This window comes from Paraplanobispora siamensis, from assembly GCF_016863175.1.
GTDB classification, from domain to species: Bacteria; Actinomycetota; Actinomycetes; order Streptosporangiales; family Streptosporangiaceae; genus Planobispora; species Planobispora siamensis.
The window spans coordinates 1-55,893 of record NZ_BOOJ01000046.1 but is presented as its reverse complement, the minus strand read 5'-3'; the positions used below and the strand labels follow the sequence as shown (position 1 = coordinate 55,893).

Here is a 55,893-nt window from a genome sequence, read left to right as displayed (position 1 = left end):
AGCGCGCATCCGGCGGCGTCACGCCCGCTCGCCACGGCCAGCGCCGTCGTCAGGAGCGTGACCGCGGCGGTCGGCCCGGGGTGGCAGGCCCGCGCCAGTCCCGCCAGCGCCGCCGGGCCGCGCCGGTGGACGTGCCGGGACTGTCCGCTCGTCGTCACGGGACCGATCTTAGAACTCCCCGCGGGAATCGGTCCCCCGCCGTACGGCGGCCGAGGACTCGGGGCGGGTGGAGTGAATGGCAGACCTGGGGGAATCCGGGGCGGCGGATGGTGCAGGCATGACAGCGGGGTGGGTGGGCAGGGAGCGGGGTGTTCGGGTGGCCTGTGGGCCGGGAGGTTCGGGTGACCGGGACTCGCGGGCGTTCAGATGGAGCCAGGAGTGTTCAGATTGAGCCGTATCGCCGCGGTCCGGGGTGCGCTTCCGCCGTACCGTTACTCCCAGGGTGAGATCGCGGACGCGTTCGCCCGGATGTGCCTGCCGGAGGGCGCGAGCCGGGGGCTGCTCGACCGTCTGTACGCGGGCGCGAAGGTCGGGCACCGCCATCTGAGCCTGCCGCTCGACCGGTACGACAAGCTCGACGGCCTCGGCGCGGCCAACGACGCGTTCATCGAGACCGCCGTCGAACTGGGGGCGGAGGCGGTCTGCGGCGCGCTGGAGGAGGCCGGGCTCACGCCGCGGGACGTGGACATGATCATGTTCACGTCGGTGACCGGGATCGCGGCGCCCTCGATCGAGGCGCGGGTGGCCGGCCGGATCGGGCTGCGCCCCGACGTCAAGCGGATACCGGTGTTCGGCCTCGGATGCGTGGCGGGCGCCGCCGGGATCGCCCGGGTCCACGACTATCTGCGCGGCTGGCCGGACCAGGTGGCCGTGCTGCTCTCGGTCGAGCTGTGCTCGCTGACCCTGCAGCGCGAGGACTCCTCCGTCGCCAACATGGTGGCCGGCGCGCTGTTCGGCGACGGCGCGGCCGCGGTGGTCCTGTGCGGCGACGAGGTCCTGCGTGGCGACGGCGGTGACGGCGACAACGGCGACGGCGGCGACGGGCGTCGCCCGGACGGGGCGGGACCCGCCGTGCTGGCCACCCGCAGTCATCTCTACCCCGGCTCGGAGGGGGTGATGGGCTGGGACGTCGGCGACACCGGCTTCCGGGTGGTGCTCGACGCGAGCGTCCCGGACGTCGTGCGCACCTATCTCGCCGATGACGTGCACGGCTTCCTGGCCGACCACGGGCTGACCGCCGAGGAGGTCACCGCCTGGGTGTGCCACCCCGGCGGGCCGAAGGTGCTGGAGGCCGTCTCCGAGGCCCTGCGGCTGCCGCCCGGCGCGCTGGACGTCACCTGGCGCTCGCTGGCCGAGGTCGGCAATCTGTCGTCCTCCTCGGTGCTGCACGTCCTGCGGGACACCCTCGCCCTGCGGCCCCCGCCGGGCACACCGGGCCTGCTCATCGCGATGGGCCCGGGCTTCTGTTCCGAACTCGTCCTGCTGCGCTGGTAGGGGTCCGATGTCCTCGACGTCCTGGTACCTGGTCCTCGTCTTACTGGTCGCCGTGGAACGCCTGGCCGAACTGGTCGTCGCCCGGCGCAACATGAGCTGGAGCCTGGCCCGCGGCGGCGTGGTCTCCGGCCGCGGGCACTATCCGTGGATGGTCCTGCTGCACACGGGCCTGCTGGCGGGCTGCCTGGCGGAGGTGTACCTGGCCGGGCGGCCCTTCATCCCGGCGCTGGGCTGGCCCATGCTCGCCCTGGTGATCGCCGCCCAGGGACTGCGCTGGTGGTGCATCACCACGCTGGGCCGGCAGTGGAACACCCAGGTGGTCGTGGTGCCCGGCCTGCCGCGGGTGACCGGCGGCCCCTACCGGCTGTCCTGGCTGCCCCACCCGAACTACGTCGCCGTGGCGGCGGAGGGCTTCGCGCTGCCCCTGGTCCACGGCGCGTGGGTCACCGCCGTGGTCTTCACCGTCTGCAACGCCGTCCTGATGGTGGTCAGGATCCGGTGCGAGGACGCGGCGCTGGCCTCGCTCGTCCCGGCGCCGGGACGGGCCCCGGCGTGACCGGCGTGACCGGCGGGCCGGCCGGCGGTGAACCGGCGTGATCGACGTTCTGGTCGCCGGCGGCGGACCGGCGGGCCTGGCCACGGCCATCCACGCGGCGGCGGCCGGGATGGAGGCGGTGGTGGTCGAGCCCCGGCCCGGGCCGGTGGACAAGGCCTGCGGGGAGGGCCTGATGCCCACCGGGGCCGCCGCGCTGCGGGAGCTGGGCGTCGAGGCGGAGGGCCGGCCGCTGCGCGGGATCCGCTACCTGGACGGGCGCCACGAGGCGCAGGCCGACTTCCGCGGCGGCCACGGGCTGGGCGTGCGCCGTACCGTGCTGCACGCCGCGCTGTCACGGCGCGCGGCGGAGCTGGGCGTGCGGGTCGTGCCCGGCAGGGTGTCGGAGGTACGGCAGCGCACCGACGGCGTCGAGGCGGCCGGGTTCACCGCCCGCTGGCTGGTGGCCGCCGACGGCCTGCACTCGCCGGTGCGGGCCCTGCTCGGGCTGGAGCTGCCCGGTCGCGGGCCGCGCCGGTACGGCCTGCGGCAGCACTACCCGATCGCCCCCTGGACCGACTTCGTGGAGGTCCACTGGGCGGCCGACGGCGAGGCGTACGTGACCCCGGTGGGCGAGAACCTGGTGGGGGTGGCGGTGCTGACCTCGCGGCGCGGCGCCTTCCCCGAACGGCTGGCGGCCTTCCCCTCACTCGCGGAACGGCTCGGCGGATCCGCCGCGACCCGGGTGCGCGGCGCCGGTCCGCTGCGTCAGCGGGTCCGCTCCCGGGTCGCCGGGCGGGTGCTGCTGGTCGGCGACGCGGCCGGGTACGTCGACGCGCTCACCGGTGAGGGGATCTCGCTGGCGCTGCAGTCGGCACGGGCCCTGGTCGGCTGCCTGCGGACGGGTACCCCGCAGGCCTACGAGTCGGCCTGGGCGCGGCTGTCGCGGCGGCACCGGCTGCTCACCGGCGCGCTCCTGTCGGCCCGGCGCCACCCCGCGACGGCCCGGCTGATCGTCCCGGCCGCGTACCGCGTGCCCGCGCTGTTCGGCGCGGCGGTGCGGGCCCTGCAGTGACGCCTCCGATGAGCTCCGCGGCGGTACGGCGGCCGCGGGAAGGCACGGGGAAGGCGCAGTGCGGGAAAAGGAACCGCCCGGCGTCCCCGAGGGGACACCGGGCGGTCGCAGGTGCCGGATCACCGGCCCGCCGCGTCAGCGGCGGCCGTAGACCTTCACCCAGTCCCTGGCCTCCGCGGGAGCCAGGCCCCTGGCGCCCTCGAAGATGACGCGGAAGGTACCGGTGGTGTAAGCCGGGACCTCGGTGTAGAAGCGCCCGTCACGACCGGTGCCGATCGTGTCGACGTAGTGCCACTTGTGCCGGCCCGCGGCACGGAACAGTACGACGATCTTCTGCCCCGCGGCCTCGCCGGTCCAGTCGCGCCGCGTGCGCTCGTCACACGGAACGTGGGAGGTCGCGTAGTCGGCTCCCTTGCCGCGCTCGGAGGGGCTGCACTCGTTCTCGACCTGGAGCTGGCCCTTCAGCGAGATGCGGTGGTGCTTGCGGACCGGGTTGGGGTCGGCGTGGAAGCCGGCGATCCGGGTGGTCTCGTCGTGGCGCGGCTCGGCCACGGCGGCGGACGCGGCCTGTGCCGGAACGACGACCGCGAGCGCGGAGGCGCTCATGGTCGCCGCTGCCAGTGCGGTGGCAAGGCGTCGCATCATATGGAAACTTCCTCTCCCCGTGAAGAAGCGCACCCCGGGACAGGATGCGCCTACCGTCAAAGACGCTTCAAGGTAGAGAAAAGTTGCTCTTGGGAAAAGACGAATCTATTGCAGTTCGGAAACAATCAAGGGCATTCGTTCCCGTTAACTACTGATTGTCGCTTTTGCCGATTTCGATGATCCGGCTCAGACCCGGAGCGAATCGCGGCGTCCCAGGAAAGCGGACCCGCCAGTCCCCACGACGGTGGTCTCGTACTTTCCTGGAGAAATATCCCATGCTGTCCGTTTTCGCCGAGGAGACTCTCTCCCAGCGGTCCGTCTCCTCCCGGCGGTAGAGGATGTCCACCGGCTGCTCGGCGAACGGGGCGTAGTCCAGATAGCCCTGCGGGTCCACCCGGTTCAGCACGCCCCTGACCGCCACGGCCCCATCCTCCTTGACCGCTTCGACCGCCCTGAACACGGTCTCCCGCCTCAGCCGGAACTCGAGGTGCTTGACGGCCACCGTGCCGTCCGCGCTCCTGGCGACGGCCGTGATCGTCCACCGGCCGGCCGGGTACCACCGGTTCAGCCGCTTCTCCGGCAGGAACCGCCAGGTCTCCCAGTCCTGCCCGACGCGCGCGGGAGGGCTCTGCGCCGGAGTGCCTCCCGGAGAGGGCGCCCCCGCGGACGGGACGGGCGTCTCGGGCACGGTCGGCTCGACCACGGGAGCGCTCGTCCCTCCGGACGAGGCCTCCGCCGAGGGAGAGGGCACCTCCTCGGACGAGGCGTCCCCCTCCGGTACGGACGGCTCCGCGCCGGGAGACCACAGTGAGGGGTCGGTCCCCGAGGACGGGGCCGGCGGCGGGACCGGGCCGGGTTCGGGCACGGGCGGGGGCTGGGAATGGGGCGCCGCACCGGGCTCGACCCGGACCGTCACCCCGTCGGGGCCGGACACCCCCCGGGCGACCACGTCGATCACCAGCCGTACGGCGTTGTCGGGACGGACCACCGGTTCGGCCGGGCGCAGGGTGATCGAGCGGATCACCGGGCTGCCCGCGGCGGCGGGCTGGGCCACGAGCAGTACCGGCAGGGCACAGGTCCCGGCGGCCAGGGACGCGAGAACACCTCTAACGGTCATGATCAGGACGTTATGAACCGCCCGGTAATGCCCGAGGGCCCGACACACGCCCGGTTGGCAAAACACCGGAAAACCGCCGCCCTCCCCGGCCCCCGCTCTCGCGGGAGAGGAGGGCCTGGGAAGCGGGGTCTCCGGGCGGTCAGGCTTCCCGCGGGGGTCAGCCCTCGTACATCTCGGCGATGACCTCGGCGTACTTGGCGTGGATGACGCGGCGCTTGAGCTTCAGGCTCGGGGTGAGCTCCTCGGTCTCGGCCGTCCACTCCACCGGCAGCAGGCGCCAGCGCTTGACCTGCTGGACCCGGGCGAGCTTCTCGTTGGCCGCCTCGACCGCCGCCTCCACGGCCTTGAGGACGTCGGGGTGCGCGGCGAGCTCGGCCAGGCCGGTGAAGGCGATGCCGTTGGCCTGCGCCCAGCCGGGGGCGACCTCGCCGTCGAGGGTGAGCACGGCCACCGGGTACGGCCTGCCGTCGCCGAAGGCGAGGGCCTGGCCGATGAGCGGGTGCTCCTTGAGGTAGTTCTCGATGTTGGCCGGGGAGATGTTCTCGCCGCCGGCGGTGATGATGAGCTCCTTCTTCCGGTCGACGATCTTGACGAAGCCGTCCTCGTCGATGGAGCCCACGTCACCGGTGTGCAGCCAGCCCTCGGCGTCCAGGAGCTCCTGGGTGGCCTCCGGCCGGTTCAGGTAGCCCTTGGTGTTGAGCGGGCTGCGGGTGAGGATCTCGCCGTCCTCGGCGATGCGGACCTCGACTCCGGGCTCGGCGCGGCCGACGGTGCCGAGCTTGTAGTGCTCGGGGCTGTTGGCGGTGAAGGCGCCCGTCGTCTCGGTCATGCCGTACACGTCCAGGAGCTTCATGCCCAGGCCCGCGAAGAAGCGCTGCACCTCCAGCGGCATGGGGGCGGCGGCGGTGGCCAGCCAGCGGGCGTTGTCGAAGCCGATCATGGACCGGATGATCGACAGGAGCGCGGCGTCGGCCTGGTCGTAGGCCTGCTGGATCTCCGGCGTCACGGTCCGGCCGTACTGGCCGGCCTCGACGTAGGCGAGTCCGGCGGCCATGGCCTTGCGGACGTTCTCCTGCTGCTCCTCCGGCTGGGTGGCCAGCAGGGCCTGCAGGCGGGCCATCATCTTCTCCCACACGCGGGGGACGCCGAAGAACAGGACCGGCTTGACCTTGCCGAGCGTCGCGCCCAGGTTCGCCAGGTCGGTGCAGAAGTGGACGTGGGAGACCTTGAACAGCGGCAGGTACAGGCTGAGCACCCGCTCGGCGATGTGCGCGTAGGTGAGGTAGGAGATCTGGGTGCCGAGGGTGGGCAGCGAGGTCATCCGGTCGGTGGCGCCCACCTCGAAGAACACGTTCGCGTGGGTGAGCGGCACGCCCTTGGGGTTGCCGGTGGTGCCCGAGGTGTACAGGACCGTCAGCACGTCGTCGGCCCCGACCGCCTGCCAGCGGGCGTCGACGGCGGCCGGGTCCGCGGCCAGGCTCTCCCGGCCCAGCGCCAGGAAGTCGTCCCAGCCGATGAACCGGTCGCCCTCCGGGGCGCCTTCGAGCATCACGACCTTGGTGAGCCCGGGTAGCTCCTCCAGGATCGGCTCCCAGCGGGCCAGCTCGGCCGGGCCGCCCAGGACCGCGACCTTGGCCCCGACGTCGCCCGCGACGAAGGCGACCTGGTCGGGGGCGAAAGTGGCGTAGACCGAGCACGGCACGGCCCCGGCGTGCACGGCGCCGAGGTCGGCCAGCACGTGCTCGCTGCGGTTGACCATCATGAGGGCGACGGCGTCACCGCGCCCTACGCCGAGCGCGGCGAACCCTGCCGCGATCTCCAGGACCCGCTGCCGGGCCTCGGCGTAGGTCAGGGTCCTCCAGCCGTCCCCGTCCGGATCGGAGTAGGCCGGCGCGTCCGGATTGCTCTCCGCTGCCTGCTTTAGCTGCTCGCACACGGTACGGCCCGCGATCGTCTCCTGGATAGAGATGCGTTCCGCAAGGACATCGGCCATGACGCGCCTCCAGAAAGTGCTTACTTGCACGATTGGGATGCATCGCACCACACGAGGTCAGCCCACACAAGACCCCGGCGGCAACACCTCGGCGACAACGCCCCCGCCGGCACGGGGTCACGCCCGCCCGCGGCGCCGTACGGCGGTCACCCGCAGTGCCGCCCCGGCGACGCTCCGGGGCACCGGAGTGTCATACCGTCATGACATAAAGCCGGTCATGGGATGATTTTCCGGTGACTCAGGTGCTCGATCTCGTCGGAATCTTCGTCTTCGCCCTCTCCGGCGCCCTCGTCGGCGTCCGCAGGCGGCTGGACGTGGTCGGCATGGCCGTGCTGGCCTCGATGACCGCGCTGGGCGGCGGGATCCTGCGCGACCTGATCCTCAACGTCACGCCCGCCGCCTTCTACAGCGTCGGCTACGTCGTGACCCCGCTGGCCGCCACCGTGATCGTGTTCTTCTGGCATCCGCATGTGGAGCGGGTGATGCCCGTGGTGAACGTCTTCGACGCGGCGGGTCTGGGCCTGTTCTGCGCGGTCGGCACGGCCAAGGCGATGAGCCACGGCCTCAGCCCGCTGCACGCGACCCTGCTCGGGGTGATCACGGCGGTCGGCGGCGGCGTGCTGCGCGACGTGCTGGCCGGCCAGATCCCGACACTGCTGCACGACCGCCAGTTCTACGCGGTGCCGGCCATGCTCGGCTCGGCGGTGATGGCCATGCTGTCGGTCATGGACCTGCACGGCTGGCCCGCGACCCTCGCGGCGGCGGTGCTGGCCTTCTGCCTGCGGATCGCGGCCATGTGGTTCCGGTTCCAGGCCCCCCTCGCCCGGGGCGTCAGCCCGCAGGAGTGAGCCGCCCGGCCCGCCGGATCGCCCCGGCCCGCTTGAGCGGCCCTGCCTGCCGGAGCGGCCCGGCCGCTACAGGGCGGGGGTGAGGGGCCTGGCCGCTACAGGGCGGGGGTGAGGGGCTCGGCCGGGCGCGCGCCGTAGGATCCCCTGAGCCGGGCCTCGGCGATGCGCTCCACCGCCTCCACCACCACCTGGGGCGGCTGGGTGAACGGCAGGCGCAGCCGCCGCTCCAGGGCGCCGTCCACGCCGAACCACGTGCCGGGCGCCAGCCGTACCCCGTGGCAGGCCGCGGCGTCGGCCAGCGCGCCCGCCGAGGGGCCGTCCAGCCCGATCCAGAGCGACCCCCCGCCCCGGGGGACGGTGAAGGACCACTCGGGGACGCGCCCGCGCAGCGCGGAGGCCAGCGCGTCCCTGGAGGCGCCGAGGGTGCGGCGCCGCTCGGCCCTGGTCTCCTCGATGTCCTCGAACAGCCGGGCCACGACGAGCTGCTCGAACAGAGGGCTGGCGATGTCCACCGCCGCGCGCAGCACGGCCAGGCGGCGGACCGTGGCCGCGGTGGCGCGGATCCAGCCGATGCGCAGCCCGCCCCACCACAGCTTGGAGGCCGAGCCGACGCTGATCACGCGGTTGTCGACGTCGAAGGCGGCCAGCGGCGCGGTCCTGGGCACCTCGTCGATCGCCAGCTCGGCCCAGGTCTCGTCCACCACCAGCGTGGTGCCGTGCCTCCTGGCCGCGCCGACCAGCCCGGCCCGCGCGGCGTCGTCCATCAGGTGCCCGGTCGGGTTCTGGAAGTCGGGGATCACGTAGGCCAGCCGGGCGCCCGACTGGCCCATCGCGGAGTTCAGCAGGTCGAGGTCCCAGCCGTCCTCGGGGACGCCGACCGGGACGATCCTGGCGCCGCGGATCCTGGCCAGGTCGATCACGTGCGGGTAGGTGGGCGACTCGATCACCATCGGGTCGCCCGCCGACAGGAACATCGTGATCAGCAGGTGGATCGCCTGCTGGGCGCCGGTGGTGACGAGGATCTGCTCGGGCCGGGTGGCGAGCCCGCGCGCGGTGTAGCGCTCGGCGATCGCCTCGCGCAGCGGCGCGATCCCGACCGGGTCGTAGCCCATGCCGAGCGCGTAGCGGGGATAGTGCTCGCTCGCGTGCGCGATCGCCGCCGGGAGCACCGAGGTCGCGTGCGGCGCGGCGCAGTGCATCGGCAGCAGGCCGTCGTCGCCGGCGGCGATCCACGGGTTCTCGGTGCCCAGCGCGCCGGGGTCGGGCAGCGCCGTCCAGCTCCCCGCGCCCTGCCTGCTCTCCAGGTATCCCTGCTCGCGCAGGCGGTCGTAGGCGGCGGTCACGGTGGTACGGCTGACGCCCAGCGCCTCGGCCAGGTGACGCTCGGCCGGCACGCGCACCCGCACGGGCAGGCGCCCGTCGAGGATCAGCGAGCGCACGCTCTCCGCCAGGACCCGGTAGTACGGCCGGGCGCCGGGGTCGATGGCCACGAGGCGGGCGAGCTGGGGGCCGCTCAGATACCGGTCCATGCCGACCAGCATAGGGCCACTTTCCCTAATTGGACCTTTTGCCCGTGGCCGCCGACCGGGACGATCGGTACCACTATGAGCGAACTCTCCCTGCCCGCCGTGACCTCCTTCCCCAACCGCCTCCTGCGCCTGTACGCGGGGCTGGCGCTGTACGGCGCCGGCATCGGCCTGCAGATCGAGTCTCAGCTCGGCAACGACCCCTGGGACGTGTTCCACCAGGGCCTGTCGATCCGCTTCGGCCTGTCGATCGGGACGTGGATCATCATCGTGGGCGCCGCGGCGATGCTGCTGTGGATCCCTCTCAAGCAGAAGCCGGGCGTCGGGACGATCAGCAACGTGATCTTCCTGGGACTGTTCGCCGACGCGGCGATCTGGCTGGCTCCCACGCCGGACTCGCCGGTCGTGCGGTGGGCGTACCTGCTGTTCGCCGTCGTCGCCATCGCCGCGGCCACGGCCCTGTACATCGGCGCCGGCCTGGGCCCCGGCCCCCGCGACGGCATCATGACCGGCCTGGTCCGCCTGGGCCTGTCGATCCGGCTGGCCCGCACCCTCATCGAGGTGACCGTGCTGGTGATCGGCTTCCTGCTCGGCGGCACCGTGGGCCTGGGCACCGTGGTCTTCGCCCTCGCCATCGGGCCGCTGACCCAGTTCTTCATGCCGCGCCTGAGCCTGCCCCGGACGGCCGGACAGGACTGACCCGGCCTGCTCCGGGACATCTGCCAGTGATCTGGGTGTGATCCCGCCATCTTGGGTATTAGCGTCAGATCATGCGGATCGAGGACTACGCCCTCATTGGCGACATGCAGTCAGCGGCCCTCGTCGGCCGGAACGGGTCCATCGACTGGCTCTGCCTGCCCCGCTTCGACTCCCCGTCGTGCTTCGGAGCGCTGCTCGGCGACGAGGACAACGGGCAGTGGTGGCTCGGTCCGGCGGGTGAGGAGCGCCTGCCCGCCACCCGCCGGCGCTACCGCGGCGACACCCTGGTGCTGGAGAGCGAGTGGGACACCGGCACCGGCACCGTCCGGGTGATCGACTTCATGCCGCCCCGGCAGGCCAACCCCGACCTGGTCAGGATCGTGGAAGGCGTCTCGGGCACGGTGGAGATGGGCACCGAGATCCACATCCGCTTCGACTACGGCCGGATCGTGCCCTGGGTGCGCCGCGACGACGGCGTGCTGCACGCCGTCGGCGGCCCCGACTCCGTCTGGCTCCACTCGCCCGTGCCGCTGCACCACCACGGTTACGCGCACGAGGCCTCCTTCCGGATCTCCGAAGGGGAGCGGATGGCCTTCGTCTTCACCTGGCACCCCTCCCACGAGCCCGCGCCCGTCGACATCGACCCGTTCGAGGAGCTGACCGGGACCGAGGCGCTGTGGGCGGACTGGGTGGCGCAGTGCACCTACAAGGGCCCCTGGCGCGATGCCGTGGTCCGCTCCCTGATCACCCTGAAGGCGCTGACCTACTCCCCCACCGGCGGGATCGTCGCGGCCGCCACCACCTCCCTGCCCGAGGACCTGGGCGGGGTGCGCAACTGGGACTACCGCTACTGCTGGCTGCGCGACGCGACCATGACCCTGGACGCCCTGATCGACTCCGGCTATCTGCAGGAGGCCCGCGACTGGCGCGCGTGGCTGCTGCGCGCCATCGCCGGCCGGGCCGAGGACCTGCAGATCATGTACGGCGTCGCCGGGGAACGCCGCCTGCCCGAGATGGAGCTGCCCTGGCTGGCCGGCTACGAGGGCTCCCGGCCGGTCAGGATCGGCAACGGCGCGGTCAACCAGCTCCAGCTCGACGTCTACGGCGAGGTCATGAACTCCATGTACATGTCGCGGACCTCGGGCCTGGAGCCGGACCAGCGCGCCTGGAGCATCCAGCGCCGGCTCATGGAGTACGTCGAGGCCCACTGGGACGAGCCCGACGAGGGCCTGTGGGAGGTGCGCGGCCCCCGCCGCCACTTCACCCACTCCAAGATGATGTGCTGGGTCGCCCTGGACCGCGCGGTCAAGTACGTGGAGGTCCTGGGGCACGAGGGCCCGGCGGAGCGCTGGCGGGAACTGCGCGACCGGATCCACGCCGAGATCTGCGACAAGGCCTACGACCCCGACCGCAACACCTTCACCCAGTCCTACGGCTCGCACGAGCTGGACGCCGCCCTGCTGCTCATCCCGATCGTCGGTTTCCTGCCGCCGGACGACCCCCGGGTGATCGGGACCATCGAGGCGATCGAGCGCGAGCTGATGGTCGACGGGTTCGTGCTGCGTTACCCGGTCTCCAGGGACAACGACGTGGACGGCCTGCCCGGCGGCGAGGGCGCGTTCCTGGCGTGCAGCTTCTGGCTCGCCGAGGCCCTGGTGATGATCGGGCGCCGGGACGAGGCGGTGGAGCTGTTCGAGCGCCTGCTGACGCTGCGCAACGACGTCGGCCTGCTCGCCGAGGAGTACGACCCCCGCTACGGCCGCCAGGTCGGCAACTTCCCGCAGGCCTTCAGCCACGTCCCGCTGATCCACGCGGCCAGGGCTCTGGGCTGACCGCCACGCCGGCTCCATCTCACCTGCTCTGACCTGCGGTTGCGCGAGCCCGTCGCGTTCCGGGGCGCTCCCGTGCCCCGGAGCCGGAAGAGGCCGGAAAAAATCTTGGAACCCGCTGTAACAATCCTCGCGGGCGGCCACTCTTATCTGACGAACGCACCCGAAAGGAACGGAACAATGAGCGAGTTCGAGGTCACCACCACCGACTACGTCGACTACGACGGCGACGGCGGCACCGACGCCCAGCTGATCGACACCGACGGCGACTACGTGGCCGACGAGGAGCGCTACGACACCGACGGCGACGGCGTCACCGACGTGGTCTACCTCGACCACAACGGCGACGGCCTGGCCGACGAGATCCGCGTCGACCTCAACGGCGACGGCGTCTCCGACTACACCGAGTACCAGGGTCCGTTCCCGACGGCCTGACCAGACCACCCGGCATGAGCCCGTGCGACCCCCTGCGGGGGGACGTCAGACCTGGGTCGTGCGGGCCCGCCGACGAGGAAGGCCACCGATGAGAGACCGACGCGTACTCCTTGCCATGCTGCTCCTGGGCGGCCTGGCGCTGACCGGTTGCGGCTCGGTGGAGTCCGGCGGAGGCGCGGCGGGGTCCGGCGGAGGGGCGGCCGCCACCGCCACGCAGTCGTCGCCCCCCGAGCCGGAGAGCAGGGACAAGGGCGCCGTCCGGCCCCTGCAGCCCAAGGACGGTCCCGAGGAGCGGTCCGGCGAGTCCGGCGCCGCGCAGGAGCCCGGCGGGTCCGGCGCCGCGGAGACCGCGGAAGGGCCCGTCACGAGGCAGGCGCCCGGCCCCTTCGGCCTGCCGCCGCTGCTGCTGGCGCTCGTGCTGGCGGCGCTGGGGATCGTCGTGGTGGTGATAGGCGTGCTGCTGTGGCGGCGCGACCGCACCGCCGCACCGGCGGCCCCCGCCGCCTGGCAGGGCGGTCCTGCGGGCCCGGTATCCTCCGGACCCGGCGCACCCTCCTCCGGACCGGGCACGCTGCCCTCCGGACCCGGCGCACCCGCCGGACGGCCCGCGCCGGCCGGATCCGGTGCGTCACCCGCGCGGTCCGCGGCGGCCCCGCCGCCCGCGCCGCCGGGAGCCGCGCCGGTCACACCGCCCGGATCGGCCGCACCGTCCGGATCGGCCGCGCCGGTCGCGGGATCCGGTGTGCCGTCCGCCCCACCGTCCGAGTCCGCCACGCCCCCCGGAGCGCCCATGTCGTCCCAGCCGCCCGCCGTACCGCACCCGGGGCCCGATCCGCTGCAGGACGTTCTGCGGCAGGTCGCCGGGAGCGGCATCAGCCAGGCGCTCACCCAGCAGGTGGAGCGCCTGTTCGCCGATGGCACCCCCGGTCGGGAGACCCTGGTGGAGACCTGCATCGACTACTGGGACCAGATCGCCGAGCGGCATCCCCAGCTGGCCGGCACGCTGCTGGACGGGCTCAACCGGGCCGGCGTCCGGCAGATCGTCGCCGACGGGCAGCGCTTCGACCCGCGCCTGCACGAGGCGTTCGGCACCGAGCCGACCGACCGGCCGGAGCTGCACGACGTCGTAGCCGAGACCGTCAAGCAGGGATACGCCGACGGCGACCGGGTGCTCCGCGTGCCCCAGGTCGCCGTCTACCGCTATGAGCCGCCCGCGGCTCCGCAGCCGGAGGCGGCGCCGTGAGGCCGTCCGCCGCGCTCGACGCCGAGAGGCCGGTCACCGGGCGCGACGCCGCGGGACCGGCCTCCGGGGACGGCGCCGTGGCCCGGTCAGCCGCCGAGCTCGGCCTGGAGCTTGCGCCGGGCGCGGTGGATCCAGACCTTCACGTTGTTGATGGACACGCCGAGGGTGCCGGCGACCTGCTCGTAGGTCAGTCCGCCCGCCCACAGCAGCAGCGCCTCCCGGTGGGAGGACGGCAGGGCGGACATGGCCCGGCGCAGGTCGGTCAGCTCCGCCACGGTGTCCTCGAAGGGATCGGTGACCGCCGAGTCCTCCACCACCTCGGAGAAGACGGCTCCCCCGGGAGCGCGACGCCGTACGACCGCCAGGGCGGCGTTGCGCGCGATGGCCAGGACCCAGGCCCGGAAGGGCGCCTTGCCCTCGAAGGTGGCCAGGCCCTTCCAGGCGGCGAGCTGGGTCTCCTGCAGCGCGTCGAGCGCGTCGGCCCGGTTCTCGGTCAGGTGGTAGCAGACGCCGAAGGCCTGACGCTGCGCCGTGGACCACAGCGCGGCGAAGGCGGTCTCATCACCCGCCCGCGCCGCCACGACGAGAAGGCTCTCGTCCTCGACGGCACTGCTCAGGGACCCACTCGTCATCGGTCGCCCATCCTCCCGAGGTGGAAAATCAGCCAATGACATCACGCCGCACGTACGCCCGGTATGAGGTAGTCCGCCATGATATTGGACCGTAACAATACAGAATTCGGAGCACTGGAGGGAGAGTCAGACGACCTGACTGAGCTGCGTCGACTCCTCTTCGACGCGGTCCCCGCGCCGACCGAGGAGGAGAGCGCGGACATGTTCGCCCAGACGTTCTCCTCGGACGAGGCCGACCTGTCCCTGCTCCCCGACCAGGACGCCCTCTCGGGCGAGCACGCGCCGGACTCCTCCGACGCCCCCGCCGACGACGCGAGCGGCCCGTTCGACGTGGACGGCCCCTCCGGGCAGGACGACGCCGGCGCGGACGGCCCGTTCGGCACGGAGGACGCCTGGCAGGACCCGGACCCCGGCGACCCCGGCAGCGACCACGGGGACCCCGGCGACCACGGTGAGGACCCGCACGCCCACGACGACGTCCACGGCGGCTGGGACCTGTTCGGCGGTGGCCTGTGACGGCGAACCCGGCCGACCTGCTGCGCCGCCTGTGCGACAGCACCTCCGCCAGGCTCGCCGGGGCGGACCTGCGCGAGCGGGTGGCGCGGGTGCGCGCCGACCTCGACGCGCCGCTGCGCGTCGCGGTGGCCGGCGCGGTCAGCAGCGGCAAGTCCACCCTCGTCAACGCCCTGCTCGGGCTGCCCGTCGCCCCGGTGGACGCCGGTGAGTGCACCTTCGTGGTCACGCAGTACGAGTACGGCGAGGACGACGGCCGCATCACGATCGAGCTCACCGACGGGACCGCGGCCTACTCGCGGCTGCTGCCCGGTCACCGGCTCCCGTCCGAGCTCGGCGTGCCGGTGGCCAGGATCCGGCGCCTGCGCGTGACGTTGAACCTGCCCTCGCTGCGCACGGTGACCATCATCGACACCCCCGGCATGAACACCGTCACCGCCGTCAACGAGCAGGCGGCCCGGAGCATGCTGTTCGGCTCCGGCGACGAGGACGACCGGGCGCAGGCGATGATCTACGTGCTGCGGTACGTCCAGAAGTTCGACGACACCGCCCTGGCGGAGTTCCGCGGCCTGACCGGCGCGTGCGGCATGAGCTGCGTCAACACCCTGGCCGTCCTCGGCCAGATCGACCGGCGCGGCGACGAGGACGACCCGTGGCCGACCGCCCGGCGCCTGGCCTCCGGCGGCTACCGGGACCTGCGCACCTCCGTCTTCGACGTGGTCCCGGTGATCGGCCTGCTGGCCGAGACCGCGCGCGCCCACCCGCTGGACGGTGAGGACTTCGAGGCCCTGCGCCGCCTGGCCGAGCTCGACGAGGACGACCTCGAGGACTACCTGCTCGACCTGGAGGACTTCCGCACCGCCTCCGACCTGCCCGTCCCGGCCGAGGTACGGCGCCGCCTGGTGGAGCGGCTGCACCGCTACGGCATCCGCGTCGCGGTCGAGGCGATCCGCCGCGGCGAGGCCGCCGACCCCGCCGCGCTGGCGGCCTGCCTGCTCCACCGCTCGGGCTACGCCTCGGCCGGACGCGCGGCCACCGGCTCCGTGGCGGCGGGCCTGGCCCACTTCGCGCGCCGCGCCGACCAGCTCAAGGCGCTCGACGCCCTGACCCGGCTGCGCAAACTCGCCCGCACGCCCGCGCTGGGATCGGACCGCGCCACCCTGGACGCGCTGGCGGCCCAGCTCGACGAGAACCGGCCGATCGCGACCGCCCTGGGCGGTCTGCGGATCTTCACCGCGGCCGAGGCGCTCGGCCGGGGCACGCTGGTCCTCAACGAGGAGATGACCGCCGAGCTGCTGAGCCTGGCCCGCAACGACGACCCCGCCGAGCAGCTCGGGCTGCCCGCGGGCGCCTCCCGGCAGGAGATCGCCGCCGCGGCCACCGCGGCCACGACGCGCTGGCGCAGGCTCGCCATGATGAACGAGGGCCGCAGCGCCGGGCACCGCGCCAGGGACGTGCTGACCGTCCTGGAGGATCTCGTCATCTCCTCCCTGGAGGAGGGCGACGGCGCGGCCGAGACCGGCGGCGAGGCGCTGCCGCCCGTGCCCGTGGACCCCGCCGCGGTCGAGGTCCTGCGCTCCAGCCCCATGGTGCCCGCCGCCGACAAGCGGGCCCTGGAGATGCTGCTCGCCGGGACCGAGCTGGCCACCCAGCTCGGCGCCCCGCCCGGCGCCCCCCGCGCCGAGATCGCCGGCTACGCCGCCGCCCTGAGCGCCCGGTTCCGGGTCCTCACCCACCGGCCGATCTCGCTGCGGCAGCGGCGGGCGGCCGAGGCCCTCTGTGACGCCTACGAGGCCATCTGGTCGCAACACCACCAGGACGGCGCCTCGCGCCGGTGACCCCGGCCCCGTACGGCACCCCATCCCCGACAGGAGAGACACGAAGATGACCACCCCTGACCCCAACGGCCCGGTGGCCCGGCTGCTGCGCTACGCCAACGAGGTGCACTCGCTGGCCGGCCGGTGCGGCAGGGCGGACCTGGCGGAGGTGCTGGCCGGCTCCGCGGCCCGGTGGAAGGACGAATGCACCGACATCGTGGTCGCCGGGGCGCAGAAGCGGGGCAAGAGCCGCCTGATCAACACGCTGGTGGGCCACCCCGACCTCGTCCCGGTCGACGCCGACGTCGCCACCAACTGCTTCCTGTCCCTGCGGCGCGGCCCCAAGCTGGCCGCCGTCGTGCACCGCGGCACCGACGCCGGGCCGGTCCAGACCCCCATCACCGTCGAGTCGATCCCCGACTACGCCTCGATGCGCGGCGACGCCGGCAAGCGCCGCGACGTCGTCAGCGTGGACATCACGCTGGACAACCCCCTGCTCGACGGCCTGCGCCTGCTCGACACCCCCGGCGTGGACAGTCTCACCGTGGGGCACCGGCAGGTGACCGTCGCCATGCTCCAGCGGGCCGACGCCCTGCTGTTCACGCTCAGCGCGCAGGACCAGCCGGTGCTCCGGCACGAGCTGGAGTTCCTGGCCGAGGCGGCCGAGCGGGTCCAGGCGATCGTGTTCGTGCTGACCAAGGTGGAGGACTCGGCCAACTGGCGGACCCTGATGGAGGAGAACCAGGCCCGGCTGAGGACCTTCGTCACCCAGGCGGTCGCGGAGAACCCGGACCGGGCAGCGACGCTCAACCCGCTGCTGGATGCCCCCTGGATCCCGGTGAGCTCCAAGCTGGCCGAGGCCGCCGAGGCCAAGCGGCGGGAGGGCCGCCAGGAGCGCGCCGACACGCTGCGGGCGCGCAGCGGCATGGACGTGCTGGAGCGGCACCTGCGGGGCTTCGCCGAGGGCCGCGACTTCGCCCGCGGCGCCACCGTGGTCAACGCCGCGCTGTCGGTCCTGGGTTCGCTGGGCACCGGGGCCAAGGACGACGTGGCCGCCGGCTCCGACGACGAGAACGACGTGGCCGCCCGGCTGGCCCAGGTCGAGGCCGGGCTGGAGGAGCTCACCGAGCTGGCCGCCCGGCGCCGGGCGGGCGCGGTGGCCAACACCTTCCTCGGGCGGGAGGTCGCCGGCATCGTGGCGGCGCGCACCGCCGAGATCCGCCAGCCGTACGAGAACGCGATCGCCACGCTGAAGAAGCAGGATCAGATCGACCGCTACATGGCCGAGCTGCCGATGAGCGTGCAGCGCTCGCTGGAGGCCGCCTGGTCGCAGATCGTCTACGACGTGGAGAGGCTGGCCAGGAACACCCTGGACGCCTTCGCCCGCGACCTCGGCCTGGACCCGGTGGACCTGGCCGTCGACCGGCGCGCCCTGCCCAACCTGTCGCAGATCCAGGTCAGGGGCGACATGGCCGCCGACGCCCCGGAGAACGTGGACATGGTCCGCGACGTACTGCCCTCGGCCTCGATCGGCCTGTCCCTGGGCGGCTTCGCCGCGACGCTGCTCGGCCCGGTGGGCTTCATCCTGGTGGCCCCGGCGATCGGGGCGGCCATCTTCATGGGGCGGCGCTCGATGGAGAAGGTGCAGCGCAACCAGGCCGCGCTCAGAAGCGCCCTGCGCGACCAGTTCTCCCTGGTCTCCCGGGAGATGACGCTGGACCTGGAGCGGATGGTCGCCACCTGGCGGGTGAACGTCGAGCAGGTCGCCGACGAGAGCCTGATGCGGCGGCGCAAGGAGCTGGAGAGTCGGCGCGCCGAGCTCAAGGCCGCCTCCGCCCGCTCGGCCGAGGAGCGCAAGAAGGCCCGCCAGTCCGGCCAGGACCGGATGGCCGCGATCGACACCCTCACCGCCCGCGGCATGGAGCTGCGCAAGGAGCTCGCCGCCGCCGTGGCCGCCCTCGGCCGCTGAGGCACGGCCCGCAGAACGCGTGCCCGGGGCCGGGACACCGGCCGGTGTCCCGGCCCCGGGCGGTCTCACGGGTGCCGCGCGGCGTCGTGGCGCCTCAGTTCGCGCAGTCCTGCCTCTTGAGGACCAGGCCCATCTGGTAGATCCTCCCGCCGTCCAGGAGGAAGAAGTAGAAGACCTTCGGGTTCTTCCTGACGGTGGCGACGGGATAGCCGCTGCCGGCCGTCGACAGGTTGGGGTAGGCCCTCTCCAGCTGCCGCCGGGTGGAGCCGATCCCGATGCCCCTGGGGGTCTCGACGCCTTCGCCGGCGAAGACGGCGGCCACGCCGTACCGCCTGGAGATGAGCACGTCCGGCCCGGTGCGGTGGTGCGGGCCCGTCTTGAAGTCCCATTCCGTGCAGTTCCGCCAGCCGCCCGTGCGCACGATCTTCCTGGTCGCGCGAGCCTCCCTGGCGCTCATCCCCGGCTCCACACCGCGATATCCGAACGGTCCCAGCTTCGCCTCGACCTTCGCGGGCGCGGCGGACGCGACGGGCTCGGCGTGCGCCGCGGGCACGCCGCCGGTCAGGACCATCCCCCCGGCCAGCGCCGCCACCAGTGCCGGACGGCCCGGCCGCCGGACAGCCGCATGCTTCATCGTGATCTCCCCCGTGATTGCGATCGGCCGATCCGGTCCCGTCCGGCGGAGCCGCGCCCGAGTGGACCTTCACGCACCCTGTCATCGCAGGTTAAGCGGGAGATTCCCGCCGGAGGGGGTTCCGGCCCGGCGTGTCGGCCGGGAGCGGGCATGCCCCGTCCGGGGCCGCCCGGTCCCGGACGGCCCCGCCTCCCCGCGGCCTCGCGGAGGCGGGGCTCACAGGGGCAGGTGCACCAGTGTCGCGGGGTGGTCCCTGGCGGTGCCGGTGACGTCGTCGGGACGGTGCAGGCACAGCAGGCCCGTGGGGACCCTGGCGACGGGTTCGAAGCTGCCCGGAGTGCGGTGCACCTCGCGGGCGCCGCCCGGGGTGACGTGCAGGAGCCTGCTGCGCCCGGCGTCCAGCATGGTCATCCACATGGAGTCGCCGTCGGCGACCATGCGCGGGCGCTCCCAGCGGTGACGGGAGGTCAGGTGACCCGACAGCGTCGCCGACTGCTTGCCCATCAGGAAGTCCACCTTGTGGCCGCGCTCGTCGAAGACCCCGACCGACCAGCCGCGGGCGGGGCTGACCTGGTCGGTGCCGACGGCGTAGATGTGGTTGCCCGCCGGGAACCAGCGCAGCGCCCCGGCCCGCGGACGCGGCATGACCAGCGTGGTGCGGCCGTCGGCGGTGTCGGCCTCCAGCCCCGCCGAACTGGCGGTGAACCACCTGCCCTTGTGCAGGACGACCTGGTGCAGCCAGCTGCGCCCCGCCTCGCGGACCGTGGGGCGCACGATGCCGCCCGGATCGATCAGGCACAGCACCTGCCAGGGCCGGAAGTCCTGGTGCCGGTTGGCGAACAGCGGCTTGTTGCTGCTGAACTGCCCCAGCACGACCGTGCAGCCCGGTGCGCCCACCGAGGGCGCCGGCTCGGTGCCGCTGGGCGCGTCCTGGTCGAGCAGCCGCCGCTGCCGGTGGTCCTCGTTGACGAACCACTGGGCGTAGGCGCCGAGGTCGCGGGGCAGCGGCTCGTGGAAGAAGCCCCCGCCGAGGCTGAGTTCGAGCATCGACAGGTGGCCGGTCTCCCCCCAGGGCAGGCCGACGGTGGAGTCGACCGCGATGATCTGGCGGGGCTGGTAGAAGACCCACGCGACGGGCCCGTGGGCCAGCACGGTCGGGTTGCCCCACATCTGCAGGGGATGGGTGGAGCGCACGACCAGGTCGGGGGTGAGCGTGCGGGCCAGCACCTGCGCCGGTCCGACCTGCTCCACCGTGACGACGCCCTCGCCGGAGGCGGCCCACTCCACCAGGCGGCCGAAGCCGAGCTCGCGGTCGTGCCGGCCGCCGATCCCGTCGAGCCTGCGCAGGAAGTGACCGGCCTCGAAGGCCTGGTGGACGAAGACCCTGCCGCTCTCGGCGCGCGCCTCCAGCACCCCGTCCATCACTCTCTCGATCCCCTGGACCTGGGGACCGGCGGAGGAGGACCGGCCGGAGACGACGGGGTGCCCCCCGGTCGAGCCGCCCGCGGGGCCCGCCGGGGCCTGGGGGCCGCCCTGCAGGCCCGCCGGGACGGCCGGGTGCCCTCCGGTGGGACCGCCTCCCGGGAAGGACTGGTGGCCTCCTGAGGGGCCGGCCGGAACGGGACCGGCCGGAACGGGGCCGACGGCTGCCTGGTGCCCCCCGGTCGGGCCGCCGGAGGGGCCCACGAGGGCCTGGTGCGCGCCGGTCGAGCCGGGCCGCTGGCCGGAGCCGGTGCGCGAGGGGATGTTGTGGCCGCCGGTGTCGCGGGGCTCGACCTTGAGCTTCCAGGCGAGCTGCGCGGCGCCGTACGCGACCACGATCTTCGGGTCGTCGTAGGTCTTGACCATCTCGCCGTGGCGCTCGCGCACGACCTGCTGGACCAGCGGCATCCGGCTGGCGCCGCCGGTCATGAACACCGCGCCCAGCTCCTCGCGCGCCACTCCGGCGCGGCGGATGGTCTCGTCGAGGATGTCGACCGTCTTGACGATCTCCTCCCCGATCAGGCCCTCCAGGTCGGACCTGGTGATGTGCACGTCCTCGTTGATGCCCACCACGTAGTGCGAGGAGGTGTCGAACTTGGACAGGGCCTCCTTGGCCTCCCTGGCCATCTTGAACAGGTCGGCGGCGTAGCTCAGGTAGCGGCGCTCGGAGCTGGTGGTGACCTGCTCCCACCACTCGGGGTCGTGGGTCTCGATCTGCGTGCCGAGGAAGGCGAAGACCTGCTCGTCGAAGCTCTCGCCGCCGATCTCGTCGTGGCCCCCCGGCTCGCCGACGACCTTGAAGTCGCTGCCGTCCACGGTCAGCACGGCCGCGTCGAAGGTGCCGCCGCCCAGGTCGTAGACCGCCAGGTGCGAGCCCGCGGCCACCCTTCCGGCGGAGGCGAAGTAACGGGCCGAGGCCACCGGCTCGTCGATGAGCACGATGCGCACGCCGCGCACGACCTTCTTGGCCGCCGCCACCAGCACCGCCTTGCGCTCCTCGCTCCAGGCGACCGGGTGGGTCAGCGCGATGCAGTCGGGCGCCGCCCCGTCGAAGCGCCGCCGGCCCTCGCTCACGAACAGCTCCAGCAGCGCCGCCATGGCGTCGGTGACGTCCACGGGGACCCCGCCGAGCAGCATCCTGCCGCGGCCGACGTAGCGCTTGGGGTTGCGCTCGACCCGCTCGGGGCTGATGCCGATCCCCCGCTGGGCGACCCGGCCGGCCACCAGGGTGCCGCGCTCGTCGAGCATCACGGCGGAGGGGATGCGCCTCTCCCCCTCCACCTCGAGGATGTCGAAGCGTCCCTCGGCCGCTATCACCCCGGCGGAGAAACTCGTGCCGAGATCCACGCCGAGGCACCACTGCGCCATTTCTCACTCCTCATCGATGCGAACCCGCTCGTCGATGCGAACCCGCATCATCTCGCATCCACCGCCCGCGTCCCATCCGGGGCAGGCACTCTGGGAACGATCCAGAATGTACGAAAGGAACGACAGCGTGGATCCGGAGCGGAAGACCATCTTCCTACGATCCGCGGATATCTCGTGATTTTCCGCGTTCCGGCGACGTCCGTCAGCTCTCCGGCGTCCCCCCGGAGCGCCCGGCCAGGGCGGCGAGCACCCGGGCGAACTCCGGAGGCGGGGCCACGACCAGTCGCAGCTGACCGTCCTGGTCGACCAGCTCGGCCTTGATCAGGGCCAGGCGACCGCCGTGCCACCAGTACACCTGCGGGCTGAGCGGGTCGGATCCCCGCTCGAACTCCCACTGCCCGAAGAGCCGCAGCCGCTCGATCGCCCGCACGACGCCGATGCCCTCGACGGGATGGACGATCATCGTCGCCGGGTCGGGCAGCACCACGAGCACGCCGTCGTCGGGAACGGGCAGATAGTCGTCCAGGCGGCGCAGGTGGGCGGCGGCGCAGGCGGTGGGGCCGGTCAGCCGCAGGATCGCCACCCCGCCGAGGTCGTCCTCGATCACGGAGAGGCGCTCGTCCTGGTGGGCGTTGTCCAGGGCCAGCTCCAGCGCCTGGGCGGCGGTGATCGGCCAGCAGCCGACCTCCTCGGGGCGGACCGGGCGCACACCGGCGCCGTAGCCGACCGTCAGCACCTCGACCAGGTCGGCGGTCAGGTGGCGGCCCACCACGTGCTCCGACAGCAGGTCGTCGTCGAGTTGGACGCGGGTCCGCAGCATCGGGCGGACCTGGGCCAGGTCGCAGGCGTCCAGCGGCTCGTCCACCGTGGCCAGGACGTGCGAGAGGTGCTCGGAGACCAGCACGGGCCAGTCCTCGCGGGAGCGGCGGGCGGCCTCGGCGCGCAGCCCCGCCAGCCGTACCGTGATCTCGCGCGGCCCGGAGAGGGTCAGCGTGCCGCCGTCGGGGGCGAAGGAGCAGGTGTAACCGAGGGAGTCGGCGACCAGGCCGAGCAGCGAATCGAGATCGACGTCCTCGATCCGCCGCGGCGGCGGTGTCTCGGCCCGCCGGTCGCGATGCCGCCGGAACAGCCTCACGCGTGCATCCCCTCTGCCGATTTTTCTCCCCTCCCTAGGGTGCCCTGTCCCGATTGTGGATGGACCAGGCCAGAGAGCACGATTCAGCATCAATAGCACCAAGTGCCCCCATTGGCACACTGAGCTGGGGTGATCCATGCCCAACGGGCAACCCCGCGACTACAGGAACGCCGAACGGGGCCAGGTGCTCCTCCAGCACCGGATAGGGATCGCCGCACTCCACCCACGAGCCGAGCGCGAACCCCGCCGCCCCCTCCAGCGCGCCCGCCTGCGCCAGCTGGGTGAGCATCCGGTCGATCCGGTAGGGCGCCTCGCAGACGTCCTCCAGCAGCACGATCCGGCCCCGGGCGTCCATCTGGTACGGCGTGCCGCACAGCGCGGCCAGCAGCGACAGGTTGCCCCCGGTGACGGGACCCGTCGCGGCACCCGGGGACAGGACGCGGTCGCCGCTGACCGGCGGGGCCTGGGCGAACAGGGCCGCGGTGAAGTGCTCGAAGGTGCGGGGCTCCGGCCCGTCGTCGTCGCTGATGGTGGAGCAGGCAGGCATCGGGCCGAACCAGGACATGACGCCGAGCTCGACGGCGAAGGCCCGGTGCAGGGCGGTGACGTCGCTGGAACCGGCCAGGGTCTTCGGCCCGGCCGCCCGCATCGTCTCCCAGTCGAGCAGGCCCAGGATCCGGGTCGCGCCGTACCCGCCCCTGGCGCACAGCACGGCCGAGACCGCCGGATCGCACCAGGCCTCCTGCAGATCGGCCGCCCGGTGGGCGTCGGAGCCGGCCAGATAGCGGTCGCGCTCCAGCGCGTGCGGCCCGACGACGACCTTCAGCCCGAGGTCCCGCAGCACCCGGACGCCGCGCGCCAGCCGTACCGGATCGGGAGGACCGCAGGGGGAGACCACCGCGACCGTGTCACCGGGCCGCAGAACGGGCGGGACGATCGCGGCCTGCGTGCCGGGCCGGGCGGGGGGAACGGGAACGGCCTGCGTGCCCGGTCGGGCGGATGGAGCGGACGCGACCTCTGCGCCGAGCCGGGTCGCCGCGGCCCCTGTCACCGGACGGGCGGGCGGTGCCGATGCGCCCTCTGTCCCGGGCCTGACGGGCGTGGCCGGTTCGTTCACCCGGCAAACGGTGCCACACTTGGGGTCAGATATGCGACCTCCGACCCACATCCTCGTGGTCAACGGCATCAAGGTCCGCAGGCCGGTCTTCGTGCTCGCCGCCCCGCACTCCGGCGCGGACCTGCTCGCCCGTGCCCTCAAACGCTCCCCGGGCTTCCACGTCACCATGGGCCGCTCCTCGGTGACCCACGTCGTGCACGCCTTCGCCCGCCGTCCCTCCATCGCCCGCCGCGGCCTGGGGGCCACCCGCGTGCTGCGCGACGCCATGGCCGAGGCCTGGCAGATCCTGCCCGGCGCCTGCGTCGAGTGCCCGGCCGCGTGCCGGGAGGCGGGGAACGTGACGGGGGCGGGCCCGTGCGTCGTCTCGGGCACCGTGGCCCGCTTCGGCGACGCCAGCCCCGACCTGATCTACAGCGCGCAGGTGCTGCTGCAGGCCTTCCCCGACGCCCGGTTCGTCCAGCTCATCCGCGACGGCCGCGACGTGGCCGCCGACATGATGGCCGATCCGGCGGCGCTGTCGTGGTTCAGGCCGGCCATGCTGAGCGACGAGACCGAGTTCCCCAACGCCTTCCTGGGCGTCAAGTCCGCCGAGCACGTCGAGCGGTGGAAGGCCATGTCCACGGCCGGCAAGTGCGCGCTGCGCTGGCGCGGGGCCGTGCGCCTGTCGGCCGAGCTCCACCGGGAGCTGCCCCGCGAACAGCTGCTGACGCTGCGCTACGAGGACATGGTCGCCTCCCCCGCCGAGGCGTTGGAGGCCCTGTCCCGCTTCCTGGAGACGCCGGTGTCCCGGATCTCCCTGTACGGCCGCGGCGTCCCGAGGACGGGCGTCTGGCGCACCCGGCTGCGCGCGGAGGACGCGGCGCTGGTGGAGAAGGTCGGCCGCGAGGAGCTCACCCGCCTGGGCTACCGCTGACCACGACGCCGGGACGGCGTCGCGGTCGTGGGCGAACCGGGTGCGGTACGGCTCGGCGTCAGCGGTCGTGGGCGAACCGGGTGCGGTACGGCTCGGCGTCAGCGGTCGTGGGCGAACTGGGTGCGGTACAGCTCGGCGTAGACGGCGTCCTTGGCCAGCAGTTCCTCGTGGCGGCCGCTCTCCACGATCCGCCCGTCCTGGACCACCAGGATCTGGTCGGCCTCGCGGATGGTGGACAGGCGGTGGGCGATGACCAGCGAGGTCCGGCCGGCCAGGGCCGTCTTGAGCGCCCGCTGCACGGCGGCCTCCGACTCGGAGTCCAGGTGCGCGGTGGCCTCGTCCAGCACGACCACCCGGGGCGCCTTGAGCAGCAGCCGGGCCAGCGCCAGGCGCTGCTTCTCGCCGCCGGACAGCCGGTAGCCGCGATCGCCCACCACGGTCTCCAGCCCCTCGGGCAGGGACTCGACCAGGTCGGCGATCTGCGCGGCGCGCAGCGCCTCCCAGATCTCCCCGTCGGTCGCGCCGGGCCGGGCGTAGCGCAGGTTGGCGCCGATGGTGTCGTGGAACAGGTGGGCGTCCTGCATCACGACGCCCACGGTGTCGCGCAGGGAGGCGAGGGTGGCCTCGCGCACGTCCATGCCGTTGATCCGCACCGCGCCCTCGTTGACGTCGTAGAGCCGCGAGACCAGGGAGGTGATGGTCGTCTTGCCCGCGCCCGAGGGGCCGACCAGCGCGACCAGCTCGCCGGGGCGGGCGGTGAAGCCGATGCCCCGCAGCACCTCGTGGCTCTGCCCGGTGTCGGGCCTGGCCACCGACTCCAGCGAGGCCAGCGACACCTCCGAGGCGGCCGGATAGCGGAAGACGACCTCGTCGAACTCCACCGTGGCGGGACCCGCCGGGACGGGCTCGGCCCCGGGCTTCTCCGCGACCATCGGCTTGAGGTCGAGGACCTCGAAGACCCGGTCGAAGCTGACCAGCGCGGTCATCACGTCCACGTGCACGTTGGACAGGCTCGTCAGCGGGCCGTACAGGCGCATCAGGAGCGCGGCCAGCGCGACCAGGGTGCCGACCTCGAAGGCGCCGTTCACGGCCAGCACCCCGCCGGCGCCGTACACCAGCGCGGTGGCCAGGGCGGCCACCAGGCCCAGGGCGACCCGGAACACCGTCCCGTACATGGCGACGGTGACGCCGACGTCGCGGACCCGCCCGGCCCGGCCGCCGAAGACCTCCGCCTCCTCCTCGGGCCTGCCGTACAGCTTGGCGACCATGGCGCCGGCGACGTTGAAGCGCTCGGTCATCATGGAGCTCATCTCGGCGTCGAGCTCCATCTGCTCGCGGGTGAGCCCGGACATCTTCCTGCCGACCCACTTGGCCGGGAAGATGAAGATCGGCAGCAGCACCAGGGCGACCGCGGTGATCTGCCAGGACAGGGCGATCATGGCGCCGAGCACCAGCACCAGCATGACCACGTTGGAGACCACCGACGACAGCGTGCTGGTCAGCGCCCGCTGGGCGCCGATCACGTCGGTGTTGAGCCGGGAGACCAGGGCGCCGGTCTGGGTCCGCATGAAGAACGCCACCGGCATGCGCTGCACGTGGTCGAAGACCTCGGTGCGCAGGTTGTAGATCAGTCCCTCACCGACGCGGGCGGAGAACCAGCGCTGGGCCAGGCCGAGCGCGGCGTCCACGACCGCGAGCGCGGCGATGGCCAGCGCGAGCCGGACGACGAGGGCGGTGTCCTTGTTCGCGATGCCCTCGTCGATGATCGCCTTCATCAGCAGCGGGTTGACGATCACGATGACCGAACCGAGCACCACCAGCGCGAGGAAGGCGGCGATGTGCCGGGAGAACGGCCGCGCGTAGCGCGCGATCCGTCTGACCGTCCCCGGGGCGAGCCGCTCCTTCGTCACGGAACTGTCGCGCCGGAGCGAGCGCATCGCCTGGGGACCGAACCCCCCGCCCATCATCGTCATGTGACCTCCTCTCCCGATGCGAGCACCGGGAGAGGCTACGCGATTCCCGGGTCAGCCAGAGGCGAACACGATCGCCCCGCGTGACCCGGGAAGGACGTGATCAGCCGAACAGCGATCTGATCCGCTGCGCCTGCTCCCGGCGCTCGGCCGCACACTGCTCCTCCAGCGTGCGGACCGAGGCGCCCTGCAGCAGCCTCTTGGTGGCCGCGGCGGCGTCCCGGTTGGTCGCCAGCAGCGCGGCCGACAGGTCCGCCACGGCCTGCGTCAGCTCCGCGGGCGCGACGACCAGCTCGGCCAGGCCGATCCTGGCGGCCTCCTCGGCCCCCACGACCCGCGCCGTGAGACAGATCTCGACGGCGCGGGACAGGCCGACCAGGTCGACCAGGGGCTTGGTCCCGGTCAGGTCGGGCACCAGCCCCAGCGCGGGCTCCTTCATGCACAGCTTGGCGTCGTCGGCCAGGATGCGCAGGTCACAGGCCAGCGCGAGCTGGAATCCGGCCCCGACGGCGTGTCCCTGGACGGCCGCGATCGAGACGATGTCCGGACGCCTCAGCCACAGAAACCCCTCCTGAGCCTTGGCGATCCGCTCCTCGAAGGCCTTGCCCTCGAGGGTCGCGGCGCTGGCGAACGAGCCCTGTCCGGGAACCCCCTCCGGGGTGAACATCCGCAGGTCGATCCCTGCCGAGAAGGACGGCCCCTCACCTCGGACCACGACGATTCTCACCTGCTGCGGCAGGTTCTCACCGATTTGAGCCAGTGCCGACCAGGTGGCGAACGTCTGTGCGTTCCGCTTTTCCGGCCGGGCCAGCGTTACCGTCGCGATCTCGCCGTCCACCTCGAAGCGCAGACCGGCCTCCTCCAGGGAGACCTTCTCCGCCCTCCCCCCAGGCGCCACTTCCGTCATCGCTCGCCCTCCCATTGACGTGCCGTCCATCTCGCCCGAGCCTATCGAGTCTCCAGAATGAGGTTCTATAGGCCCGGGCGGACGGTTGACGGCGGACGAGCGGCTGCGGTCGCGCGTTCCGAGGCGGGGTCAGCGCTTGGACTTGCCTCGGGTGGCGCCGCCGCGCCCTCGCAGAGTCACGCCGGACTCGCTGAGGATGCGGTGGATGAACCCGTACGAGCGGCCGGTCGAAGCGGCCAGGGCGCGGATGCTCTCGCCCGAGCTGTAGCGCTTCTTGAGATCGGCGGCCAGTTTTTCACGGTCGGCCCCGGTCACCCGGGTGCCCTTCTTCAGAGTCTCGGCCACGAGTACCTCCTGTAGTGCCAGACTTCCGCAGCGTTACTCCGCCATGATCAGTCATTTCTGCGGGATCGGCTACCTACTCCTAGGGAAAAGATCCGTACCCGCTCAAATTAAGATCAGGCAAGTGCCACAAGATCGGAAAATTCGTCGCTCCACGCGTCTTCAACTCCGTCAGGCAGCAAGATCACCCTATCCGGCTGCAGAGCGTCGACAGCACCCTCATCATGCGTAACTAGGACAATCGCCCCGGAATAGGACCTCAGCGCCGAAAGAACCTGCTCGCGGCTGGCCGGGTCGAGGTTGTTGGTGGGCTCGTCGAGCAGCAGGACGTTGGCCGCCGAGAGCACCAGCGTGGCCAGGGCCAGACGCGTCTTCTCCCCGCCCGACAGCACGCCCGCGGGCTTGTCCACGTCGTCGCCGGTGAACAGGAACGAGCCCAGGACCTTGCGCAGCTCGACGTCGGCGAGTTCCCCGCCGGCCGAGCGCATGTTCTCCAGCACGGTCCGCTCGGGGTCGATCGTCTCGTGCTCCTGGGCGTAGTAGCCCAGCTTGAGGCCGTGCCCCGGCTTCACCTCGCCGGTGTCGGGCTTCTCGATGCCGGCCAGGATGCGCAGCAGCGTGGTCTTGCCCGCGCCGTTCAGGCCCAGGATGACGACCCTCGTGCCCCGGTCCACGGCGGCGTTGACGTCGGTGAAGACCTCCAGCGAGCCGTAGGACTTCGACAGCTCGGTCGCCGTGATCGGGGTGCGCCCGCACGGGGCGGGCTGGGGGAAGCGGAGCTTGGCGACCTTGTCGCTGCGCCGCTCCACCTCCAGGCCGGACAGCAGCCGCTCGGCGCGGCGCTGCATGTCCTGGGCCGCCTTGGCCTTGGTGGCCTTGGCCCGCATCTTGTCGGCCTGCGCCATCAGCGCCGAGGCCTGCTTCTCGGCGTTGGCCCGCTCACGCCTGCGGCGCTTCTCGTCGGTCTCCCGCTGGGCGAGATAGGCCTTCCAGCCGACGTTGTAGGTGTCGATCACCGCACGGTTGGCGTCCAGGTGCAGAACCCGGTTTACCGTCGCTTCAAGGAGACCGACGTCGTGGCTGATAATGATCAAGCCACCCTGATGTGATCGCAAAAAGTCACGGAGCCAGCTGATCGAGTCCGCGTCGAGGTGGTTTGTGGGCTCGTCCAGCAGGAGAGTCTCCGCCCCGCTGAACAGGATCCGGGCCAGCTCCACCCGCCTGCGCTGACCTCCGGAGAGGGTCTCCAGCGGCTGGGTGAGCACCCGGTCGGGCAGCCCGAGGCTGGAGGCGATCGAGGCGGCCTCCGACTCGGCGGCGTATCCGCCCAGGACGTGCAGCCGGTCCTCCAGCCGCCCGTAGGCGCGCACCGCGCGGTCCCTGGTGCGCTGGTCGGCCGAGGACATGCCCTGCTCGGCCTCGCGCAGCTCGCGCAGCACCTCGTCCAGCCCGCGCGCCGACAGGATGCGGTCGCGGGCGATCACCTGGAGGTCGCCCGTGCGCGGGTCCTGCGGCAGATAGCCCACCGAACCGGTGATGGTGACCGTGCCCGAGGCGGGGATCCCCTCACCGGCCAGCACCCGGGTCAACGTGGTCTTGCCCGCGCCGTTGCGCCCGACGAGCCCGATCTTGTCCCCGGCGTTGACCCGGAACGACGCACCCTCGATGAGCAGGCGGGCTCCGGCGCGCAGTTCGATGTCAGAAGCTATGATCATGGTTGGAGAACACTCCCAGGCTGGAGATACACAGGCTCACTACGTCGCTGCCACCGAGCCCGCCGCGTCCTGTGTCTCCCGGCTCTCGGCTCGGCCGTCCCGCCCCGTCGCGGTCGGCGTCAATCGGGAGTGCGCATACCGATCAGTGTACGGCTCGCGCGCGCCGCTCCCTTCCATGATCAGCCGGGATCGACGACCTTTATCCTGACCGCGCGGAACTGCGCCGGGGTGCCGGTCAGCACCGTCAGGCGGGGGTCGGGGACCGTCAGGAAGGGCTCGGCCTCCAGCGCGAAGACCGGGGCGAGGCGGCGGTCGGCCCGCAACGCGTCCACCGCGCGCCGGTCGCCGCCCAGGATCACCGCCTCCAGCTCGGCCACGTGCGGGCCCAGGATCCGCAGCGCCACCTCGGCCGCCGCCTCGTGCGCCTGGCCGACCTGCTTCTCCCTGCGCCGGGCGAAACGCTGCTGCGACCACCCGCCCGCCGCGCTGCGGCCGTGGACCTGCCGCGAGCCGACCTTGGAGGAGAGCAGCGTCTCCCCCTGGAAGATCCCGGCTGCGTGACCGCCGAGCCGGACCAGCAGCACGCCGATCCGGCGCTCCCTGCGCGCGTGGGTGGTCAACCGGGCCAGCGGGCCGCCGCCCTCGGGAGTCAGCGGCGGGAAGGGCACCAGCATCTCGGCCACCGCCCCGTCGCCGCCCTCGATCCGCACCACCTCGTCGGCGGCGGTCACCTCGATCGGTCCGTGCCGCTGCGCGAAGCCGTCGATCCAGCGGCCGAGCCGCTCCGGTCCCACCGAGACCCAGCGCCCTCCCCCCGCTGCCGGTCGTGACGTCATGACCCGGACCCTACTGGGCTTATGCGCCCTCCGGGTCGCCCCGCGGGCGAACAGGAGACAAGGAGGTGAAAATGGGACAACAGGCGGAGAAATATCGGTGAACATCGCCGCACGTGCCTTACATCCGCCCCAGGTGTGACTCATTGTCTCTGTACGTGCCGACCAATACGCAGTTCGCCCCCTCGGAGAGCTCCGGCGCCACCGCGGCGGCGCCGCCGATCACCGTGGCGGGCATCGCGCCGATCGTCGACCTCGACACCGGGGGCGTCATCGCGCTTCAGGCGGTCGGCGGCGATCTGGGAGAGGGCGGCTCCGGCCACGGAGACGTCGTCGCCCTCGCCGCGACCGTCACGAACCTCTCCAGGAGCGAGACCCCCCTGCCCCTGGTCCTGCCCCTCCCCACGGCCGCGGTGATCAGCGGCTCGGCCGCGATGGCGCCGCTCCACGAGGCGCTGCGCGTGTCGGGGCGGCGGCCCCGCGAGATCATCCTGATGATCAGGGGCGGGTTCGCCGAGACCGACCGCCGGGCCCTGCTCATCGGGCTGGACGGGCTGCGCGCCATCGGCTATCTCATCGCGGTGGGCGACCTGGGCACCGCCCACGTCCCGCTGGACCTGCTCACCGACGCCTCGCCGTACCTGGCGGTGATCTCCCCCCGCCTCGTGGCGCGGATCCCGCGCGACGCGCGCCGCGCGGCGCTGGCCGAGTCGATGGTGTCCCTCGCCGTGAACGTGGGCGCCCACGTGCTCGTCCCCGGCGTCTCCCAGGAGGCCCAGCTCGCCGCCGTCCGCTCCTGGGGGGTACGGCTGGCGCAGGGACCGCTGCTGGTCCCCGGCCCCTCCGGCCGGATCCACGTCCCGTTGCCGGTCGCCGAGCCCGAGCCGGTCCAGCTCCTGCTCGGCCCGCGCGTCCAGGAGTTCCTGCTGCCCGCGGTGACGCTCCCCGAGGAGGCCACCGCCGAGGACGCCGTCGAGGTCTTCAGCAGCGAGCCCTCCATCTCCAGCGTGGTCCTGGTCGACGAGTACCAGCGGCCGAAGGGCAGCCTGGACCGCAGCCGCTTCCTGCTGTCCATCGCCAGCCGGTTCGGCCACGCCCTGCACGGCAGGAAACCGGCCGTGCGCCTGGCCGACAGTGTCCGCGCGGTCCCCCGGACGACGCCGGCCATCGCCGCCATGCAGGTCGCCGGGCGCGACGACGAGCGCGTCTACGACGACCTGGTGGTCACCGACGAGGTCGGCCGCTGCATGGGCATCGTCCGCGTATCCGATCTGATCCGCCAGGTGGCGGGGATGCGGCGCTGACGATCTGAGGACGACCACCGCCTCAGACGCCTGGAGGTGATCCGTCGCGGAACGCTCAGTGTGAGTCGGCCGTCTAATCGATCACGGATCTGCGCCACCCGAAACGCCCGGCCGCCCTGCTGTGCGCTCTGGCAGCGCCGTTGCTGTACGCCGGAGTGACCCTGATCGCCCTCCGGTCGGCCGCCCAGGCGGGGCTCGACCCCGGGCACGAGGGCTGGAACGACCTGCTGCCGGGCCGGCTGGACGGGGCGATCGAATCGGCGAGGGGATGGGTGGGCGCCGTCGCCCTCATCCTCGCCGCCGAGGCGGCCGTGCTCGCCGCGCTGGGGGGCCGGCCGAACCGCCGATCCACCGTCGGCGGCCTCGTGCTGTGCACGGCCGTCGGCATGGCCTACCTGATGAGTCTCGCTCTGGCCGTACTGAGCACTTACGCAATCGTGCTTCATCCCTCTGGCGATACCGATCTCGGGCCGCTTTCCCCCGGTTGGCACTTACCTGCACTGATCGTCATCGCCGTCGCGGCCCTCACCGGGCTGACCGTCTGGCTGTCCGCTGCGGTCAAGGAGGCCTCCGCCTTTACGCTGTAGATTCGTGGATAGGCGACCGTTCCCTTGGCAGGCCCGCATGATCCATGTAGGAAAGGGCCACACAAGAAAGGGCCGCAGGGGCGACAGGGGGACATGCCACGATGCGAGAGCGCGACCTCCCGGTGGGGCGCAGGGCCCTGCTCGGCGCGGGCCTGCTCGCCGGCGCCGGGGCGGCGCTGGCCGGGTGCACCTCCGACGGTTCCGGTGACCGCCCCGCGACCGCGGACACCGGCCGGGCCGACGGGTCCGCGCCACCGTTCGACCCGGCGAGCTGGGAGTCGGTGCGTGCCCAGTTCGCCCTGGATCCGGGATACGCCCAGTTCGCCGCCTACGTGCTGGCCTCACATCCCGCCCCGGTACGGCGGGCCGTCGAGGAGCACCGGCGCGGCCTGGACGCCGACACCGCGGCCTATCTGAACGGCCCCGACCGGGAGGAGCCCGTACGTCAGGCCGCCGCGGACTATCTCGGCGGCGAGGCGGACGAGGTGGCGCTCACCGACAGCACCACCATGGGCCTGGGCCTGCTGTACGGCGGGCTGCGGCTGCTGCCGGGCCAGGACGTGCTGACCACCGAGCACGACTTCTACGCCACGCACGAGAGCCTGCGGCTGCTGGCCGAGCGCACCGGGGCGCGGGTCCGCCGGGCGCGCCTGTACGACGAGCCGTCCACCGCCTCGGCGGATGCGATCGTCTCCCGGCTGAAGGAGGCGCTCGGCCCCAGGACCCGGGTGGTCGCCGTCACCTGGGTGCACTCCGGTACCGGGGTGCGGCTGCCCGTCCGCGAGATCGCCCGCATGCTCGCCGAGGCCAACGCCTCCAGGGACGAGCAGGACCGGGCGCTGCTGTGCGTGGACGGCGTGCACGGGTTCGGGGCGCTGGCCGACGACGTCGGCGACCTCGACTGCGACTTCCTGGTCAGCGGGACCCACAAGTGGCTGTACGGCCCGCGCGGCACCGGCATCGTCTGGGGCCGCGCCTGGGACGCCGTGCGCCCCGTCATCCCCAGCTTCTCCGGGCCCGCCTTCAGCGGATGGATCGACGGGCACGTCCCGTCCGGACCCGGCGGCGTCCTCGGCACGCCCGGCGGCTATCACAGCTTCGAGCACCGCTGGGCGCTCGACGAGGCCTTCGCCTTCCACCGGGCGATCGGCAAGGACCGCGTCGCCGCCCGGATCGCCGAACAGGCCACCCGGCTCAAGGAGGGGCTGTCCGCGCTGCGGAACGCGCGGCTGGTCACCCCCGTGGACGCCGGGCTCTCGGCCGGGCTCGTCTGCTGCGCGATCGTCGGCGTGGACGCCGGTCTGGCCGCCCGGCGCCTGCGGGAACGCCACCGGATCATCGCGAGCGTCACGCCGTACCGGGAGCAGTATCTCCGCTTCGGTCCCGGGATCGTCACCACGCCCGAGGAGGTCGACCGAGTGATCAAGGCCGTCGCGACCCTCGAATGACCGTATGCTACAACTTAGGCATACCTAAGTTGTGATGATGCGGGGAGTGGCATATGGCAGACGGCAGGCCCGTGCGGAAGGCGACCCGAGGCGAGGTGCTCCGCACCGAACGGCTCACTCCTCACATGATCCGGGTGGTGCTCGGCGGTGAGGACCTCCGTGGCCTGCGCGCCGGGGAGTTCACCGACCACTACGTCAAGCTCCTGTTCCCGCCCGCCGGGGTGACCTATCCGGCGCCGTTCGACATGGAGGCGATCCAGCGCGACCTGCCCCGCGAGCAGTGGCCCACCACCCGGACCTACACGGTCCGCGCCTGGGACCCGGAGGCGGCCGAGCTGACCCTCGACTTCGTCCACCACGGCGACAGCGGCCTGGCCGGTCCGTGGGCCGCGCGCGTCCAGCCCGGCGAGGAGATCTGGTTCTTCGGCCCCGGCGGCGCGTACGCGCCCTCCCCCGAGGCCGACTGGCACCTGCTGGTGGGCGACGAGAGCGCCCTGCCCGCCATCGCCGCGTCCCTGGAGCGCCTGCCCTCCGGCGCGCCGGCCTTCGTGTTCGTCGAGGTGGCCGGTCCCGAGGAGGAGCAGCGGCTCGACACCCCCGGCGACGCCAAGATCACCTGGCTGCACCGCGGCGACGCGCAGGTCGGCGAGGCCCTGGTCACCGCCGTCCGCGAGCTCGACTTCCCGCCGGGGACCCTGCACGCCTTCGTCCACGGCGAGGCCAACTTCGTCAAGGCGCTCCGCCGCCACCTGCGCACCGAGCGCGGCATCCCGCTCTCCCAGCTGTCCATCTCGGGCTACTGGCGGCTCGGCCGCGACGAGGACGGCTGGCAGTCCTCCAAGCGCGAGTGGAACCAGAAGATCGAGGAGGAAGAGGCCGCCGCCCTCTCCTCCTGATCCCGGTCCTTCAGAGCCAGCCCTGGGTCCGGGCCCGCTGGACGGCCTCGACGCGGTTGCGTGAGTGGGTCTTCCGGATGGCCGAGGACAGATAGTTGCGGACCGTGCCCTCCGACAGGTGCAGGCGCCGGGCGATGTCACCGATCGTGGAGCCGTCGACGGCGGCGGCGAGGACGTCCCGCTCGCGGGGGGACAGCGGGTTCGGGCCCGCGCTGAGGGCCGCGGCGGCCAGCCCGGGGTCGATCACCCGCTCGCCCGCGTGGACGCGGCGGATGGCGGCGGCCAGCTCGCGTGCCGGGCTGTCCTTGACCAGGAAGGCCGCCGCGCCCGCCTCCATCGCCCGGCGCAGATAGCCGGGGCGGCCGAAGGTCGTCAGGATCACGACCCGGCACCCCGGCAGCTCCCGCAGGATCCGCTCCCCGGCCTCGATGCCGTCGCCGCCGGGCATCTCGATGTCCAGCAGGGCCACGTCCGGCCGGACCCGCAGCGCCACCTCCAGCGCCTGCGCCCCGGAGGCGGCCTCCCCCACCACCTCGATGTCGGGCTCCAGACCGATCAGCGACGCCAGCGCGCCGCGGACCATCGCCTGGTCCTCGGCCAGGATGACCCGGATCACGCCCTCGCCTCCATCTCCCCCGGCACGCGGACCCATAGCCCGGTCACACCCCCGACTCCGTCCGCATCGGCACACGGGCCCGCATCCAGGTCATGTCCCGGCCTCCGTCCCCGCCGGCACACGCACCCGCAGCCGGAATCCGCCGCGGTGCGCCGGACCGCTCTCCACCGTGCCGCCGGCCGCCTCCACCCGCTCCGCCAGGCCGCTCAGCCCGTTGCCGGGTTCGTACGGCTCCCGCACGCGGCCGTCGTCCACCATCTCCAGGACGCCGGCCGTCCCGTCGAAGCCTATGGTGATCTCGCAGCGGGTCGCGCGGGCGTGCCGGATGACGTTGGTGGTCCCCTCCCGCAGCGCCCGGCCGAGCAGCCCGTCCACCTCCGGCGGCAGCGGCGTCCCCGACAGCCGGATCGGCACCCGCAGCCCGGCCGCCTCCAGCGCGGCGCGGGCGCCGTCCAGCTCCTGGGCCAGCTCGCGCCGCCGGTAGCCGGTGACCGCCTCGCGCACCTCCGTCAGCGCCTTGCGGGCGACGGACTCGATGTCGCGGATCTCCGCCAGGGCCCGGTCGGAGCCTGCCTCCGCCAGCCGCCCGGCCAGCTCGCTCTTCAGGACGATCAGCGACAGGCTGTGGCCCAGCAGGTCGTGCAGGTCCTGGGCGATGCGCAGCCGCTCGTCGCTCGCCGCCAGCCGGGCCACCTCGCTCTGTGCCCGGCGGAGCTTGACCACCAGCAGCCTGATGTTGCGCACGCCCATGAACAGGCCGCCGAGGGTGAAGACCTGGATGACGAAGATCACGGTGGTGACCGGGTCGTGGTCCTTCAGCGCCCCGATGAGCGCGACGGCCACGCCCATCGCCACCACGCCCGTAACGGCCGCCCGCGGGCGCAGGGCCATGCTGTAGACGACGACGGTGTAGACCGGCAGGGCCAGCCAGCTGCCGCCGAAGACCAGGGCCAGGCCGAGGGCCAGGAGGGTGAGGGGGGTCAGCAGCAGGTAGGTCGTCGGGGCGGGCTCCCCGAACTCGTGCTGGACCAGCACCACGCTCACGTAGAGAGCGATGAACCCGGCCAGTCCCAGGGCGCCCCACACCGCGCGGGCGCCGGTCATGCCCCCGGTGACGATCTCCAGCGCGGGGAAGCAGAGATAGATCAGGCCCGTGGACATCCAGAACAGCCGCCTTCCGCGGGACGGGCTGTCGTCCGTTCCGCGGAAGGCGGCGAACCTGGCGAGTCCGACGTCTCGCATCGGGCTTCTCACCGGTCTCATCCGGCTCCTCACCGGTCTCATCCGGCTCCTCACCGGCCTGTCACGCCCGGGTCACCGCCCGCCGGCAGCCGAGCACCGCCAGCACGCCCAGCACCGCGGCCCAGATCACGACCGTCACGGCGTCCGACAGGGGTACGGCCTCGCCGGAGACGAGGTGCCAGCCGATGTCGGCGTAGGAGAACGAGGGCAGGACGTCGGCGATGTCCTTCATGGTCGCCGGCATCGCCTCCGGGGGGAACCAGAGCCCGCCCAGCAGGGCCAGGGCGAACATGCTGAGCATGGCGACCGGCTGGGCGGTGTCGACCGGCAGCAGTGAGCCGATGACCAGCCCGAGCGCGGCGAAGGGGATCGTGCCCAGCCACATCGCCGGGATCAGCGCGGCCCACTGGCCCGCCGTCAGCGACACCCCCTGGGTGACCACCGCGGCCAGGACGACCAGCAGCAGGGACGGCAGCACCAGCAGGAGCGCGGCGGCCAGCTTGGTGAGGATGATCGTCGTGTTCGGCAGCGGGGTGACCCGCAACTGACGCAGCCAGCCGGACTGGCGCTCCTGCGCCCACGGTACGGCGGTGCTCATCATGGAGGCGGCCAGCGCGCCGTACGCGCCCATCGAGACCATCAGGAAGACGCCGGCCCTCACTCCGCCCTCGGTCGTCTGAGCGCCCCACAGGTTCGCGTTGATCATGTAGAAGATCACCGGGAAGGCGACCACGAAGATGATGTAGCGCTTGTTGCGCAGCATCCGCAAGAGCTCGATCCTGAGATAGCCGAACGGCATCATGACTCCCTGGTCAGCGCGAGGAAGGCCTCTTCGAGGTCGGCGCCGGCGATCCGCAGGTCGCGGACCTCCAGCGAGGTGCCGCGGTAGAGCGCGGCGACGGTGGCGTCCGCGTCGGTGGTCCGCAGCGTGGCGGCGCCCGACCGGATCTCGACGGCCGTGACACCGGGCAGGGCGTCCAGGCCGGCCGCGGGCTGCCCGCCCAGGGTGAAGTGCACGGCGTGCCCGCCGGTCCCCGCCTTGATCTCCGCCGCGGTGCCGTCGGCGACGACTCTGCCACGGGCGATCACGACGACTCTGTCGGAGTTCTCCTCGGCCTCCTCCAGATGGTGGGTGGTGAACAGCACCGTGCGGCCGCCCGCGGCGTAGTCGCGCATGCACGCCCAGAACCGCAGCCGCGACTCCACGTCCATCGCGGCGGTGGGCTCGTCGAGCAGCAGCAGCCTGGGCGCGCCCGCGACGGCCATGGCGAACCTGACCCGCTGGGCCTGCCCGCCCGAGAGCTTCCCGGCCCGCCGCTTCACCAGGCCGGTGAGATCGGCCATCGTCAGGATCTCGTCCGGGTCCAGCGGGTCGGGATAGAGCCTCCTGACGAAGTCCACCGTCTCCCGGACGGTGAGCTCGGGGATGAGCTCACCGCTCTGCAGCATGGCGCCGACCTCGCCCCGGGCCACGGCCTCGTCCGGCGGGCGCCCCAGGACCTCCACCCGGCCCCGGGTCGGCCGCAGCAGGCCCAGCAGCATGTCGACGGAAGTGGACTTGCCCGCCCCGTTGGGGCCGAGCAGGGCGACGGTCGTACCGGCCCGGACGGTCAGGTCCAGCCCGTCGACGGCGAGGACGTCGCCGTAGCTCTTGCTCACGTCGGTGAAGGCGATTGCTTCCATGCCTCCAACGCTAGGAGCGCCCGGGCCGGATCCTCAGTGTCGAGCATCCGGCCTTCGGCATGACATTTGTCAGAAAGCGGGCACCGTACGGCCCCGCCCGCCCAGAGCGCGGGGCGCCGTGGCCGTCACCGGTCGAGCCAGGTGGAGACGGCGGCGGCCGTGCTGAGCGTGCCCGCCCCGGCGACCCGCGTGGGCTCGATCCAGTCGTCCCGCTCGCCCCAGTCGACGCGGTTCTCGTGTTCGTGATGGAAGCGCCCCCACGTCCACCACGACTCACGTGCCTCCTCGGCAGGGCGGCCCCCGGCCGCCTCGGCCCGGACGTACTCCTCCCCGGCCCGCTCCGTGGCCTGATCGGCCTCGGCCTCACGGCGGGCGTGGCGCTCGTGGGCGGCCTTCAGGGCGGCGGCGATGTGGCCGGGCAGCTCGCGGGCCACCTCCTTGCGCCCCGCCTCGTCCAGCCGGAGCACCTCGGCCGCCACCAGGGAGGCGTCACCCGTGCCGATGGCCTGTCGCACGCCCTCCCAGGCACCCACGCGGCCGCCTGCGCCGGCCGGGTGTCCATGCACCGCAGTCGTCATGCGGCACACGTTAGGGATCACCCCCGACAGAACCGCGCGCCTCCCGTGCGCCCGCCCGCCGGACCCTCCGGGACGGCCCGGCGGGCCGCCCGGAACGGCGTCAGAGGCGGCAGGCGAAGATGGCCGTGACCAGGATGGCCTTGGCGCCGATCTCCCAGAGCTGGTCCATCACCTGCTGGTGGCCCTTGCGCGGCACCATGGCCCGTACGGCCACCCAGCCCTCGCGGTGCAGCGGGGAGACCGTGGGACCCTCCATGCCCGGGGTGAGCGCGATGGCCTCCTCGATCCGCTCGGCGCGGATGTCGTAGTCCATCATCACGTAGTCGCGGGCCACCAGGACGCCCTGCAGGCGGCGGATGAGCTGCCTGACCCCCAGGTCCTCATCGGTGTCCACCCGCTTGATCAGCACGGCCTCGGAGTGCGCGATCGGCTCGCCGAACACCTCCAGGCCCATGTTGCGCAGGGTGGTGCCGGTCTCCACGACGTCGGCGACCGCGTCGGCCACGCCCAGCCGGACCGCGGTCTCGACCGCGCCGTCCAGCTTGATCACCCGGGCCTCGACGCTCCGCTCGGCGAGGTAGTCCTCCAGCAGCCCGGCGTAGGCGGTGGCGATCCGCTTGCCCTTCAGGTCGGCGACGGCGGTGAAGCCGCCGGGAGGGGCGGCGAAGCGGAAGGTGGAGCGGCCGAAGCCGAGCGGCAGGACCTCCTCGACCCGGGCGCCGGAGTCGCGGAGCATGTCGCGGCCGGTGATCCCGGCGTCCAGGGTGCCCTCGCCGACGTAGACGGCGATGTCCTTGGGACGCAGGAAGAACAGCTCGCAGGAGTTCTCGGGGTCGACGACCACGAGCTCCTTGCTGTCCCTGCGCGGGCGGTATCCGGCTTCCTTGAGGATCGTCTGGGCGCCCTCGGACAGGGCCCCCTTGTTGGGGACGGCGATGCGCAGCATGGCGGGAAGGTTCCTTAGGTGGACGGTCGGATCTGTGGGGGGGCGCCGGGCTCACCGGCTCACAGATGCTTGTAGACCTCGTCCAGCCCGATGCCCTTGGCGATCATGAGGACCTGCACGTGGTAGAGGAGCTGGGAGATCTCCTCGGCGGCCCGTTCGTTCGACTCGTGCTCGGCCGCCATCCAGCTCTCGGCGGCCTCCTCCACGACCTTCTTGCCGATGGCATGGACCCCGGCGTCCAGCGCGGCCACGGTGCCCGAGCCCGCGGGCCGGGTGCGCGCCTTGTCGGACAGCTCGGCGAACAGCTCTTCGAAGGTCTTCATGGTCTCTCTCGGCGTCGTCGGATGTGCCAGCCAAGCCTAACCGTCCCCGGGCACACGCGTGCGCGCGCGTCCGCTGAACGAGATCGGCAAGATCCCGGAACGGCCGAGGGGCCGGTACGGCGGACGCCGTACCGGCCCCTGCGGGCTCGTCGGGATGGCGGCGACCAGAGGGTCGCCGCCGGAACCGTCAGGCGCCGTGGCGGGCGCCGACGGAGAGGTCAGCGGCCGTAGCGGGCGCCGCCGGAACGGTCGCCGCGGTCCTCGAAGCGGCGCTCGCCGCCCCGGAAGTCGCCGCGGCCCTCGGAACGGCCCTCGGCGCGGTAGCCGCCACGGCGGTCGTCGCCGAAGGAGCGCTCACCGCTGCGGTAGCCGCCCTGGCGCTCACCGCGGAAGCCGCGGTTCTCGCCACGGTAGCCGTCGCCCTGGCGCTCGCCGCGGAAGGAACCGCGCTCGCCCGCCGGGCGGTCGGAACGGTAGCCGCCGGAACGGCCCTCGGCGCGGAACGGCTCGCCGCTGCGGTGGCCGCCCTGGCGCTCACCGCGGAAGCCGCGGTTCTCGCCACGGTAGCCGTCGCCCTGGCGCTCGCCGCGGAAGGAACCGCGCTCACCCGCCGGGCGGTCGGGACGGTACTGGCCGCGCAGGTCGCTCACGCTGGAACCGCCGCGGTGACCGTCGTGGCGCTCGCCGCGCTGGCCGCCGAAGGACCGCTCGCCGTTGAAGGGCCGCTCACCGCGCTCACCGTTGAAAGACCGCTCGCCGCCGAAGGGACGCTCACCGCGGTTGCCGTCGCGGTCGCCGCCGAAGGAGCGCTCGCGGCCCTCCCCGTGACGGTCGCGGAAGCGGCGCGGGCCGCGGCCCCCGCCGAAGCCATCGCGGCGCTGGCGCTGCTTGGTGACCGGGGCCGAGGGCTCCCAGACCGGGATCGGCTCGCCGCTGGGCGTGCGCGCCCCGGCGACCTCCTCCAGGCGGGGGTGGCCCGGGATGGCCTTGAGGCGGAACGGCTTGATGCCCGCGCGGCGGGTCATCGCGTCGGTGGAGCGCCGCTCGTTGGGGAGCACCAGCGTCATGACGGTGCCCTTCTCGCCGGCGCGGGCCGTACGGCCGCCGCGGTGCAGGTAGCTCTTGTGGTCCTGCGGCGGGTCGACGTGCAGCACGAGGCTGATGTTGTCGACGTGGATGCCGCGGGCCGCGACGTCGGTGCAGACCAGGACGTTGATCGCACCTTCCTTGAACTCGGCCAGGATGCGGGTGCGCTGGTTCTGGCGCTTGCCGCCGTGCAGGCCGCCGGCCTTGACGCCGACCTGGGCCAGCTGCTTGCACAGGCGGTCCACGCCGTGCTGGGTGCGGACGAAGATGATCGTCCGGCCCTCGCGGTTGGCGATCTCGGCGGTCACCGGGAACTTGTCGTCGCGGTGGACCTCCAGCACGTGGTGCTCCATGGTGTCCACCGGCGAGGTCGCCGGGGCCAGGGAGTGGGTCACCGGGTCGGACAGGAAGCGCTTGACGAGCTTGTCCACGTCACCGTCGAGGGTGGCCGAGAACAGCAGGCGCTGGCTGCCGGCCGGGGTCTGCTGGAGCAGGGCGCTGACGACCGGGAAGAAGCCGAGGTCGCACATGTGGTCGGCCTCGTCCAGGACGGTCACCTGGACCTCCTCCAGGGAGCACTCGCCCTGCTGGATGAGGTCGGTCAGGCGGCCCGGGGTGGCCACGACGATCTCGACGCCGCGGCGCAGCGCCTCGATCTGGCGGCCCATGGACATGCCGCCGACGACGGTCTTCATGCGCAGCGACAGGCCGCGGCCCAGCGGCTCGAGCGCGTCGGTGACCTGCATGGCCAGCTCGCGGGTCGGCACCAGGATGACGGCGCGGGGACGGCCGGGGGCCGCCTTGACGCCGGCGATGCGGGCCATGGTGGGCAGGCCGAAGGCGAGGGTCTTGCCGGAGCCGGTCTGGCCGCGGCCGAGCACGTCGAGGCCGGCGAGGATGTCGGGGATGGCGATGCGCTGGATGGGGAAGGGACTGTCGATGCCCTGACGGGAGAGGCCGGCCACGAGGGGCTTGGGCAGACCGAGCAGCGTGAACTCGGACACGCCGGCGGGCACGTCGACGAGCTCGCTGAATTCGGTGTTCTCGGGCAGGGCAGCGTCGAGCATGGTCACGAAGATTCGTGCCTTTCGATAGAAGTACGTGGCACGTCACTTCTGCGAAAGGACGAGCCTGGAACGCGCGGCGGGGAGCCGCGCTCGATCGACGCCCGCAGGAGGGGCGGTGGTGCGGTGCATGTCGAGGCGCACCGCACGGGGCGGGTCAATCTTACCCGCACGCAGTCAAACCACGATCAAGCATTCCCGGCGTTCGCAGTGCCGGGTGGTCCGGGGCGTCCACGCCATGGGGCGGACGCTTGCCCGTATCTGGAGACAACGCTCCGTGCCGGTTGTTTCTTCCCGGCACGGGGGCATCTTCTCACACATCCCGGTACGGCTCGCAACTCGCGGGTCGCGAACCGTACCGGAACGGCCGAGGGTCAGACGTTGAAACCGAGCATCCGCAGCTGGTCGCGCCCCTCGTCAGTGATCTTGTCCGGGCCCCACGGCGGGAGCCAGACCCAGTTGATCTTCACATCGGAGACCATGCCGTCCAGGGCCGAGTGCGCCTGCTCCTCGATGACGTCGGTCAGCGGGCAGGCGGCGCTGGTCAGGGTCATGTCGATGGTGGCGATCGGCGGAGCCCCGGCCTCGGCGGGGTCGAGGTTGACCCCGTAGATCAGGCCCAGGTCCACGACGTTGATGCCGAGTTCGGGGTCGACGACGTCCTTGAGGGCCTCCATGACCTCATCGAGGGTGGTCTCCCCGTCGTACGCCGACGTCGGCGTCTCCACGGGCTTGCTCATCATGCACTCCTCACAACCGCGTCCTTGTAGGCCATCCACGCGAGCAGCGCGCACTTGACCCGGGCCGGGAACTTGGCGACCCCGGCGAACGCCACCGCGTCGCCGAGAATCTCCTCGTCCGGCTCAACCTTGCCCCTGCCCTGCATGAGCCGGGTGAACTCCTCCACCACGGAGAGCGTCTCCTCCACCGTCGAACCGGTGGCCAGCTCGTGCAGCACCGAGGCCGCCGCCTGGCTGATCGAGCAGCCCTGCCCGTCGTAGGAGACGTCCTCGACCTTGCCACCCTCGCCGACCTTCACCCGCATGGTGATCTCGTCACCGCAGGTCGGGTTGACGTGGTGGACCTCGTTGTCGAAGGGGTCGCGCAGTCCGCGCCCCTGCGGGTGCTTGTAGTGCTCCAGGATCAGTTCCTGGTACATCGACTCGGCGATCATAGGATTGCGCTCACTCGTGGGCTCGGCTGCTCCGGCATCGCTACGCGAACACCTTCCGCACGTGGTGGAGGCCGCGGACCAGGGCGTCGATCTCGGCCGGGGTGTTGTAGAGGTAGAAGGAGGCCCGCGTCGTGGCGGGGATCCCGAACCTCAGGTGGAGCGGGCGGGCGCAGTGGTGCCCCACGCGCACGGCCACACCGAACTCGTCGTCGAGGATCTGCCCGACGTCGTGCGGGTGGATCCCCTCCAGCGTGAAGGACACCGTACCGCCCCGGTCCTGGAGGTCGCGCGGGCCGATCACCTTCAGACCCGGGACCTCGCCCAGCGCCTCCAGCGCGTAGCGGGTCAGCTCGCGCTCGTGGCCGGCGATGGCGTCCACGCCGATCGAGGACAGATATTCCACCGCGGCGCCGAGGCCGATGGCCTCGACGATCGGCGGGGTGCCGGCCTCGAACTTGTGCGGAGCGGGCGCGTAGGTCGAGCGGTCCATCCAGACCGCCTCGATCATCTCGCCGCCGCCCATGAACGGGGGCATGGCCGACAATAGCTCACCGCGGGCCCACAGCACGCCGATGCCCGAGGGGCCGACGGCCTTGTGCCCGGTGAAGGCCAGGAAGTCCACGCCCAGCGCCGCCACGTCCACCGGCTTGTGCGGGACCGACTGGGAGGCGTCGAGCATCATCAGCGCGCCCACCTGGCGGACCCGGGCCAGCACCCGGGCCACCGGGTTGACGGTGCCCAGCACGTTGGACTGGTGCGCGATCGACACGATCTTCGTACGCTCGGTGACCAGCTCGTCGAGGTTCGACAGGTCCAGCCGGCCCTCGTCGGTGACGGAGAACCACCGCAGCGTCGCGCCGGTACGGCGGGCCAGCAGCTGCCACGGCACGATGTTGGAGTGGTGCTCCATCTCCGAGATGACGATCTCGTCGCCCGGCCCCATCACGAACCGGGGGTCCTCGTTGATGGGGTTGCCGAAGGCGTAGGCCACCAGGTTGAGCGCCTCGGAGGCGTTCTTGGTGAAGACGATCTCGTCGCGGTCGGGAGCGCCGACGAACGTGGCGACCTTGTCACGGGCGGCCTCGTACGCCTCGGTGGACTCCGCGCCCAGCACGTGCATGGCGCGGCCGACGTTGGCGTAGTGGCTGGCCAGGTGCTCGCGCATGACCTCGATCACCTGGGTGGGCTTCTGCGATGAGTTGCCCGAGTCGAGATAGACCAGCGGCCTGCCGCCGGGCAGCTCGCGGGACAGGACCGGGAAGTCCTTCCTGATCCTCTCCACGTCGAACTCTGTGCTCATCGGTCGCTCACCGCTCCTCATTCGCTTCGCGGACGGCTTCGTACCTCAGCCGGCTGCTCCACTCACTGCGTCGGGCTCGCTCTGTGCTCATCGGTCGCTCACCGCTCCTCATTCGCTTCGCGGACGGCTTCGTACCTCAGCCGGCCGCTCCACTCACTGCGTCGGGCTCGCTCCGTGCTCATCACTCCACCCGTCCCGTGTCCGTCGCCCTCGTCCCGCCTGAGATCACGCAGAGGCCTTGGTGTATGCCTCGTAGCCCTCGGCCTCCAGCTTGTCGGCGAGCTCGGGGCCGCCCTCCTCCACGATCCGGCCGCCGGCGAAGACGTGGACGAAGTCCGGCTTCACGTAGCGCAGGATGCGGGTGTAGTGGGTGATGAGCAGGACGCCGGTCTCACCGGTGGCGCGGAAGCGGTTGATGCCCTCGGAGACCACGCGCAGGGCGTCGACGTCCAGGCCGGAGTCGGTCTCGTCGAGGACGGCGATCTTCGGCTTGAGCAGCTCCAGCTGGAGGATCTCGTGGCGCTTCTTCTCACCGCCGGAGAAGCCCTCGTTCAGGTTGCGCTGGGCGAAGGCGGGGTCGATGGACAGGGCGTCCATGCCGGCCTTGAGGTCCTTGGCGAACTCGCGGAGCTTGGGGGCCTCGCCGCGCACGGCGGTGACCGCCGAGCGCAGGAAGTTGGAGACGCTGACGCCGGGGACCTCGACCGGGTACTGCATGGCGAGGAACAGGCCGGCGCGGGCGCGCTCGTCCACGCCGAGCTCCAGCAGGTCGACGCCGTCGAGCAGGACCTGGCCGCCGGTGATGGTGTACTTCGGGTGGCCGGCGATCGCGTAGGCGAGCGTGGACTTGCCCGAGCCGTTGGGGCCCATGATGGCGTGGGTCTCGCCGGCCCTCACGGTCAGGTTGACGCCGCGCAGGATCTCCTTGTCCTCGACGGCGACCTGGAGATCACGGATCTCGAGAGTTGACACTATGACTCCTTCGAGAGCGAGACGAGGACGTCATCGCCGTCGATCTTCACTCGGTAAACGGGGACGGGCTTGTTGGCGGGCGGGCCGGTCGGCTTGCCCGATCGCAGGTCGAAGCACGAGCCGTGCAGCCAGCACTCCAGGGTGTCGTCGTAGACCTCACCCTCGCTGAGCCTGACCTCGGCGTGGGAGCACACGTCGTGCAGGGCGTGGACCTCCTCGCCCCGGCGGACCAGGGCGATCGGGGTCTCCCCGACCTCGATGCCGATCACGCCCCCGTCGGGGATGTCGGCGAGCTTGCAGGCCTTCTCGAACGTCATCCGGCGAGCTCCGCCTCGACCTTGGCCATGACCCGCTCACGGAGCTCCTCCACCTCGATCTTCTCGATGAGCTGGCCGAAGAAGCCCCGGATGACCAGGCGCCGGGCCTCCTCGAACGGGATGCCGCGCGCCTGCAGGTAGAAGATGTGCTCGTCGTCCAGACGGCCCGAGGCGCTGGCGTGACCCGCCCCGGCGACCTCGCCGGTGAGGATCTCCAGGTTCGGCACCGAGTCGGCGCGGGCGCCGTCGGTGAGCAGCAGGTTGCGGTTGAGCTCGTAGGTGTCGGTGCCCTCGGCCTCGACCCGGATGATCACGTCGCCGATCCAGACCGCGTGGGCGCCCTCCCCCTGCAGCGCGCCCTTGTAGACGACGTTGCTGCGGCAGTTGGGCTGGGAGTGGTCGACCAGCAGGCGGTGCTCCAGGTGCTGGCCGGCGTCCACGAAGTACAGGCCGGTCAGGTCGGCGTCGCCGCCCGGGGCGGTGTAGGAGACCGACGGCGAGAGCCGTACCAGGTCGCCGCCGAGGGTCACCACGAAGCTGCGGAAGGTCGCGTCCTTGCCGAGCTGGGCGTGGTGGTGGGAGACGTGCACCGCGTCGTCGGCCCAGTCCTGCAGGCTGACGACCTTGAGGGTGGCGCCGTCGCCGACGACGAACTCGACGTTGTCGGCGTAGACCGCGCTGCCGCGGTGGTCCAGGACGACCACGGCCTCGGCCATCGCCTCCAGCTTGACCACGGTGTGGCCGTAGGCCACCCCGCCGCCGCCGGCGAAGGTGAGGACCGTCGGCGCGGAGGCGACCGCCTCGCGCGGCACCGTGACGACGGTGGCCTTCTCGAAGGCGGCGTAGGCCTGGGCGCTGATCCGGTCGGCGGGCACGTAGGCCTTGCCGATGCGCTGGTCGTCGCGGCCCACCGTCTCGACGGTGACCTCGGGGGCCGCCTCGACGGAGACGGCCACGCCGCCGCCGGAGACGACGGCGGCGCCGTCGTGCAGGCCCTTCAGGCGCGACAGGGGGGTGAAGCGCCACTCCTCCTCGCGGCCGTTGGGCACGTCGAAGTCGGCCGGGTCGTAGGAGGCCTTCTCGTGGAGGGTCGACAGGGGCTTGGTTTCGAGACCCATCAGCCGACGGCCCCTTCCATCTGCAGTTCGATCAGGCGGTTCAGCTCGAGGGCGTACTCCATGGGGAGCTCGCGGGCGATCGGCTCGACGAAGCCGCGCACGATCATCGCCATCGCCTCGTCCTCGTCCAGGCCGCGGCTCATCAGGTAGAACAGCTGGTCGTCGGAGACCTTGGAGACGGTCGCCTCGTGCCCCATGGCGACGTCGTCCTCGCGGACGTCGACGTAGGGGTAGGTGTCCGAGCGGCTGATCTGGTCGACCAGGAGCGCGTCGCACTTGACGGTGCTGGCGCTGCCGTGGGCGCCCTCCTCGATCTGGACCAGGCCGCGGTAGGAGGTACGGCCGCCGCCGCGGGCCACGGACTTGGACACGACCGTGGAGCTGGTGTTCGGCGCCAGGTGGACCATCTTGGCCCCGGCGTCCTGGTGCTGGCCCTCGCCGGCGAAGGCGACGCTCAGCGTCTCGCCCTTGGCGTGCTCGCCCATCAGGTAGACGGCGGGGTACTTCATCGTGACCTTGGAGCCGATGTTGCCGTCGATCCACTCCATGGTCGCGCCCTCGTAGGCCACGGCGCGCTTGGTGACCAGGTTGTAGACGTTGTTCGACCAGTTCTGGATGGTCGTGTAACGGCAGCGGGCGTTCTTCTTCACGATGATCTCGACGACCGCGCTGTGCAGCGAGTCGGAGGAGTAGATCGGCGCGGTGCAGCCCTCGACGTAGTGGACGTAGGAGTTCTCGTCCACGATGATCAGGGTCCGCTCGAACTGGCCCATGTTCTCGGTGTTGATCCGGAAGTAGGCCTGGAGCGGGATCTCGACCTCGACGTTCGGCGGCACGTAGATGAAGGAGCCACCGGACCACACGGCGGTGTTGAGGGCGGCGAACTTGTTGTCGCCGACCGGGATGACGGAGCCGAAGTACTCCTTGAAGAGCTCCTCGTGCTCGCGCAGGCCGGTGTCGGTGTCGACGAAGATGACACCCTTCTCCTCAAGGTCCTCGCGGATCTTGTGGTAGACGACCTCGGACTCGTACTGGGCGGCGACGCCGGCGATCAGGCGCTGCTTCTCCGCCTCGGGGATGCCGAGCTTGTCGTAGGTGTTCTTGATGTCCTCGGGCAGCTCGTCCCAGGAAGCGGCCTGCTTCTCGGTGGAGCGCACGAAGTACTTGATGTTGTCGAAGTCGATGCCGGACAGGTCGGAACCCCAGTTCGGCATGGGCTTCTTACCGAAGAGACGCAGGCCCTTCAGACGCAGGTCCAGCATCCACTCCGGCTCGTTCTTGAGCGCGGAGATGTTGCGGACGACCTCTTCGGACAGGCCACGCTTGGCGGCCGCGCCTGCCGCGTCCGAGTCGGCCCAGCCGAACTTGTAATTCCCGAGGCCTTCCAGCTCCGGGCGGTCGGTGACAGTCACCTTCCGGTCTCCTTGCTCGATTCGTCGATCGTTCTATGACGGGGCGGGCTCACGTGGGTGGTGCACACCCCGTCGCCGTGGGCGATGGTCGCGAGCCGCTGTACGGGCGTGCCGAGGATCTGCGCGAACGCCTCCGTCTCGGCCTCGCACAGCTGCGGGAACTCCGCGGCCACGTGCGCCACCGGGCAGTGGTGCTGGCACAGCTGTTCGCCGCCGACCCCGGCCTTGCTCGCCGAGGCGGCGTAGCCGTCGGCCGACAGCGCCTCGGCCAGGACGCGCACCCGCTGGTCGGCGGGGACGTCGTCCATCCCGGGGCGCAGGCGGCCGACGAGGCCGGACACCTGCTCGCGGGCGAACTCGGCCACGGCCTCCTCGCCCACGCGCTCGGCCAGGAAGCGCAGCGCGCTGCCCGCGAGGTCGTCGTAGGCGTGCTCGAAGGCACTGCGCCCGGCGTCGGTGATGGCGAACATCTTGGCAGGTCTTCCGCGCCCGCGCTGGCTGCGCGGGCGCGCCGTACGGGGTTCGATCATCCCGTCGGCGAGCAGCGCGTCCAGATGACGGCGGACGGCGGCGGGGGTGAGCCCGAGCCGTTCGCCGAGAGCGGCGGCGGTGACCGGTCCGTGTTCCAGGATGAGCCGGGCGACACGCGCGCGCGTGCCGCTCTCGGCGAGCACGCCGGAGGGCCGCACGCCAGCGGTCTCCTCGGTGCCTCGCATCCCGGTCACGTATTTCACAACATCAGTGTGGCGTAATTACTTCCCCGCTGCCAAACCGCCGTGAGCCTTTCTGCCAATGCGATTCGTCACGCAGGTAAGCCTTACCTAAGCTGGGGAAACAGCCCGCACGGACCTTCCCAGCCCGGCGAACGCCGCGAAGGCCGCCACCGCGAACCCGGCCAGGACGGCGGCCATCGGCACCGCCGAGCCGTCGCCCAGCCCCACCAGCGGGGCGGCGAGCGCGCCGAGCGCGAACTGCAGCACGCCAAGCAGCGCGGCGGCGCTCCCGGCGACCTGCGGCGGCTGGCCGGCCAGCGCGAGCGCGCCCGAGCCCGGCAGCACGAGGCCCGCCCCGCACATCATCACGAACAGCGCCGCGACCAGCGTGGCGAGCGGCAGACCGAGGAACACCGCCGCCACCAGCCCGCCCGCCCCGGCCACGTAGGCCACCAGGCCGATCACGATCAGCCGTGCCGGCTCCGCCCTGCGCCCGGCGAGCCGGCCGCCGATCTGGGCGGTCACCGTCAGGCCGAAGGCGTTGATCGCGAACACCAGCGAGTAGGTCTGCGGCGAGGCGCCGTACACCTCCTGCAGGACGAACGGCGAGGCGGAGATGTAGGCGAACATGCCGGCGAAGCCCAGGCCGCCGGCGAGCGCGCTGGCCATGAAGGACCGGTTGCGCAGCAGCTGGCCGAAGGTGACCAGGGTCCTCTTCAGCCCGCCGGTCTCGCGTCTGTCCGCCGGGAGCGTCTCGCGCACCCCGGACAGCGCGGCGGTCAGCAGCACCAGTCCCCCGGCGCTCAGCGCGACGAAGATCCCGCGCCAGGAGGTGTGGGCGAGCAGCTGGGCGCCGAGGATCGGGGCCAGGATCGGCGCGAGCCCGCTGACCAGCATCAGGGTGGCGAAGATGCGCGCGATGGCGGCGCCCTCGTACAGGTCGCGGACCACCGCGCGGACGATCACCAGCGCGGCGCCGCCCGCGATGCCCTGCAGCAGGCGGAAGCCGATCAGCCCGTAGACCGACGGGGAGAACGCGCACAGCAGCGAGGCCACGGCGTAGGCGACGATGCCGATCATCAGGGGGATCCGGCGTCCCCGCACGTCGCTGAGCGGGCCGGCGACGACCTGCCCGACGGAGACGCCGATGAGGCAGGCGGTCAGCGTGAGCTGCACCTGCGCCTGGGCGGCGTCCATCTCCCCGGCGATGGCGGGGAAGGCCGGCAGGTACATGTCGATCGAGAGCGGGCCGATCGCCGACAGCGCGCCCAGGACGAGCAGGAGCATCGTCCTGCGGCGCCCGTCCGGTGGGGCGGGGACCGCCTCCGCCGGGGCCGGTGCCGGTACGGCGACGCCCCCCTGTGCCGCGGTCTGTCCCGCCTGTCCCGGTACGGCATCGGCCGCGGTCATTCCCGGTCTCCCATCCCTCGCACACGACAGACGCCCGCGAGGGGACCCCACGGGCGGCAAGAGCCCGTAGGGGCCGAATGCCGGTAACAGGGATAAGGTCCGCTTTATTCCTGGGAATCGGATGCCACGGAAAACGGCCTCAGGACGGCGGCGGCTGGGACGGGGGCACGAGCGACGGGTCCAGCTGGAGGATCGCGAAGACGGCGAACTCCGGGTCGGCCAGCACCGCCAGCGGGCCGCCGTAGGTGCTCAGCGGCTCGGTGAAGACCTTGCCCCCCAGCTCCCGGACCTTGGCCACGGTGGCCTCGGCGTCCTCGACGACGAAGTACGTCCTCCACTGCGAGGGGACGTCGGCGGGGATGTCCGGGCCCATCGGCGCCATGCCGGCGACGCGGCGGTCGCCCAGGTACCACTCGACGTAGCGCCTGCGGCCGGTGCCGTGCTCCCTGGGCTCCCAGCCGAAGACCCGCGGATAGAAGGACAGGGCGACGGCGGGGTCGCGCGCGGAGAGCTCGACCCAGCCGAAGGCCCCGGGCTCCACGGTGACCTCCGCGCCGAAGTCCGACATCCGCTGCCAGATCGACAGGAAGGCCCCCGTCGGATCCTGGAAGGCGGCCATCACGCCCCGGTCCATGATCTGCATCGGCTCCAGGACGACCTCTCCCCCGGCCGCGCGCACCTCCTCCAGCGTGGCGGCGGCGTCGTCGACGGCGATGTAGACGTTCCACATCGCGGGCACGGTCCGGCAGGCGGCGAGTGTGATCCCGGCCACCAGTCTGCCCTCGCAGGTGAACCTGCCGTACCCGCCCTGATCCGGGTCGGAGTCGAACATCGCCTCCCAGCCGAACAACTCCCGGTAGAACCCGGCCGACAGGGCGACGTCGGTGCTCGAAAGCTCCACCCAGCACGGAGTGCCGGACGCGTAACCGCTGCGCTCGGGCATACCGGACCTCCTTGCGTCACAGCGGGGACCCGCCCAGGGTCACATACGGCGATCGCCGCCCACCGGCGGTGATCGACGGATTTGAGGGGACCAGCCGGAAGCTTTTACCTGACATGGGAGGCTCCGGGCGCGAGGGTGCGAGCGGGACCGGCCCGGGGAGTCCTTAAACTCGTGGCCATGGACTCCCCAGCCGTCGAGATCATCGATCTGGTCAAGAGATACGGCCGAACGACCGCGATCGACGGCCTGACCCTCAGCGCCCGCCGCGGCGCCGTCACCGCCATCCTGGGTCCCAACGGAGCGGGCAAGACCTCCACCATCGAGATCTGCGAGGGGTTCCGGCGCGCCGACGGCGGCAGCGTGAGCGTGCTCGGGCTCGACCCGTCCCGGCCGGAGCTGCGAGCCCGGGTGGGCGTGATGCCGCAGGCCGGAGGCGTGCCCCCGGCGATGCGCTGCGGGGAGTGGCTGCGGCTGATGTCCCGCTTCCACGCCGCCCCGCTCGACCCGGCCGCGCTGCTGGAACGGCTGGGGATGGCCGCGCACGCGCGCACGCCGTACCGGAGGCTGTCGGGCGGCCAGCAGCAGCGCGTCTCGCTGGCCGGGGCCGTCATCGGCCGCCCTGAGCTGGTCTTCCTCGACGAGCCGACCGCCGGGCTGGACCCGCAGGCCCGGCACGCCTGCTGGGAGCTGGTGGGCGAGCTGCGGGCGGCGGGGGTCTCGGTGGTGCTGACCACCCACCACATGGACGAGGCCGAGAAGCTGTCGGACCACGTGGTGATCATCGACCACGGGACGGTGGTGGCCGAGGGCACCCCCTCCTCCCTCACCGGCGCCGAGCGGCAGCTGCGCTTCCGCGCCCGGCCGGGACTGGCCCTGGACGAGCTGCTGACCGCCCTGCCCGCGGGGAGCGCGGCCAAGGAGTCGCCCTCGGGGCACTACATCATCGAGGGCCAGGTCGGCCCCGAGCTGCTGGCGACCGTGACCGCCTGGTGCGCCGCCGAGGGTGTGACGGCCGACGACCTCAGCATCGAGCGCCGCACCCTGGAAGACGTCTTCCTCGAACTGACCGGCCGGGAGCTGCGATGACCACGACGACCGGGCTGGACTTCAGCCCCGCCCCCGGCGCCGCGCCGCTGTCCCGGATGGTCGCCGCCCAGGCCGGCGCGGAGATCCGGGCCATGCTCCGCAACGGCGAGCAGCTCCTGCTCACCATGGTCATCCCGCTGCTGCTGCTCACCGGCTTCTCCCTGGCGCCGCTGGTGGACGTCGGCGACGGCGCCCGGGTGGACTTCGTGGCCCCCGGCGTGCTGGCGCTGGCGGTAATGTCCACGGCCTTCACCGGTCAGGCCATCGCGACCGGCTTCGAGCGCCGGTACGGCGTGCTGAAGCGGCTGGGCGCGACCCCGCTGTCGCGCGGCGGCCTGATGCTGGCCAAGACACTGGCCGTGCTCGCGGTCGAACTGGTCCAGGTGGTGCTCATCGCCGGGGTGGCCTTCGCGCTGGGCTGGCGGCCCGCCGGCTCCCCGCTGCTGGCGCTGCCGCTGATCCTGCTGGGCACCGCCGCCTTCAGCGGGCTGGGGCTGCTGATGGCCGGCACCCTGCGCGCGGAGGCCACCCTGGCCGGGGCGAACCTCGTCTACCTGGTCCTGCTGGGCTGCGGCGGGATCGTCTTCCCGCTGTCGGCCTTCCCCGACTCGGTCGAACCGGTTCTGGGGCTGCTGCCGATCTCCGCGCTGGCCGGGGGGCTGCGCTCCGTCCTGAGCGGCGAGGCGGGGGCCCCGCTCGCCGCCGCGGCGATCCTGGCCCTCTGGGCGGCCGTCTCGCTCGTTCTCGCATCACGGACGTTCCGCTGGGAATGACACCGGGCTTTAGTAAGGTGCGTTGAAGCATTTGGCACCTTAAGGGAGAGCTCTGTGACCGCCGACGCCCTGCCGGGCCCCGCCGAGCCGTACAAGCCGGGCCTGCCCCGGCCGGGATCCCTGCTGCGGGCCGCCTCCGACGCCATCCCGCCGTCCGGTCTGGTGCTGCTGGCCATCCTGTCGGTGCAGATCGGCGCCGGGTTCGCCAAGGACCTGTTCGCGCAGTTGCCGCCGAGCGCGGTGGTCTTCCTGCGGATCGCGCTGAGCGCGCTGATCCTGGGCGTGGTGGCCCGGCCCAGACTGAAGGGGCTGACCTGGGCCGACCTGGGGATCGGTGTGGCCTTCGGCGTGACGCTCGGCCTGATGAACCTCTCGTTCTACGAGGCGCTGGCCCGGCTGCCCATGGGGATCGCGGTGGCGATCGAGTTCCTGGGCCCGCTCGGCGTGGCGGTGGCCGCCTCGCGGCGGCGGCTGGACCTGCTGTGGGTGGTGCTGGCCGGCTCGGGCATCGCGCTGCTGGCGCCCTGGGGGCAGGCCTCCGGCCTCAGCTGGCTGGGGATCGGCTTCGCCCTGGTCGCCGGGGCCTGCTGGGCGGGCTACATCCTGCTGTCGGCCGCCGTGGGCCAGCGCTTCCCCGGGACCGGGGGCGTGTCCTTCGCCATGATCGTGGCCTGCCTGCTGATCGCCCCGGTCGGCATCGGCTCGGGCGGGGCCGACCTGCTCCGGCCCGAGCTGCTCCTGATCGGCCTGGGCGTCGGGCTGCTGTCGTCCGTCATCCCCTACAGCATCGAGATGGAGGCGCTGCGCAGGATGCCCAAGCGGGTGTTCGGCATCCTGATGAGCCTGGAGCCCGCCGCGGCGGCGCTGGTCGGCCTGGTCGTCCTCGGCGAGGTGCTGCAGGTGCAGGAGTGGGCCGCCATCGGATGCGTGGTCGTCGCCAGCGTGGGCGCGACCCGCAGCAGCGCCTGACGTCCCGCACGCGCGGCGGTCCCGCGCCCCCGGCGGTCCCGCAACCACCGAGGTCCCGTAACCACCGAGGTCCCGTAACCACCGAGGTCCCGTAACCGCGGCGCTTCCGCACCCGCGGCGATCCCGTAGCCCGGCGGGCCCGGGCCCGCGGCGGCCTATTCCGGGCGGTCGGCCCAGATGCCCCGCACGTGCTGGATGTGGTCGCGCATCACCCGTTCCGACCCGCCCGTGTCACCGGCCGACAACCGCTCCAGCAGGTCGAGGTGCTCGCGGGCGGAGTCGACCAGCACGCCCCGCTCGGAGAGGGCCGCCAGGCCGTACAGGCGGGCCCGGCCGCGCAGGTCGCGCACCACCTCGACCAGGCGGGCGTTGCCCGCCAGCGTCAGCAGGCCCACGTGGAAGCGGATGTCGGCGTCCACGTAGGCGAGCAGGTCGCCCTCCTGCGCCGCCTCGACGATCCGCTCGGCGAGCGGGCGCAGCTCCGCGAAGCTCTCCGCGCGGGAGGCGTCGGCCAGCCGCGCCACGGTGGGCACCTCGATCAGCTGGCGGATCTCGGTGAGCTCGTCCAGGTCGCGCTCGGACAGCTCGGTGACCCGGAAGCCCTTGTTCCGGACCGCCTCGACCAGGCCCTCCTTGGTCAGGTCGAGCATCGCCTCGCGGACGGGCGTGGCGGAGACGCCGAACTGGGCGGCCAGCACCGGCGCCGAGTAGACCACGCCGGGGCGCATCTCCCCGGTGATCAGAGCCGCTCGCAGCGCGTGGGCGACCTGCTCCCGCAGGCTCTGCCGCTCGCCCACGACCGGCAGGTCGAGCCGGTCCGGTGCCGAAGGAGCCATGCCAGCGCCTCTCATCTCGCTCGTCTCCGCGCCCCCGCGGGCGGCCCATTGTCTCAGACCCGGCCGCCCGTCCCGGACCCCGCCGTCCCAGGTCCACCGGTCCGTACGGCCGCGCCGTCTCAGATCCCGGTCCCGGGCCCGGCTCGATCCCGGCCCGGTCCCGGGCTTCGCTCCGTCCCGGCCCCGGGTCCCGCTCCGTCCCGGCCTCGTCCCTCCCTGGCCTTCCGGCCGGTGTCCTTCCGGCCGGTGTCCTTCCGGCCGGTGTCCTTCCGGCCGGTGTCCTTCCGGCCGGTGTCCTTCCGGCCGGTGTCCTT

At 72.4% G+C, this 55,893-nt stretch carries 53 protein-coding genes (1 of these 53 only partly in view); 19 read left to right on the top strand and 34 right to left on the bottom strand.

From position 1 onward, the window contains the following. Window positions 1-158, bottom strand: the 5' portion of a protein-coding gene (locus tag Psi01_RS26740; RefSeq protein ID WP_239128039.1) for a UbiA family prenyltransferase. 712 nt of this gene lie to the left of the window's left edge; only the first 158 of its 870 coding nucleotides appear in the window; its start codon is at window positions 156-158; its stop codon lies beyond the left edge, outside the window. Window positions 159-387: 229 nt separating this feature from the next. Between Psi01_RS26740 and Psi01_RS26735 the strand changes: the two genes are divergently transcribed. Genes Psi01_RS26735 through Psi01_RS26725 form a run of 3 tightly spaced genes read left to right on the top strand, consistent with a single transcriptional unit; the run spans window position 388 to window position 3,101 of the window. Next, the gene (locus tag Psi01_RS26735) at window positions 388-1,494 is read left to right on the top strand and encodes a type III polyketide synthase (protein ID WP_204066870.1); all 1,107 of its coding nucleotides are present in this window, start codon (window positions 388-390) and stop codon (window positions 1,492-1,494) included. Window positions 1,495-1,501: 7 nt separating this feature from the next. After that, the gene (locus Psi01_RS26730) at window positions 1,502-2,050 is read left to right on the top strand and encodes an isoprenylcysteine carboxyl methyltransferase family protein (protein ID WP_204066869.1); all 549 of its coding nucleotides are present in this window, start codon (window positions 1,502-1,504) and stop codon (window positions 2,048-2,050) included. Window positions 2,051-2,087: 37 nt separating this feature from the next. Continuing rightward, on the top strand, window positions 2,088-3,101 hold the full coding sequence (locus tag Psi01_RS26725; RefSeq protein ID WP_204066868.1) for an NAD(P)/FAD-dependent oxidoreductase: 1,014 nt from the start codon (window positions 2,088-2,090) through the stop codon (window positions 3,099-3,101). A gap of 135 nt (window positions 3,102-3,236) precedes the next feature. On the opposite strand, the gene Psi01_RS26720 is transcribed toward Psi01_RS26725, so the two are convergent. From Psi01_RS26720 to Psi01_RS26710, 3 genes are all read right to left on the bottom strand, one after another. Beyond that, window positions 3,237-3,746 (bottom strand): hypothetical protein, encoded by a 510-nt coding sequence (locus Psi01_RS26720; RefSeq protein ID WP_204066867.1) that lies wholly within the window; start codon window positions 3,744-3,746, stop codon window positions 3,237-3,239. Window positions 3,747-3,894: 148 nt separating this feature from the next. Beyond that, complete coding sequence (locus tag Psi01_RS26715; RefSeq protein WP_204066866.1) at window positions 3,895-4,863, bottom strand: hypothetical protein; 969 nt, start codon at window positions 4,861-4,863, stop codon at window positions 3,895-3,897. A 157-nt stretch (window positions 4,864-5,020) separates the two neighbouring features. Continuing rightward, a complete protein-coding gene (locus Psi01_RS26710; protein WP_204066865.1) occupies window positions 5,021-6,856 on the bottom strand; it encodes an AMP-dependent synthetase/ligase in 1,836 nt (611 codons plus the stop codon). 233 nt (window positions 6,857-7,089) lie between these two features. Between Psi01_RS26710 and Psi01_RS26705 the strand changes: the two genes are divergently transcribed. Further along, window positions 7,090-7,704: a trimeric intracellular cation channel family protein gene (locus Psi01_RS26705; protein ID WP_204066864.1), complete on the top strand. Its 615-nt coding sequence runs from the start codon at window positions 7,090-7,092 to the stop codon at window positions 7,702-7,704. A 95-nt stretch (window positions 7,705-7,799) separates the two neighbouring features. Here the strand turns inward: Psi01_RS26705 and yczR are convergent, their stop codons facing one another. Then, complete coding sequence (gene yczR / locus Psi01_RS26700) at window positions 7,800-9,233, bottom strand: MocR-like transcription factor YczR (protein WP_239128038.1); 1,434 nt, start codon at window positions 9,231-9,233, stop codon at window positions 7,800-7,802. Window positions 9,234-9,308: 75 nt separating this feature from the next. Between yczR and yczE the strand changes: the two genes are divergently transcribed. The 4 genes from yczE to Psi01_RS26680 all read left to right on the top strand — a co-directional run bounded on the left by yczE (window position 9,309) and on the right by Psi01_RS26680 (window position 13,436). Next, on the top strand, window positions 9,309-9,929 hold the full coding sequence (yczE, locus tag Psi01_RS26695) for a membrane protein YczE (protein ID WP_204066862.1): 621 nt from the start codon (window positions 9,309-9,311) through the stop codon (window positions 9,927-9,929). 71 nt (window positions 9,930-10,000) lie between these two features. Beyond that, window positions 10,001-11,761, top strand: coding sequence for a glycoside hydrolase family 15 protein (locus Psi01_RS26690; protein WP_204066861.1), 1,761 nt, complete (start codon window positions 10,001-10,003; stop codon window positions 11,759-11,761). A 177-nt stretch (window positions 11,762-11,938) separates the two neighbouring features. Then, window positions 11,939-12,193, top strand: coding sequence for a hypothetical protein (locus tag Psi01_RS26685; protein WP_204066860.1), 255 nt, complete (start codon window positions 11,939-11,941; stop codon window positions 12,191-12,193). Between the two features lie 88 nt (window positions 12,194-12,281). Further along, window positions 12,282-13,436 (top strand): nucleotide exchange factor GrpE, encoded by a 1,155-nt coding sequence (locus Psi01_RS26680; protein WP_204066859.1) that lies wholly within the window; start codon window positions 12,282-12,284, stop codon window positions 13,434-13,436. 86 nt (window positions 13,437-13,522) lie between these two features. Here Psi01_RS26680 and Psi01_RS26675 read toward each other — a convergent pair whose 3' ends face one another. Further along, window positions 13,523-14,068 carry an RNA polymerase sigma factor gene (locus Psi01_RS26675; protein ID WP_204066858.1) on the bottom strand — a complete coding sequence of 182 codons (546 nt, stop codon included), beginning with the start codon at window positions 14,066-14,068 and terminating at the stop codon, window positions 13,523-13,525. Between the two features lie 201 nt (window positions 14,069-14,269). Between Psi01_RS26675 and Psi01_RS26670 the strand changes: the two genes are divergently transcribed. Genes Psi01_RS26670 through Psi01_RS26660 form a run of 3 tightly spaced genes read left to right on the top strand, consistent with a single transcriptional unit; the run spans window position 14,270 to window position 18,367 of the window. Further along, window positions 14,270-14,584, top strand: a complete 315-nt coding sequence (locus tag Psi01_RS26670) for a hypothetical protein (protein WP_204066857.1) — start codon at window positions 14,270-14,272, stop codon at window positions 14,582-14,584. Continuing rightward, complete coding sequence (locus tag Psi01_RS26665; RefSeq protein ID WP_204066856.1) at window positions 14,581-16,419, top strand: dynamin family protein; 1,839 nt, start codon at window positions 14,581-14,583, stop codon at window positions 16,417-16,419. The genes Psi01_RS26670 and Psi01_RS26665 overlap by 4 nt, the downstream gene beginning before the upstream one ends. 46 nt (window positions 16,420-16,465) lie before the next feature. Further along, window positions 16,466-18,367: a dynamin family protein gene (locus tag Psi01_RS26660; protein ID WP_204066855.1), complete on the top strand. Its 1,902-nt coding sequence runs from the start codon at window positions 16,466-16,468 to the stop codon at window positions 18,365-18,367. Window positions 18,368-18,461: 94 nt separating this feature from the next. Here Psi01_RS26660 and Psi01_RS26655 read toward each other — a convergent pair whose 3' ends face one another. From Psi01_RS26655 to Psi01_RS26640, 4 genes are all read right to left on the bottom strand, one after another. Next, entirely contained in the window at window positions 18,462-19,001 is a 540-nt protein-coding gene (locus Psi01_RS26655) for a hypothetical protein (RefSeq protein WP_204066854.1), read from the bottom strand. A gap of 216 nt (window positions 19,002-19,217) precedes the next feature. Continuing rightward, on the bottom strand, window positions 19,218-21,851 hold the full coding sequence (locus Psi01_RS26650; RefSeq protein ID WP_204066853.1) for an Hsp70 family protein: 2,634 nt from the start codon (window positions 21,849-21,851) through the stop codon (window positions 19,218-19,220). A 202-nt stretch (window positions 21,852-22,053) separates the two neighbouring features. Then, the gene (locus Psi01_RS26645) at window positions 22,054-22,986 is read right to left on the bottom strand and encodes a hypothetical protein (RefSeq protein ID WP_204066852.1); all 933 of its coding nucleotides are present in this window, start codon (window positions 22,984-22,986) and stop codon (window positions 22,054-22,056) included. A 34-nt stretch (window positions 22,987-23,020) separates the two neighbouring features. Continuing rightward, window positions 23,021-24,037 (bottom strand): LD-carboxypeptidase, encoded by a 1,017-nt coding sequence (locus Psi01_RS26640; RefSeq protein ID WP_307819271.1) that lies wholly within the window; start codon window positions 24,035-24,037, stop codon window positions 23,021-23,023. 97 nt (window positions 24,038-24,134) lie between these two features. Between Psi01_RS26640 and Psi01_RS26635 the strand changes: the two genes are divergently transcribed. Next, window positions 24,135-25,016 carry a sulfotransferase family protein gene (locus Psi01_RS26635; protein ID WP_204066851.1) on the top strand — a complete coding sequence of 294 codons (882 nt, stop codon included), beginning with the start codon at window positions 24,135-24,137 and terminating at the stop codon, window positions 25,014-25,016. Window positions 25,017-25,114: 98 nt separating this feature from the next. Here Psi01_RS26635 and Psi01_RS26630 read toward each other — a convergent pair whose 3' ends face one another. From Psi01_RS26630 to Psi01_RS26610, 5 genes are all read right to left on the bottom strand, one after another. Continuing rightward, window positions 25,115-26,989 (bottom strand): ABC transporter ATP-binding protein, encoded by a 1,875-nt coding sequence (locus tag Psi01_RS26630; RefSeq protein ID WP_204066850.1) that lies wholly within the window; start codon window positions 26,987-26,989, stop codon window positions 25,115-25,117. Between the two features lie 100 nt (window positions 26,990-27,089). After that, complete coding sequence (locus Psi01_RS26625; RefSeq protein WP_204066849.1) at window positions 27,090-27,893, bottom strand: enoyl-CoA hydratase/isomerase family protein; 804 nt, start codon at window positions 27,891-27,893, stop codon at window positions 27,090-27,092. A 129-nt stretch (window positions 27,894-28,022) separates the two neighbouring features. Further along, entirely contained in the window at window positions 28,023-28,238 is a 216-nt protein-coding gene (locus tag Psi01_RS26620) for a helix-turn-helix domain-containing protein (protein ID WP_068924102.1), read from the bottom strand. A 113-nt stretch (window positions 28,239-28,351) separates the two neighbouring features. Continuing rightward, entirely contained in the window at window positions 28,352-29,950 is a 1,599-nt protein-coding gene (locus Psi01_RS26615; RefSeq protein WP_204066848.1) for an ABC-F family ATP-binding cassette domain-containing protein, read from the bottom strand. Window positions 29,951-30,129: 179 nt separating this feature from the next. Further along, entirely contained in the window at window positions 30,130-30,786 is a 657-nt protein-coding gene (locus Psi01_RS26610) for an acVLRF1 family peptidyl-tRNA hydrolase (RefSeq protein ID WP_204066847.1), read from the bottom strand. Window positions 30,787-30,941: 155 nt separating this feature from the next. Here Psi01_RS26610 and Psi01_RS26605 point away from each other — a divergent pair, with 155 nt between their 5' ends. The 4 genes from Psi01_RS26605 to Psi01_RS26590 all read left to right on the top strand — a co-directional run bounded on the left by Psi01_RS26605 (window position 30,942) and on the right by Psi01_RS26590 (window position 35,018). After that, window positions 30,942-32,087, top strand: coding sequence for an EAL domain-containing protein (locus Psi01_RS26605; protein ID WP_239128037.1), 1,146 nt, complete (start codon window positions 30,942-30,944; stop codon window positions 32,085-32,087). A gap of 155 nt (window positions 32,088-32,242) precedes the next feature. Then, on the top strand, window positions 32,243-32,674 hold the full coding sequence (locus tag Psi01_RS26600; protein ID WP_204066846.1) for a hypothetical protein: 432 nt from the start codon (window positions 32,243-32,245) through the stop codon (window positions 32,672-32,674). A gap of 101 nt (window positions 32,675-32,775) precedes the next feature. Further along, window positions 32,776-34,122: an aminotransferase class V-fold PLP-dependent enzyme gene (locus Psi01_RS26595; protein ID WP_204066845.1), complete on the top strand. Its 1,347-nt coding sequence runs from the start codon at window positions 32,776-32,778 to the stop codon at window positions 34,120-34,122. Window positions 34,123-34,175: 53 nt separating this feature from the next. Further along, window positions 34,176-35,018 carry a siderophore-interacting protein gene (locus Psi01_RS26590; protein WP_204066844.1) on the top strand — a complete coding sequence of 281 codons (843 nt, stop codon included), beginning with the start codon at window positions 34,176-34,178 and terminating at the stop codon, window positions 35,016-35,018. A gap of 10 nt (window positions 35,019-35,028) precedes the next feature. Here Psi01_RS26590 and Psi01_RS26585 read toward each other — a convergent pair whose 3' ends face one another. The 18 genes from Psi01_RS26585 to Psi01_RS26500 all read right to left on the bottom strand — a co-directional run bounded on the left by Psi01_RS26585 (window position 35,029) and on the right by Psi01_RS26500 (window position 51,915). Next, the gene (locus Psi01_RS26585) at window positions 35,029-35,634 is read right to left on the bottom strand and encodes a response regulator transcription factor (RefSeq protein WP_204066843.1); all 606 of its coding nucleotides are present in this window, start codon (window positions 35,632-35,634) and stop codon (window positions 35,029-35,031) included. Window positions 35,635-35,724: 90 nt separating this feature from the next. After that, on the bottom strand, window positions 35,725-36,876 hold the full coding sequence (locus Psi01_RS26580) for a sensor histidine kinase (RefSeq protein ID WP_204066842.1): 1,152 nt from the start codon (window positions 36,874-36,876) through the stop codon (window positions 35,725-35,727). A gap of 61 nt (window positions 36,877-36,937) precedes the next feature. Further along, window positions 36,938-37,678, bottom strand: a complete 741-nt coding sequence (locus tag Psi01_RS26575; protein ID WP_204066841.1) for an ABC transporter permease — start codon at window positions 37,676-37,678, stop codon at window positions 36,938-36,940. Then, window positions 37,675-38,559 carry an ABC transporter ATP-binding protein gene (locus Psi01_RS26570; RefSeq protein ID WP_204066840.1) on the bottom strand — a complete coding sequence of 295 codons (885 nt, stop codon included), beginning with the start codon at window positions 38,557-38,559 and terminating at the stop codon, window positions 37,675-37,677. Before Psi01_RS26570 ends, Psi01_RS26575 begins: the two co-directional genes overlap by 4 nt. 125 nt (window positions 38,560-38,684) lie before the next feature. Continuing rightward, complete coding sequence (locus tag Psi01_RS26565) at window positions 38,685-39,137, bottom strand: hypothetical protein (protein WP_204066839.1); 453 nt, start codon at window positions 39,135-39,137, stop codon at window positions 38,685-38,687. 100 nt (window positions 39,138-39,237) lie between these two features. After that, entirely contained in the window at window positions 39,238-40,083 is an 846-nt protein-coding gene (gene hisG, locus Psi01_RS26560; protein ID WP_204066838.1) for an ATP phosphoribosyltransferase, read from the bottom strand. Between the two features lie 59 nt (window positions 40,084-40,142). Then, window positions 40,143-40,406 (bottom strand): phosphoribosyl-ATP diphosphatase, encoded by a 264-nt coding sequence (locus tag Psi01_RS26555; protein WP_068924109.1) that lies wholly within the window; start codon window positions 40,404-40,406, stop codon window positions 40,143-40,145. A 218-nt stretch (window positions 40,407-40,624) separates the two neighbouring features. Further along, a complete protein-coding gene (locus Psi01_RS26550) occupies window positions 40,625-42,559 on the bottom strand; it encodes a DEAD/DEAH box helicase (protein ID WP_204066837.1) in 1,935 nt (644 codons plus the stop codon). A gap of 371 nt (window positions 42,560-42,930) precedes the next feature. Next, window positions 42,931-43,296, bottom strand: coding sequence for a metal-sulfur cluster assembly factor (locus Psi01_RS26545; protein WP_184941519.1), 366 nt, complete (start codon window positions 43,294-43,296; stop codon window positions 42,931-42,933). Continuing rightward, window positions 43,296-43,730 (bottom strand): Fe-S cluster assembly sulfur transfer protein SufU, encoded by a 435-nt coding sequence (gene sufU / locus Psi01_RS26540; protein ID WP_204066836.1) that lies wholly within the window; start codon window positions 43,728-43,730, stop codon window positions 43,296-43,298. The genes Psi01_RS26545 and sufU overlap by 1 nt, the downstream gene beginning before the upstream one ends. Window positions 43,731-43,770: 40 nt before the next feature. After that, the gene (locus Psi01_RS26535; protein ID WP_204066835.1) at window positions 43,771-45,030 is read right to left on the bottom strand and encodes a cysteine desulfurase; all 1,260 of its coding nucleotides are present in this window, start codon (window positions 45,028-45,030) and stop codon (window positions 43,771-43,773) included. A 225-nt stretch (window positions 45,031-45,255) separates the two neighbouring features. Further along, window positions 45,256-46,002 (bottom strand): Fe-S cluster assembly ATPase SufC, encoded by a 747-nt coding sequence (sufC, locus tag Psi01_RS26530; RefSeq protein WP_204066834.1) that lies wholly within the window; start codon window positions 46,000-46,002, stop codon window positions 45,256-45,258. Next, window positions 46,002-46,319, bottom strand: a complete 318-nt coding sequence (locus Psi01_RS26525; protein WP_204066833.1) for a Rieske (2Fe-2S) protein — start codon at window positions 46,317-46,319, stop codon at window positions 46,002-46,004. Before Psi01_RS26525 ends, sufC begins: the two co-directional genes overlap by 1 nt. Next, window positions 46,316-47,437: a Fe-S cluster assembly protein SufD gene (sufD, locus tag Psi01_RS26520; RefSeq protein ID WP_204066832.1), complete on the bottom strand. Its 1,122-nt coding sequence runs from the start codon at window positions 47,435-47,437 to the stop codon at window positions 46,316-46,318. Before sufD ends, Psi01_RS26525 begins: the two co-directional genes overlap by 4 nt. Beyond that, window positions 47,437-48,849 (bottom strand): Fe-S cluster assembly protein SufB, encoded by a 1,413-nt coding sequence (gene sufB / locus Psi01_RS26515; RefSeq protein ID WP_204066831.1) that lies wholly within the window; start codon window positions 48,847-48,849, stop codon window positions 47,437-47,439. Before sufB ends, sufD begins: the two co-directional genes overlap by 1 nt. Then, a complete protein-coding gene (locus tag Psi01_RS26510; protein WP_204066895.1) occupies window positions 48,846-49,565 on the bottom strand; it encodes a helix-turn-helix transcriptional regulator in 720 nt (239 codons plus the stop codon). Before Psi01_RS26510 ends, sufB begins: the two co-directional genes overlap by 4 nt. A gap of 105 nt (window positions 49,566-49,670) precedes the next feature. Further along, window positions 49,671-50,972, bottom strand: a complete 1,302-nt coding sequence (locus Psi01_RS26505; RefSeq protein WP_204066830.1) for a multidrug effflux MFS transporter — start codon at window positions 50,970-50,972, stop codon at window positions 49,671-49,673. Window positions 50,973-51,111: 139 nt separating this feature from the next. Further along, window positions 51,112-51,915 carry a VOC family protein gene (locus Psi01_RS26500; protein WP_204066829.1) on the bottom strand — a complete coding sequence of 268 codons (804 nt, stop codon included), beginning with the start codon at window positions 51,913-51,915 and terminating at the stop codon, window positions 51,112-51,114. Window positions 51,916-52,092: 177 nt separating this feature from the next. Here Psi01_RS26500 and Psi01_RS26495 point away from each other — a divergent pair, with 177 nt between their 5' ends. The 3 genes from Psi01_RS26495 to Psi01_RS26485 are packed head-to-tail and all read left to right on the top strand — an operon-like array spanning window position 52,093 to window position 54,743. Further along, complete coding sequence (locus Psi01_RS26495) at window positions 52,093-53,001, top strand: ABC transporter ATP-binding protein (RefSeq protein ID WP_204066828.1); 909 nt, start codon at window positions 52,093-52,095, stop codon at window positions 52,999-53,001. Further along, window positions 52,998-53,774: an ABC transporter permease gene (locus tag Psi01_RS26490; protein WP_204066827.1), complete on the top strand. Its 777-nt coding sequence runs from the start codon at window positions 52,998-53,000 to the stop codon at window positions 53,772-53,774. Before Psi01_RS26495 ends, Psi01_RS26490 begins: the two co-directional genes overlap by 4 nt. Window positions 53,775-53,828: 54 nt before the next feature. After that, window positions 53,829-54,743 (top strand): EamA family transporter, encoded by a 915-nt coding sequence (locus tag Psi01_RS26485; protein ID WP_204066826.1) that lies wholly within the window; start codon window positions 53,829-53,831, stop codon window positions 54,741-54,743. Window positions 54,744-54,898: 155 nt separating this feature from the next. Here the strand turns inward: Psi01_RS26485 and Psi01_RS26480 are convergent, their stop codons facing one another. Next, window positions 54,899-55,579 carry a GntR family transcriptional regulator gene (locus Psi01_RS26480; RefSeq protein ID WP_204066825.1) on the bottom strand — a complete coding sequence of 227 codons (681 nt, stop codon included), beginning with the start codon at window positions 55,577-55,579 and terminating at the stop codon, window positions 54,899-54,901. Window positions 55,580-55,893 lie beyond the last annotated feature (314 nt).

Excerpts from the sequence above, each read along its gene's own strand:
- hisG (WP_204066838.1), bottom strand. The coding sequence starts at position 40,083 with ATGCTGCGCATCGCCGTCCCCAACAAGGGGGCCCTGTCCGAGGGCGCC.
- Psi01_RS26510 (WP_204066895.1), bottom strand. The coding sequence starts at position 49,565 with ATGCGAGGCACCGAGGAGACCGCTGGCGTGCGGCCCTCCGGCGTGCTC.
- Psi01_RS26550 (WP_204066837.1), bottom strand. The coding sequence starts at position 42,559 with ATGCTCGACGCTGCCCTGCCCGAGAACACCGAATTCAGCGAGCTCGTC.
- Psi01_RS26495 (WP_204066828.1), top strand. The coding sequence starts at position 52,093 with ATGGACTCCCCAGCCGTCGAGATCATCGATCTGGTCAAGAGATACGGC.
- sufU (WP_204066836.1), bottom strand. The coding sequence starts at position 43,730 with ATGATCGCCGAGTCGATGTACCAGGAACTGATCCTGGAGCACTACAAG.
- Psi01_RS26565 (WP_204066839.1), bottom strand. The coding sequence starts at position 39,137 with ATGACGACTGCGGTGCATGGACACCCGGCCGGCGCAGGCGGCCGCGTG.
- sufD (WP_204066832.1), bottom strand. The coding sequence starts at position 47,437 with ATGGGTCTCGAAACCAAGCCCCTGTCGACCCTCCACGAGAAGGCCTCC.
- Psi01_RS26590 (WP_204066844.1), top strand. The coding sequence starts at position 34,176 with ATGGCAGACGGCAGGCCCGTGCGGAAGGCGACCCGAGGCGAGGTGCTC.
- Psi01_RS26610 (WP_204066847.1), bottom strand. The coding sequence starts at position 30,786 with ATGACGTCACGACCGGCAGCGGGGGGAGGGCGCTGGGTCTCGGTGGGA.
- Psi01_RS26630 (WP_204066850.1), bottom strand. The coding sequence starts at position 26,989 with ATGACGATGATGGGCGGGGGGTTCGGTCCCCAGGCGATGCGCTCGCTC.
- Psi01_RS26570 (WP_204066840.1), bottom strand. The coding sequence starts at position 38,559 with ATGGAAGCAATCGCCTTCACCGACGTGAGCAAGAGCTACGGCGACGTC.
- Psi01_RS26675 (WP_204066858.1), bottom strand. The coding sequence starts at position 14,068 with ATGACGAGTGGGTCCCTGAGCAGTGCCGTCGAGGACGAGAGCCTTCTC.
- Psi01_RS26500 (WP_204066829.1), bottom strand. The coding sequence starts at position 51,915 with ATGCCCGAGCGCAGCGGTTACGCGTCCGGCACTCCGTGCTGGGTGGAG.
- Psi01_RS26505 (WP_204066830.1), bottom strand. The coding sequence starts at position 50,972 with ATGACCGCGGCCGATGCCGTACCGGGACAGGCGGGACAGACCGCGGCA.
- Psi01_RS26690 (WP_204066861.1), top strand. The coding sequence starts at position 10,001 with ATGCGGATCGAGGACTACGCCCTCATTGGCGACATGCAGTCAGCGGCC.
- Psi01_RS26555 (WP_068924109.1), bottom strand. The coding sequence starts at position 40,406 with ATGAAGACCTTCGAAGAGCTGTTCGCCGAGCTGTCCGACAAGGCGCGC.
- Psi01_RS26615 (WP_204066848.1), bottom strand. The coding sequence starts at position 29,950 with ATGATCATAGCTTCTGACATCGAACTGCGCGCCGGAGCCCGCCTGCTC.
- Psi01_RS26715 (WP_204066866.1), bottom strand. The coding sequence starts at position 4,863 with ATGACCGTTAGAGGTGTTCTCGCGTCCCTGGCCGCCGGGACCTGTGCC.
- Psi01_RS26710 (WP_204066865.1), bottom strand. The coding sequence starts at position 6,856 with ATGGCCGATGTCCTTGCGGAACGCATCTCTATCCAGGAGACGATCGCG.
- Psi01_RS26535 (WP_204066835.1), bottom strand. The coding sequence starts at position 45,030 with ATGAGCACAGAGTTCGACGTGGAGAGGATCAGGAAGGACTTCCCGGTC.
- Psi01_RS26680 (WP_204066859.1), top strand. The coding sequence starts at position 12,282 with ATGAGAGACCGACGCGTACTCCTTGCCATGCTGCTCCTGGGCGGCCTG.
- Psi01_RS26525 (WP_204066833.1), bottom strand. The coding sequence starts at position 46,319 with ATGACGTTCGAGAAGGCCTGCAAGCTCGCCGACATCCCCGACGGGGGC.
- Psi01_RS26650 (WP_204066853.1), bottom strand. The coding sequence starts at position 21,851 with ATGGCGCAGTGGTGCCTCGGCGTGGATCTCGGCACGAGTTTCTCCGCC.
- Psi01_RS26685 (WP_204066860.1), top strand. The coding sequence starts at position 11,939 with ATGAGCGAGTTCGAGGTCACCACCACCGACTACGTCGACTACGACGGC.
- Psi01_RS26655 (WP_204066854.1), bottom strand. The coding sequence starts at position 19,001 with ATGAAGCATGCGGCTGTCCGGCGGCCGGGCCGTCCGGCACTGGTGGCG.
- Psi01_RS26480 (WP_204066825.1), bottom strand. The coding sequence starts at position 55,579 with ATGGCTCCTTCGGCACCGGACCGGCTCGACCTGCCGGTCGTGGGCGAG.
- Psi01_RS26545 (WP_184941519.1), bottom strand. The coding sequence starts at position 43,296 with ATGAGCAAGCCCGTGGAGACGCCGACGTCGGCGTACGACGGGGAGACC.
- Psi01_RS26575 (WP_204066841.1), bottom strand. The coding sequence starts at position 37,678 with ATGATGCCGTTCGGCTATCTCAGGATCGAGCTCTTGCGGATGCTGCGC.
- yczR (WP_239128038.1), bottom strand. The coding sequence starts at position 9,233 with ATGGACCGGTATCTGAGCGGCCCCCAGCTCGCCCGCCTCGTGGCCATC.
- Psi01_RS26670 (WP_204066857.1), top strand. The coding sequence starts at position 14,270 with ATGTTCGCCCAGACGTTCTCCTCGGACGAGGCCGACCTGTCCCTGCTC.
- Psi01_RS26720 (WP_204066867.1), bottom strand. The coding sequence starts at position 3,746 with ATGATGCGACGCCTTGCCACCGCACTGGCAGCGGCGACCATGAGCGCC.
- Psi01_RS26730 (WP_204066869.1), top strand. The coding sequence starts at position 1,502 with ATGTCCTCGACGTCCTGGTACCTGGTCCTCGTCTTACTGGTCGCCGTG.
- yczE (WP_204066862.1), top strand. The coding sequence starts at position 9,309 with ATGAGCGAACTCTCCCTGCCCGCCGTGACCTCCTTCCCCAACCGCCTC.
- Psi01_RS26490 (WP_204066827.1), top strand. The coding sequence starts at position 52,998 with ATGACCACGACGACCGGGCTGGACTTCAGCCCCGCCCCCGGCGCCGCG.
- Psi01_RS26580 (WP_204066842.1), bottom strand. The coding sequence starts at position 36,876 with ATGCGAGACGTCGGACTCGCCAGGTTCGCCGCCTTCCGCGGAACGGAC.
- Psi01_RS26625 (WP_204066849.1), bottom strand. The coding sequence starts at position 27,893 with ATGACGGAAGTGGCGCCTGGGGGGAGGGCGGAGAAGGTCTCCCTGGAG.
- Psi01_RS26635 (WP_204066851.1), top strand. The coding sequence starts at position 24,135 with ATGCGACCTCCGACCCACATCCTCGTGGTCAACGGCATCAAGGTCCGC.
- Psi01_RS26595 (WP_204066845.1), top strand. The coding sequence starts at position 32,776 with ATGCGAGAGCGCGACCTCCCGGTGGGGCGCAGGGCCCTGCTCGGCGCG.
- Psi01_RS26660 (WP_204066855.1), top strand. The coding sequence starts at position 16,466 with ATGACCACCCCTGACCCCAACGGCCCGGTGGCCCGGCTGCTGCGCTAC.